Genomic DNA, 50,100 nt, shown 5'->3' with positions numbered 1-50,100 from the left:
CCAGTATCGCCCGTAGCTCCCGTTGCGCCAGTGTCACCTGTGGCCCCGGTCGCGCCGGTGTCGCCCGTGGCTCCCGTAGCGCCGGTATCGCCTGTAGCCCCGGTTGCGCCAGTGGCTCCGGTAGGTCCGGTAGGTCCGGTGTCACCTGTGGTCCCGGTCGCGCCAGTGTCACCCGTAGCTCCCGTCGCGCCGGTGTCGCCCGTGGCACCCGTTGCGCCAGTGTCACCTGTGGTCCCGGTCGCGCCTGTGGCACCCGTAGCTCCCGTAGCCCCGGTTGCTCCAGTTCCGCCCGTCGCGCCGGTTGCGCCGGTGTCGCCCGTGGCTCCAGTAGCGCCCGTGTCGCCCGTGGCTCCGGTCGTGCCGGTATCGCCCGTGGCTCCAGTAGTACCGGTGTCGCCCGTGGCTCCGGTAGGTCCGGTGTCACCTGTGGCCCCGGTCGGGCCAGTGACACCCGTGGCTCCGGTAGCACCGGTGACACCCGTAGCTCCGGTCGCGCCGGTGTCGCCCGTGGCTCCCGTCGTGCCAGTATCGCCCGTAGCTCCCGTTGCGCCAGTGTCACCTGTGGCCCCGGTCGCGCCGGTGTCGCCCGTGGCTCCCGTCGTGCCAGTGTCACCTGTGGCCCCGGTCGCGCCGGTATCACCAGTTGCCCCGGTCGCGCCGGTGTCGCCCGTGGCTCCCGTTGTCCCGGTGTCACCCGTGGCTCCCGTCGTGCCAGTATCGCCCGTAGCTCCCGTTGCGCCAGTGTCACCTGTGGCCCCGGTCGCGCCCGTGTCGCCCGTGGCTCCGGTAGGTCCGGTGTCGCCTGTGGCTCCCGTCGCGCCAGTATCGCCCGTGGCCCCAGTAGTGCCGGTGTCGCCCGTGGCACCCGTTGCGCCCGTGTCACCTGTGGTCCCGGTCGCGCCAGTGACACCCGTAGCTCCCGTAGCTCCCGTAGCTCCGGTCGCCCCGGTATCGCCTGTGGCTCCCGTAGGTCCGGTGTCGCCTGTGGCTCCAGTAGCGCCCGTGGATCCCGTCGTGCCAGTGTCGCCCGTGGCCCCAGTAGTGCCGGTGTCGCCCGTGGCACCCGTTGCGCCTGTGTCACCTGTGGTCCCGGTCGCGCCAGTGTCGCCCGTGGCTCCGGTCGCGCCAGTGTCGCCCGTGGCCCCGGTAGCTCCGGTGTCGCCCGTGGCTCCCGTAGCGCCAGTGACACCCGTGGCTCCCGTATCGCCCGTTGCGCCGGTCGCGCCAGTGTCGCCTGTGGATCCCGTCGTTCCGGTGCCGCCCGTGGCTCCAGTAGCACCAGTGTCGCCCGTGGCTCCAGTAGCACCAGTGTCGCCCGTGGCTCCGGTAGGTCCGGTGTCACCTGTGGCCCCGGTCGCGCCAGTGACACCCGTGGCTCCGGTCGCCCCGGTATCGCCCGTGGCTCCAGTAGGTCCGGTGTCGCCCGTGGCCCCGGTCGTGCCAGTGTCGCCTGTGGCTCCCGTCGCGCCGATGTCACCCGTGGCTCCAGTAGCACCCGTGTCGCCCGTGACTCCCGTGTCGCCCGTGACTCCCGTGTCGCCCGTGACTCCCGTAGCGCCGGTATCGCCTGTAGCCCCGGTTGCGCCCGTGGCTCCCGTTGTCCCGGTGTCACCCGTGGCTCCCGTCGCGCCGGTATCGCCCGTGGCTCCGGTAGGTCCGGTGTCGCCCGTGGCTCCGGTAGGTCCGGTGTCGCCCGTGGCCCCGGTAGCGCCGGTGTCGCCCGCGCCAGTGACACCCGTGGCCCCGGCATCGCCTGTGGCTCCAGTCGCCCCGGCATCGCCCGTGGCTCCGGTTGCGCCGGTATCGCCCGTGACTCCGGTGGCTCCCGTAGCGCCGGTATCGCCCGTAGCACCGGTCGTGCCCGCGTCACCCGTGGCTCCCGTCGCGCCAGTGCCGCCCGTGGCTCCCGTCGCGCCAGTGTCGCCCGTGGCTCCAGTAGCACCAGTGTCGCCAGTGACTCCCGTCGCGCCGGTGTCGCCCGTAGCTCCGGTCGTGCCAGTGTCGCCTGTGGCTCCAGTCGCGCCGGTGTCGCCCGTAGCTCCGGTAGGTCCGGTATCGCCTGTAGCCCCGGTTGCGCCCGTGGCTCCCGTCGTGCCAGTGTCGCCTGTGGCTCCCGTCGCGCCGATGTCACCCGTGGCTCCAGTAGCACCAGTGTCGCCTGTGGCTCCGGTGTCGCCCGTGGCTCCGGTATCGCCCGTGGCCCCGGCATCGCCTGTGGCTCCGGTGGCTCCCGTAGCGCCGGTCGCGCCCGTGGCTCCGGTCGGTCCGGTATCGCCCATGACTCCAGTCGCGCCAGTGCCACCCGTAGCTCCTGTCACGCCAGTATCACCTGTAGCTCCAGTACTGCCCGTGGCCCCCGTCGCCGATATTGGCCCTTCTATACGGACATTTGCCGACCCTTTCGTGACCTCGATTTGCAGCGTATCGGAAAAAAAGTTAATACTTTCCCCATCTCTCACCGTAGCTGAACCGTTTGGTCCATTCACATAAAACAGGAACTCGCCCGGAAGCTGGGACAAAATACTTTCCAGCTTGTTCTGTAGGACCAACTCTTTTTTAGTTGCTTCCTTCAGCACGTTGCTGACACTATCATTGACAGACAAAAGCTCGCTCACTGTAGGAGACAGTCCGCTTATGCCCGGCAATGTTCCAAGCACATACTGTATTTTTTCGCCTTCCGCATTAAGGATATGGCTTAAGCCAAGCTCTTCGAGAGCTATAGAAGATAACAGCAGGTTAATAGCATCATCTCTGGTGACGGATATAACCGGGGTTATATTAGGAAGATTGGATTGCGACATTTGCTTGTCCTCCTTCATCCCCTTTTTCACTAAAATAGAATTCCCCATGAATAATGAGGAATCATATGGAACTCATATCGTTCAAGACAACCTCAAGATTAAAGAATGTATGATTTTTGAGGGGAGCTGGCGGGGCTGTTTTCTGTGAAAGTACATCGATAGACGTTTCCTTAAAAGTTCCACATAGTAATCTATTCTCGCTTATTTATAAAAGTGTTGGCCTTTGTACATCAAAGAGCATACAAATCTATATTGCGTTGACATGAAGCGGCATTACATAGATTTTGCAGTGCTTGCTTGATGGTCCGGACGCTTTTTTTTGTGCACATTCCCGTTTGGCTGGAATAATTTGCTGGACGATTGACGACAATGGATAGCAGTATACGGCAGACGCCGTCCGATTCCGACAACCGGCGTTCTTCCGCAATGTTAGTAGGGAGGTACCGAACATGAAAAAAATCAGTCTATCTTTATTGCTCGTATTCTGCATCAGCGCCGGTCTGCTGCCGCCAGCTTCTGCCGAAGAGAAAGGAGCCGTACAGCAAGCCGATGTATCCCTGGCGCCTCAATCCGGCTCTGCCATCCTGATGGATGCGTATACCGGCACGATTATTTACGAGAAAAACAGCCATGACAAGCTGCCTCCGGCGAGCATCACGAAAATCATGACGATGCTGCTTACGATGGAAGCGCTGGAGAATGGGAAACTGAAGCTGACGGATCCTGTCCGGGCCAGTGAATATGCGGCTTCCATGGGCGGGTCGCAGATCTTCCTGGAGCCGGGCGAGGAAATGAGCGTTGAGGAAATGCTCAAGGGGATCGCCATGGCTTCTGGCAATGATGCTTCCGTAGCGATGGCGGAGAAGATCGCGGGGTCTGAGCAGGCATTTGTGCGTTTGATGAACGACAAAGCCAAGGAGCTTGGCATGAATGATACCCATTTTGCCAACTGCAATGGTCTGCCGGCCAAGGATCATTATTCCTCTGCACATGACATTGCTTTAATGAGCCGCGAGCTGCTGAAATATCCGCAGATTACGAAATATACCGGATCGTATCAGGACTATTTGCGCAAAAGCAGCGAAAAACCGTTCTGGCTGGTCAATACCAACAAGCTGGTCCGTTTTTATACAGGAGCCGATGGCTTGAAAACGGGATATACGTCTGAAGCGAAATTCTGCCTTTCCGCCACCGCCGTGCGTGATGGAATGCGCGTTGTGGCGGTGGTGCTTGGGGAGCCCAACACCAAAACCCGCAACAGTGAGATCGCCTCCATGTTTGATTATGCGTTTTCCCAATATGCCATGAAATCGTTGTATAACCAGGGTGACGTGATCGGCAAGCTGAACATTGAAAAAGGGATTGTTCCGGAGCTTACGATAAAAGCGGAACAGCCTTACAGCGTTCTCGTCAAAAAGGGCGGCCGTCAAGAGGAGATGCGTCACGAAGTCAAGCTGAACAGCGGGATCAAAGCGCCGCTCAAAAAAGGAGAAGTGGTTGGCAAGCTGATTGTTTATCAAAATAATGTCAAGCTGAAGGAATTCGAACTGCAATCTCCGGTCGCTGTGGACAAGGCAGGCTGGTGGAGACTGTTTAAACGCACCACCTCCGAACTGTTTTCCTGACATGGATCGCCCGCAGAGGATGCTTTTGTAGATTGGGCACAGTTTTTTTCTAGTTTTGTCGGAGGGCAGGATTCTACCATTGGCTCGTAGAAATCCTTGTCCAAGTCAGGGAGGAGAGTGAAGCAAACATGAGGCTGAAAGTGGAGATAGAGTTTCAGCGGGGGGTACTGATTGCCAGACTGGCCGGTGAGCTGGATCATCATACTTCAGATCAGGTGCGGGCACAACTGGATGAGGCGATTATACGCCGGCAGTGCGAGCATCTCGTTCTGAATTTTAAAGATTTGCAGTTCATGGACAGCTCAGGGCTGGGCGTTATTCTTGGACGCTATAAGCTCCTTAAGCAAAAAAACGGAAAAATGGCGGTATGTGATGCGACTCCTGCTGTATACAGGCTGCTTGAAATGTCAGGACTGTTCAAAATCATGACTTGTTACGAGAATGAAGAGGTGGCTCTCTCGGGAATGGAGGTTGTGTCATGACAGAAACGGCTGGGAGCAATTTCATGACGCTGCAGTTTGCGGCCAAATCGGAAAATGAGTCCTTTGCGCGCGTAGCGGTGGCGGCTTTTATTTCACAGCTCGATCCTACCATGGACGAGCTGAGCGATCTGAAAACAGTCGTCTCCGAGGCCGTAACCAATTGCATTATCCACGGATACAATAATGATCCCGCAGGCACGGTAACGATCAGGGCGATCATCGACGGGGATACAGTCATGCTGGTGATCGAGGATTCGGGTCAGGGGATTGAAGATCTGGAGCTTGCGCAGCAGCCGCTGTACACCTCCAAGCCGGAGCTGGAGCGGTCAGGCATGGGCTTCACCATCATGGAAAACTTTATGGATGAGTTTGAGGTGACCAGCGAGCTGAATGGGGGAACGGTCATTCGGATGAAGAAGAGGATCGAATCCAAGAAAGCTTTATATAACTAGGTAGGGGTTGGGCCTATGAATGCTGAAATCAAGCGCGGTACTAACACTTATCTGGATGATGGCGAAGTCAAAAAACTGATTGCCTTAAGCCAGTCAGGCGACAACAGTGCCCGTGACAAGCTGGTGAACAGCAACATCCGGCTGGTATGGTCTGTGGTGCAGCGTTTCATGAACCGCGGATATGAGCCGGAGGATTTGTTTCAGATCGGATGTATCGGCCTCTTGAAATCGGTTGACAAGTTTGACCTCAGCTATGATGTCAAATTTTCAACCTACGCCGTGCCGATGATCATTGGCGAAATTCAGCGCTTTCTCAGAGATGACGGAACACTGAAGGTAAGCCGGTCTCTGAAGGAAATGGCCAATAAGGTCCGCAAAAAAAAGGACGAGCTCTCCAAGCAGCTGAATCGTCTGCCAACCATCAAGGAGGTCGCCGAAGAGCTTGGGGTGTCGCCGGAGGATGTCGTTTTCGCCCAAGAAGCCAACAAACAGCCTACATCCATTCATGAAACTGTCTTTGAAAACGACGGCGACCCCATTACGCTCATGGACCAGATTGCGGACGAGTCCCAGGAACGCTGGTTTGACAAGCTTGCACTGAATGAAGCGATCGGGGGGCTGACCGAGCGGGAACGGCTCATCGTCTATCTTCGATATTTCCGGGATCAGACCCAGTCTGAGGTTGCCAGCAGGCTTGGCATATCACAGGTGCAGGTATCGCGTCTCGAGAAAAAAATACTGCAGTCCATCAAGGATCAGATCGCCCAGTAACAGAGTGCCGCAGAAAAATAATATATTTCCGGACATGTGCACACACGGCTCGCCCCAGGTGTGCACATGTCTTTTTCATCACATTTTTCGCTTTTTGGTGTCCAAATTTGACGTATATATGCTGTTGACCGCTGTTCAATTTGGTGTATACTATAATCTATAAACTAGCACTAAATTTTGGTTTTTGTTTGTGTAGTATAAGGGGGTGAGTCTGATTTGAAGTCAGACAATACAATTCGTGAAACACTCAGTACATACATGCGGAAACATAATTTAAGTTTCACTCAATTTTCACTTATTTCAGATGTGAATGCTGGTACGTTGAGTCGGATTCTGCAAGGCACGAAGCCTATTTCATTCCGACAGTTAGAGTTGATTACATCAGCGATGGAATTGCCTGAAGATTTTTTGTTTGAATCCTATGTAGAGGAATGCTTTGCTTTTACCACAAGCATGCGGCGGATTCGACCTTTTATTTTCCGGTGTGCAGAGCTGAACCGCTTAGATTTGATCGAACGGATGGTTCATCGATTGTTGGATGATCTGTCATACACTTCCGTTTTATTTGATGTGGCGGAAGCTTTATTCGCTTCTGAACATAGGCAAGCTGCGGCGATTATTTATACCCAGGTGAGTGAAGCGGAAAGATTCCAGCACTCAGAAAGATTGGCCATTTGCCGTTATCGGTTGTTTCAGATTTCATTGACAGACGATTTGGAAGAAAACTTGAAAGCGGCTCTTTTGTTTGAAAACTACGTGAGTCGTTTGGATGAAGCGGACCAGCTCGATGCATTGAAAGATCTGATGAATGTTATGATAACCGCTCATAAGTGGAAAAAGGTAGATGAACTAGCAGTGGAAATGCTGAGAATCGAGTATGAACGGCCCTCAACTGAACGAAAGCCAAAACGCCCATTCTATTTCTATATTTTGGATGGTTGGCTTGCTCGATCCACTGTCTGTGAGGAACTCCAGGATTTCGATGGGGCTCTAAGTTATGTTTCGAAGTGCGAGCGAGCAGAATTGTGGATACGTGAGAATGACGAAGAAGCACGTCGGTACATTCACCAATTTTCTGAATGGGCAACCGCCAACAGATATCTGTACCGGGTATTATCTGGCGAAGCCGAGGCGTTAGGGGAATATGCGGATTTTGTAGCCAGTCGTCCGGGGGAAATTTTTATTGCGTTGGGCTATATGGTCAAAGCGGCTAATCGCTATGATTTTGATATTGATCACATATTGGATCGCTTTCCGAAGCAAATTCCATCTATTGAAATGGAGGGGAAATATGGTCCATATAACAATTCTGTGATGAAGGAAAAAATAGTCCAATTTTATAGCGATTTAGGAGTATATCGATTCAAAAGGGGCCATAGTAATGCAATAAATCTCATACTGGATGGTTTGAATGTATCTGTTTATATCAACAGCGTGCGGAATATGGTTAACTGTTTGACACTATTTGAAATGGATCGGGAATGGGCGAATGAGGACGAAAAGAAAAAATTCAAATTGCTGTCAAGTGAGGTGAATCAAATTAATGCGAAAAAGCATTTGGTTATCCTGGGTTACGAATAGCTTTGTAGTTGTAGTTGTAACGACGGTCCATATTGTAGCAACACTAGGTCATGGGGCAGGTACATGATAATTTTCCATATTGCAGTATTTTTAAAAGACTTTCCATACGGGAGGTCTTTTTGTTTTTCTTGTCTTAACAGAATCCAATAATTGGTGACTTGACTTTTGTATCTGACAAATAAAACAAAATTTTGGCAAAAAACATTGAATATATTGGCAGATAATGATAGAGTAAGGAAGTAGCTAGATTTAATTGTATATGGCTACAATAAAATCAATTATAGGGAGGGAATGCAAGTGTTCAACCAGGTTTATGCAACACCGAAGTTGGTGAAATTCGGAAAGTCAAAGGATCTTATTCAGGGAGATTGTGATTGGGGGGTGGAGAACATCACAATTGATAAGACAGGCTATCATGAGTATCTGCAGAAAAATTGTTTGGACCGAGCTAATTGCAATTATGAGACTGTTTGTGCGATCAAAGATCCTCCGGATACGTGTGCTAACCATTCTAACTGCTAACGTTCGATTGTGGATGATGGATTGTCAATCTATGCGCGACAGTTCACCCATGAAAGCTTTGTGCGCGGGCGACCGCCCCAGACATTTACGAGGACGGTTATTAATAAGTCGGGTAATCTCGGTCAATTCTTCATCAGTGGCAAGGACAATCTCCTGATACATACAGCTTGTCAATCGCCGACAATCTGTAACAGACCTATTTTACACGAAATCAGCATGAGCCTATTCTTTTTTACCCGTCGCACTTCATTTTACTATCCGTCGGAAGATTAAGAAGTCCGTTAACACATGTAGGGGAAATATTCCTGCATGTGTTAACGATACATATTGTATGTTAATTGATATTATTCATTGGGGTGAGCGAAAATCAATGAAGATTAATCCATATGTTAGAGCTGTTGATGAAAATGGGGAGAAAGTCTTGTTTGATACAAAACGTGGTCTATTCTATGGCATAGATGAGATTGGTGCTGATATTTGGAGTGGTATTGAATCTGGTCTTGATATGGATGCTCTTATTATACTGTTACAGCAAAAATATGCTGATGTTTCTAAGCAACAGTTACATATAGACATAGAGAACTTTATCACTGAACTGAAACGAAGCAAGCTCATTAAGATGAGGTGAATATGATGAGTAAATTGGAATTTGTTAAACTCTATGTCTCACTATTTAAAATCGATCTTGGCTTACAGGTGGTCGGATTTGAAAAATTGTTCAAAAGACATGTGAAGCGTTATCCACTAGTATCAGCCGATGTACAAAAAGTGAAGGAAACACATCATATTGAAGAAGAAATTAATAAGTTGTTGATGACCATTGATTATGTTTGCACTGTGTATCCCCGTTCTGCGCAATGTATGCATCGTTCTTTTCTCGGTTATCAATATTTACGGAAGAAATTTCATCTACCCGTAGAGTTAGTTGTCGGCGTTCGAAAGATGCCATTCGGTGCTCATGCATGGTTAATGCTAAACGGACACAATATGAATGAAGATCCTCAATATACCGATCAATTTCAGATCATCCTTTCGACGGAAGGAGGGGAAATATAGATGAGGTGGTTTGTAGCTGCTATTAATTTGGACGGAACTACGATGTCCCCTTTCAGTGAGCACATTCTTGTAGAATCGATACGCACTCCTTATAACCAACTATGTACTAAGCTTCACCATGAGTCAGCAATTTGTGCGCTAGTCATGGAATCGTCAACGACCGATATGCCACAGCATATGTGTACAGTGCATAATAATCAACAGACCATCATTGGTGATATTCGTTTAGATAATAGAGATGTCCTACTAACACGACTCACCGAATTACATACGCGAACGACTGAATACATCAATGATTTGGAGCTTGCTCTAGAACTTATACTATTGCACGGTATCAATATAGTCTACGATTTCTTAGGTGAGTTTGCTTTTGTCATTTGGGATGAACACGGGCGCAAGGCAACTGCTGTACGAGATCATATTGGGATGCGCACGTTATTTTGGGCACAGCAGCAAGACACATTATGGATATCCAGTGATCTCTGTCTGCTGAAGGATGTCTTCTCGCTTGAACAGATAAATACCGACTATTTAATGGATTTTTATCTATATAATGGTCATATGGATAAAGAAAATACACCGTATAGCAATGTGTATCGCTTACCAAGTGCATCTTGGTTAGAGGCAACTGCTGGTAATGTGAATACATTTAAATACTGGAATTTATATGATCAATGTGAAGAATTACGTTATCGCAATGCTGGCGAGTATGAGTCGCATTTCCGTGAGTTAATGGTGAATTCTGTGAAACGAAGAATGATCCCTTCGGTAAAACATGCGGTCATGATGAGTGGTGGTCTTGACTCTACATTACTGTATGGCATCGCGAGAACGGAGATACCAACGGTAAATACAATTCCAGTAAGTGGTGTCTTTGACCGTTGGCATGAGTGTGACGAGCGTGAATATATTTACGCTGCACTAGACCATTACAATAGTCGAGAGGATGTTGTCTTTGAAGTTTGTGATGATTACGGGACTTTTAACCATTTCCCAAATGGATATTTATGGACATATGAACCTACTGTTACAGCAGCTACTGCAAGTTTTACAGGCTCTCTAATCCGTTGCGCTTCTACTGCGGGGGCTAAGCAAATCTTCACGGGCTATGGCAGCGATCATCTGCTGACAGGTTCATTTCCAACGCTAGCTGATATGTTGCATTCAGGTAAAATATCTCTTGCTGTTAAAGAAGCATCACAGTTAGCGAGCAGATACAGACTTTCAGTTCCAAAGCTACTTGTTCATTACGGTATAGGACCTTTAATAGGCAGAGGTTGGGCTAAAGAACTGCGCAAACATAAACATAGCCAGTTCATAGAAGAACTTAAGCATATTCCATCATACAATCAACAAGAGTACTACCAACAGTTTAAAGGTACGATGGCTCACTTGTTTATGGATCGAGTGTTATCTGCGAAGTATGGGGTAACGATGCAGCACCCATTTCTTGATCGCGAGCTAATCGAATTTTTATTTCGCGTGCCAGGAGAAGTGCGATTCCAAGGTGATATGACTAAGCCATTGCTGCGTAAATCAATGGGTAAGTACTTACCTCAGCAAATTATGGAACGTAAGAACAAAACGAAGCATCTCCCACTTACACATGAGGGATTGAAACAAGTATGGAACGAAGTTATCCATGTAGCATCTAAGGGCAGGATCCGAATACTGAACATATTACCCCATCAAGAATGGTTACAATCGTTATATAAATTTCGACATGGAATGGTAGTGAGAGAAGACATGTGGGTCTTGCTTACACTTGAGTTGTGGCTGTATAAGCTGGAAGAGCAAATCGGAGTAGATCTAGTGCATTAAAAATATAAAAAATTGTAGTATTAGGAGATGAGTAGGTGGCGGTAGCAATCTCAATCGTAGTAACGGGCGTGTGTTCCGTTCTGTTATATGTTGCTCTACTTCATAAGGTTAGGGAACATCAACAATATGTGCTGGGTTTGCCATCAGTAGATGCTATTCAGGCAAAGTTACAAAAGGGATTTTGTGGGTTTATATTTTGTCTGGACGTGGTTGGTTATCCTCATTGTGCAAAGTGGATTGAGCCTCTGAAGCAGATGATTGAACAACAAGGACTAGAATTGTTAGTATTTGACGGACAGATTATATTTAGTAAGCGGATGGAGATTGCTCAAATGTTAAAAATCAAAAAGTTTCCTTGTGTCGTAGCAGTCAATACGGATGATCAATATGATGAACAGATGTTTATTCATCAAATGCATATTGATCAGGATATTACTGCTATTCAACAGTTTATAAAGAATAAGTTGGGTGTGATTGCATCATGATCATTAGCATTATGATTTGGATGGTGTCAATTGTTATAGCTGCTTTATACTATAAAAGTTCTACGCAGAAATTGCGTACACCGTATACGTTCAGTTATATCGTGAGTGAGTATCAATTAGGCACGTACCACATGCCACCATTTATAGCAACAAAATTGGCACCATTACTGATTGTCGCTGAATTATTGACAGCAGTGTGGATTTTAATGCCCTGGACACGGCTGTATGGGTTCATTTTAGGAGCTAGCTTACAGTTTATTTTTATTCTGTTAATGTTTATGAATATGGGAAGAAGTTTTCCGTATGGCTGTGGTTGCTTCAAGATGAATGCACCAAGTGTAATTACTGCTCGTCATGCATGGGGGAATCTAGCATTGTGTATTGTGCAGGTGGCTGTAGTTATATGCATAGTTGTTGCAGGATAAAGAGCTTGGATACGCACGATTATCAAAGGTAAAATATATCATGAACAATCAGAAATTTATAGCGCCGATCTGGTGAATTTTGGCGAAATAGTGGGTCTTATTAATTCGGCATAATTCGATTTGGCTATCTCCCGGATATAAGATATAGACGAATAGAACCATTTCTATCTATATCTTGCTGATTGAAAGACGCACTTTGGATTTATGCAAATTGCTCAAGTATTAAATAGGAGGTCAATGATGAAACGCTCAACATTTGGGATAGCAATGAGGATGCTATTTGCTAAGAAACAGCGGCTTCTCCTAACTTGTATCGGTATTGCTGTTAGCTTCGGTCTGATTATCGTTATAAGTACGTTGTACGTTTCTATGGAGCGTTCCGTGCAAAAGACTATAGATAAGAAAGTTGGAACATTCGATATAGTTGCGGGATATAATCCCTGGAAAAATATAAATAGCAAGAAGTTACTGACGAAAGAGGAGATTTCCAAATTAAGAAACATGGATGGTGTCATTGATTCAGGTGTGGCCATCTTATTCCCAGAGCTTGCGACAAATAGATATGATTATGCAGCTAGAGAGAAGGATGCTATTAACTATGTTGCAGTCGAGCCTAATGAATTAATACGGAAATTCTATGGATTCACCACAACTTTACAGCCCGACGAGATGGTGATTACCGAAGAGGTAGCCAGACGTTGGGGGGTGAAACAGGGAGACACTAAGGAGTTCTCCATGAATAATGACATTGTTCTGAAAAAGATCGTTGGTGAAATTATTCCTAATTATACATCAGGTCCTGCAGCAGTAATTGTGAATATAGATGCTATTCGCCAAGAGTACTCATTGGGTGAAGTTGCCAATACCGTATATCTTGATATAGCAGACGGCATATCCGATAAGGCTGTTGAGGAAACGATCCGATCAGAAATTGATGAGAATATGGATATAGCGCTGCGTTCACAGAATAATACTGTAATTAAGCAACGTACAATGCTTAGATTTATTGCTATCGGGTTAGGTAGTATATTATTGCTAGTCAGTATATTGTTCTTGTCTAGCAGCTTTAAACTTATGTTGCTTGGACGTGTAAGGGAATTATCGATATTTCGGATGATTGGGGCTAGTAAACGAGCTATCTATAAAATGGTCATGATGGAAGCAGTGGTGTTGAATTTGCTAGGCGTTGTGTCGGGTGTTGGTGTAGGTATTCTATTCTGCAATATCTCAACGAAGTTTATTGATTCGATGATGGGCATTGCAGTGAACAATGTGGAGATTGATTGGCGAGTAGTCGTTACGATTGCTGTGCTCGGCTGGTTGATATTGACGGTATCCGTCATAAGGATTGCCGTCACTGCTTCTGCTGCTGCCCCACTTGTTGCTGTTCGGCATAGCGAACAGGAGAGATTAAACAGATCTAATGCTTGGATTGCAGGAAGTGTGTTAGTTAGCGGGTGTGTAATATTATGTCTAGCCTGGTTAGATATATTTAGTAGTGCACGTTTGCTATTTACTCTTATTGGTGGGTTGTTAGCAGCAGGGGGATGTATTCTTGGCACGGGATATATGATTCCTATCATCTCTCGCATCAGTGGTTGGTTCATTCGTAAGTTTGCTATTGCTGAAGCTTATTATGCAACGAAGCAATTCGTAGCATTACGCAGGCAAAATTCTTTTATCGTTATGCTATTAGCAAGCATCGTAACAGCCTTCATTGCTATTCCAACATTTATAGACAATCTCAACCGTGCAAATACGGAACAAGTAATACATAAGCACATTACGCCGATTGTGATTGAGACGAACCGTGATGCAATGTCTTCTAAAGTATTAGAGCAAGTTCGTCAAGTAAAAGGAGTTGATAAGGCATTACCAGTAGGATCATTCCAAAGTGTCCTACTTGCAGATATGGATTATAAGCGAGCTGATCCGAAATGGTTGAAGCTTAACAGTAATCATCCTGAGTTTCTTAAAGGTATACCGTTATATGATACGTATGAGTATGAATGGTTAGGAGTTGCGAAGACGGATTTCAAGCTGATGCAGCAGATGGGATTAATGAAGTTAGGTAATAACGAATTACCATCGGGGATTGTAATACAACCTGAGTACGCTGCTCATATGGGAATAGCCTTAGGGGACACAATGTCTTTGCAAAGAACTAGTCTAGGTAAAAGGTTAGAAAAATATGAGTTACCAGTAAGCGGAGTGACAGAGCTATCTTTTATTACACATGAAACGCTAGCTTTAGTAGATAATCACAATCCAAAGGTATCATGGATTGTAGGCGATAATAACGACAAATCTAACGAGATTTCGCCCCAAACTATATATGTGCAAGTTAGCGAAGGTGCGAATATTGCTGATGTAAGGATTGCATTACAGCAATCACTAGAAAATGACCCGTTGATCAAGGTTACTGATCTAGATTCAGAGTTATTGCTTATTGCAGAGCAGTCAAGAGAACAATACACCATTTTGTGGGCTGTAATGGCAATATTTGTCGTAGTTGGCATCGTAGGCGTTATGAATACACTTGGAGCAACATTCCATGCACACCGTAGGGAATACGCCATACTGCGAGCGATTCGTTTGACCACGGCAAAGCTAAGATCTGTGATGATCGTACAAGGACTATTGTATGCAATTACAGCTATTGTTATAGGTATTATAGCCAGTGGTTTTATTATTGCCGGATTATTTAGTGGGACCGATGAATTCAATGGATGGACGATAAGCTGGTTCACTATAGTACTACCTATTATCGTTGTTGGCGTGATATCGCTCCTTATTTCGCTCTTGTATGCTAGACAGATCGGACTGAATTCCATTAGCGAGGAATTAACGGTCGAGTAGTTGAAGGTGGTGTCTATGGATTATTTAGCACTTATTATGCAAATTGCACTTGGCTTGATGTTGTTGCTATCAGCAATATTGAAGCTATTATCGATAGGAAGTCTGCTGGATATTATGAACTTACTAAAGTTAACCCCTAACAACCTGAATAAATTGATTGCTGTTCTACTCATAGGTGTAGAATTTGCAACGGGTAGCTTGATCTTATTTGGATACTTGGCTCGTATGGCAGCGATTGTAGTTAGTGTGCTATTTATAGGCTTTATCGGGTTGCATCGTTATGCATTAGTGCGAAAGATAGATATGACTTGCGGTTGTCATGGAAGATGGATGAGTACAAAATTGGGTAAGGCAGGGATCGTGCAGAATATCATCTATCTTATCTATGCATTACCAGTTATGATCTGGTCAATACAGCCATCGTTGTCTCTTTTGATTACAATCTCTTTTCAACAATTTGTTACCTTGATATTGTTACCTGCTCTGTTGTTACTTGTTCTTAGTATGTGTGCAACAGTGTATTCATTTGAGAAGTCAATCCATTAGTAACTGTGGAAGTTTAGGTGTTGTGCTGGCAGTACTATTGAATGGTAAATGGAACGGATGGGGGAATACGTTATGCCGATTTGGCAGCAATCAATGTTAGCACTTTGGCTAGGAATTGCTATATTATTCATCTTGTTTGTGCGGTTATGGAGGTTATCCCATCGAGAATTTGCAGAAGAAGGGTTACTACCAGGGATCGCTATGCCGCCGATACCTGTTTATTCACTTACTACCGGTGAGGCGCAGCCGTTTGCTACTGTCTACGAAGCGGGTGAGGAGCGCCAAACTATCTTGTTCGTTGTAGATTATGGATGCACATTTTGCCGTGAAATGATGGCGATTGTACCTAAGATAGCAAAGACATATTCTCACATGCCGATTAAATTGATTATTCTGGATAAGAATGCAGAACAGGCGAGCATGATGTGGTCTTTAGCGGAACGAGCATTGCCAGCTGTTAGAATAGTCTCAGATATTGAAGTCGTCAAGAAATGGCGTATACATCGCTTTCCATTTGCGTATGTAATAAATGAACAAGGGGTCATTGTAGCACGTCAGTCGGTGAATAAGGGGAAGGTTGAACACTTCTTAGATAAGCTATTAGAACGAGAGAACCAGAGTGTAGCGAGGCGTAGCCTTTATGAAGTCAAAAATTGATCGAAACAAGATAGAGCTAAGAACCTCCTTGTATAACTTATGGAGAATTGTTAGTGTTATGTGGCAAGTAAGACCGTTGGCAGTAACATGCTGGGTACTACTAATGCTACTGATTTCGGCAATACCCGCTATGCAAATTTGGTTACAGAAAGTATCAATAGATGCCATTAGCACTGCTACTGCCAATACTGCAAATTTGTTGCCTGTATTATTACTCGTTGCTTCGATATATGGACTTAATATTATAAATAGCATTTTATCGGAGACAAGTGAATATCTGTTTAATATTGCAAAGGAAGATACGAACTTTCGCCTACAGCGCAGCGTCTTACGCAAATCACTATATGTTCCCTACTACTATTATGAAGATGCTCGATTTTATGATGAATTAAGTATGGTATCGCAAGCATTAAGTCGTAGCGGGGCGGAGGTTATTCGCAGTGCCTTTACTTCATTTAGTAACGTTGTTTCCTTATTTACAGTCGTAGTGATGTTGAATATCGTTCATTGGAGTCTGCCTCTATTACTCATTAGCTCTACCCTTCCTGGTATTATTATTTTACTGATAGCTAAGAAAAGACGGTATCGTTTAGCAGTGGCAACGACACAACAAGGCAGGGAGATCGATTATACGTTTCGACTTATGCTGTCCAAACACGCGGCAAAAGAAATTCGAATATTTCAGTTAGGAGATTTATTGATCAAACGTTGGGCGCATTTATTTGTTAGTGTTCGTAATAAAGTATTGAAGCAGTATGCTAAAGAAGGACGAGGGCGCATTGCAGGTGTGCTTATACTGCAGTTTTCTGCATTAGCGGTAGCTATCATGCTTGTGATGCAAATCAATAAAAACGTGTTAACACTAGGGGATTACGTGGCGTTAATGAGTGCTGTTGTAATTGTGCAAGGAACGATGGGAAGTATTGGTGCGAATCTAGGTCAAGTGTTGGAAATGAGCTCATTCATTAATCATTTGTATCAATATTTAGCTCTTCCTGAGGCTTCTAAGTCAACAGGCGAATTAGAGTTCCCCCAGCACTATGAACAATTAAGAGTGAGCGGATTACATTTTACTTATCCGAACACGGAACGTAAAGTACTGACGGATATTTCTTTTACGGTTAAGCGTGGGGAGACGATTGCCATTGTTGGAGAGAATGGTGCAGGCAAGACGACGCTCATGAACTGTTTACTTGGCTTGTACTCACCATCACAAGGAAATATTTATATCGACAATGAAGCACTGCAAAACTTCAGTATAGACAGCTACCTGACTCATGTATCGGCAGTTTTCCAACAGTTTGTACAGTATAACTATTCTATTCATGATAATGTTGCTTTTGGGGCAATGCATAAACAATTAAGTCAAGATGAGACGCTAGATGCATTGACAGCAGTAGGATTAAACGAGATGGTGCATCGTTTGTCTGAAGGGATGGGTACACGTCTGGGATCGGAGTTTAAGGGTGGGGTTGAATTGTCTGGAGGACAGTGGCAACGAATAGCGATTGCACGTGCAACTGTTAGAGATGCTGAAATATTGATTCTTGATGAACCTACATCCGCCTTAGATCCATTAGCAGAACTGGAAATATTCCGAACCTTTCAAAGTTTAGCTGCTGGTAGAACCGCATTTATGGTCTCCCATCGCTTAGGTCCCGCACGTCTAGCGGACCGTATACTTGTATTGAAGAATGGAGTATTGGTTGAGCAAGGAAATCACGATGAATTGATCCAATTAGGCGGTGAATATAAAGCGATGTTTCAGGCACAGGCAGAGTGGTATCAAGAGGAAAACGTATATGATGTTGTGGGATAAACGTCGATATCAGTAGAACAAAAGATGTAATGGGGAGGGAGTACTCGTGAGAGATTCAAATTCAATATTAGCTGTAAGAAATCTTACGAAGATTTATGGGCAAGAACTGAATCAAGTCGTGGCGTTAGACCATGTAGACTTGGACTTGGCAGCAGGAGAGATTGTCATGTTAATGGGTCCAAGTGGATCAGGTAAGACGACGCTGTTACAGCTCCTAGGCGGACTAGAACCACCTACGGAAGGTAAGCTCAAGGTTAAGGATGGTGAGTGGCAGAAGTTCTATCGCGAACCAGAAGTCTCTCATTATCGGCGGGATATGATTGGGTTCGTGTTCCAATTCTTCAATCTTATTAGCGCTTTAACAGCAGAAGAGAACGTAGCACTGCCTCTAATTCTTGCAGGTCAACCAAAGAAGAAGATTACCGCTCTGACAGAGGAGATATTGCATTTAGTAGGTTTGTCAGAACGAGGTAAGCACCGTCCAGCGGAGTTGTCTGGAGGTCAGCAACAGCGGGTTGCTATTGCGCGTGCGTTAATCCATAAACCAGCCATACTGCTTGCTGATGAGCCAACGGGCAATCTTGACTCGCGTAATTCAGCAGACATACTTGAATTGCTTCTCAATATGCGTGATAAGCTTGGACAATCGATGCTCATCGTTACTCATGATCCGTATGTTGCTACATATGGTGATCGTGTTGTTCTATTCCGTGATGGACGAATTGTGGATGAGTACAGTGCTGAACACATTGTTGGAGAAGATCGAAATGAGCGATCATTATACATTATGGAGCGCCTGCAAGCGATTAGTAATGAACCACGCAGTAAACAGATGTTAAATAAATAGAGCTATATTGTAGGATAAAATAGTATATTTTTGTTGGAAAGGATGTAATGATGAGGAAGGTTATTTTCTTTTTCAATATAATAGTTCGCCAGATATCTGTTGTTATTGCTACTATAGTCATTATCGGTTCTTTGTCTTCTTGCTCTAAGGGTCAAGTAGATGTAGATGAACGGGTTTATTCAAGTATCAACAAAATTCAACAATCTATTAATAATCCGGCTTCATCGGAAATAAGTGCTAATTCTAATCCGTATGACTATGTAAAGAATAACGAAGATTTCGAGGCAATTATTGCTTTAGGAGTCGCTGCATTGCCTGAGCTGAAGCAGTTGTTAGACAATTCAGAACAAGATGGCTTAATAGAATATATCTACGCCATAGCTCTTGAACAGATATCGAAAGTGGATATGAGAAAAGAGACGGATTGGAATACAGGAAAAGAATTTCTAAAGATATATACGGCCTATCTTAAAGAAATTCCCAACAAGGTAAAAAGGATAGCCAATGAACCGATCAGCGATACTGAGAAAGTCGATCAATTAAAGGCGTTAGGCACTCCAGCTATTCCATATCTGTTCGAAGTCATTGATAGTGGGCATCAGGAATTATCTCCGGCATTCGATTATTTGACAGACAATGAGTCGAAGGGGGATATTCGGAAGTGGGGCATTGAGAATGTAGATCAGTTGAATTTGCTCATCAATTTTGTTGAACAATAAAATCCTTTGATTTAGAGCTAATTGACCTGATCAACACAACTGTATATTCAGACAGGAAAAACCATCGCGCATACTTTGGTCAAGACCTCATTTTGTAGACATTGAGGAAAGATCCTACGCGGCAAACTGCGTCGGTACTCTATCGGTATCAGCTTTTTTAGTGCGCCCAGTATGGACGTCATCTCTAGGAAGCCGCTAGGGTATGCTGGAGCGCCGAGTTCTTCATCGGCACAAGTGCCGCTTCCTCTCGCGAAGACCAGAACAACTGGCTGGAAAGAGATAACCTTCGGCTTGCATACAAACGAGTAGTGCAAAACGGGGGAGCACTCGGTGTGGACGGTGTAACGGTATTGAATCTACAAGCTTACCTGAATACGCACTGGGTAACGGTGAAAACTGAACTCCTGGCGAGAACGTTTCTTTCAGTCTAGCAGATTGTAACGAACCGTGCTTTTTTACTTCTAGATATTTCTATTAGGGTGGTTGTTTCTTGACAGTCCCTAAATGAATATCTTTGTCAGTCACTACGAAAAGAACTTGCCGATTAAGGATAAAATCCGCCAGCTTTCTCATACTAACTTTATTGGACAGCTGAGGAGGCGATAGAGCGAATGGACCGTACTACACAGCATGAAGGAGATACAGAGGCTGTGCTGCACCCGCCAGCCGGCCAGGAGAACGGAGACGGGGGAGATGCGGAAGCCCGCAAGCGTCATCAGGAGAAGGTTGATCATGAAATCTCCGATAATGTCAAAGAATCTGTGCTGTATTGGCAGGGGGACGATGCGATATCCACCAGACTGGAGGATAACAAGAAGACATTAGAGGATACTGTGGGACTGGGTGCATCTTTTGATGTCGTTCTGCGGGAAATGAGTTTTGGCGGCAGGAAAGTGGGCATTTTCTTTATAAATGGATTTGCGAATTCACTGATTCTGACCGAGCTGCTTGACCGGCTCAGTTATGTGACACCAAAGGACTTATCTTCAAATGCCTTGCACTCCTATTTTGAACGCTTTATCCCGCATGTCCAGGTAGAGCTGGCGGATCAGATGTCAGCAGCCATTAATAAGGTGCTAACCGGGATGAGCGCTTTTTTTATCGAGGGAGAGCGCAAGGTTATTCTTGTCGATACCCGTCAGTATCCGTCAAGAGGACCTGATGAACCTAGCATTGAACGCGTGGTTCGCGGTTCACGGGACGGCTTCACGGAGACGTTAATGACCAACGTGGCGCTTGTACGGCGACGTCTGCGTGATCCGGGGCTCAAATATGAAGTGATGCAGGTCGGCCGCCGCACGCGAACAGATGTATGTCTTGCCTATATCGATGATATTGCAGATAAAAAGCTGGTGGAATCGGTCAGGGCCAAAATCAAAAAGATCGTCATTGACGGTATTCCGCTGGCTGACAAGCAGCTTGAGGAGGCGATGACCGGCAAGAAATGGAACCCGTACCCGCTGGTGCGCTATTCGGAGCGGCCTGACGTAGTGGCCTCCCATCTGCTCGAGGGAAGGGTTGTTCTGTTTGTCGATACATCCCCCAGCGTCATGATTTTGCCGACGACCTTTTTTGATCTGTGCCAGCATGCGGAGGAAAACAGGCAGTCTCCGTTTATGGGGAGTTATTTGCGCTGGATCCGCTTTGCCGGCATTTTTGCCTCGTTGTTCCTGCTTCCGCTCTGGATGCTGATGGTGATCAGCCCTGAGCTGAAGCCGCCTGTGCTCGATTTTATCGGTCCCCAGAAGGCGGCGAAGCTGCCCCTGATCCTGCAATTTCTGCTGATTGAGTTTGGGGTGGATCTGATGAGAATGGCGGCTGTACATACACCCACACCTCTCGCCAGCGCCATGGGATTGATCGCAGCGATTCTGATCGGCGATGTTGCCGTCAAAACCGGACTGTTCGTTAACGAGGTGGTTCTATATATGGCTATCGCGGCCATTGGCATGTTTGCAACGCCAAGCTATGAGCTGGGGCTTGCCAACCGATTGATACGGCTCGTGCTGCTGGTGCTGGTGGCCGCCTTTAAGGTAAAAGGGTTTGTGATCGGTGTAACCGCTATTCTTGTGCTGCTTACGGTACACCGCTCTTACAATTCTTCGTATATGTGGCCTTTTATTCCTTTCAACGCCAGGGGCATGCTGTCCATCCTTGTGCGCAAATCGGTGATGGAGGATGAAAAGAGACCGTCATATAACAAGCCGCGTGATTCCACACGCATGCCGGAGCGTGAGGGAGGCAGTTGAAGGATAAGCTGAAACCAGGATTAGTGCATAAAAATCCGTTGCCCGCCGCGCATTTTTTGCTATACTAATGTAGACATTCTTTGGAATAAGCGCTGTTCCGGAAAGAGAGGCCCCAGGATATGTATTTACATGGTACCAGCAAAATTAATGCCCATGGGCATTTGGAGATAGGCGGTTGTGACGCGACTGTGCTGAGAGAGCAATTCGGCACACCGCTATATGTCGTTGACGAGCAGCTGGTCCGCCGCCGCTGCCGTGAATTTATCGAAGCTTTTCGCGCGACAGGGCTTTCTTTTCAGGTGGCCTATGCAAGTAAGGCGTTCTGTGTAGTGGCTATGTGCGCCCTGGCCGCGGAAGAGGGCATGTCCCTGGATGTGGTGTCGGACGGTGAGCTGTATACGGCTCTTCAGGCACGGTTTCCGGTTGAGCGGATTCATTTCCACGGAAATAACAAAACGCCTGCAGAGCTGGAAATGGCGCTGGACGCCAGGATCGGCTGTTTTGTCGTGGATAACCTGACCGAGTTGTACCTGCTGCAGTCGCTTGCTGCCGAGCGGAATATGCGGGCCAATATCCTGCTCCGTGTGACGCCAGGTGTAGAAGCCCATACGCATGAATACATCTCGACAGGCCAGACCGACTCCAAGTTCGGATTTGATATCGGCAACGGGGCGGCCATGGAGGCGGTCAAACTGGCGCTTCAGCAAAGTCAGTTGAATCTGCTCGGCATTCATTCCCATATCGGTTCCCAAATCTTCGAGGTGGATGGCTTCCAGGTTACCGCCGAGCGTGTGGCCGCATTTACAAGGTTGGTAAAAGAAGAGCTCGGAGCGGAATTCAAGGTCATTAATCTTGGCGGCGGCTTCGGGATTCGTTATACGGACGAGGATGCGCCACTGCCGGTATCCCGTTATGTGGAAGCTATTGCCGAAGCGGTCAAAACCCATTTTGCCGGCATTAACGCCACACTGCCGGAAATCTGGATCGAACCGGGCCGCAGCATCGTTGGTGATGCAGGGACCACGCTCTATACGGTCGGAAGCATTAAGGATATTCCCGAGGTGCGTAAATATGTATCAGTCGATGGAGGCATGACGGATAATCCGAGACCTGCCCTTTATCAGGCGAAATATGAGGCCATGCTGGCCAACCGTGCCAATGATCCGGACGAGGAAACGGTATCCATCGCCGGAAAGGCCTGCGAGAGCGGCGACATGCTGATCTGGGATGTCGAGCTGCCAAGGGTCAAGAGCGGTGATCTGCTCGCGGTGGCATCCACCGGCGCTTATAACTACTCGATGGCCAGTAATTACAATCGGATTCGCCGCCCTGCGGTTGTGTTCGCCATGGGCGGCAAGGCAGAGCTTGTCGTGCGCCGCGAGAGCCATGAGGACCTGGTGCGCAACGATCTGATCCCTGCACGTGTGAGCAGCCGTACGCTAGTGTAATGAATGTAGAAGACTTTGCCAAGCGCCGGGATTCATAGTACACTGGAGTCTGATGTCTCTCTGACAGCAGTCCGGACGGAACGTAATCCATCCTCCGGGCGCCAAATTTGATGGACGGGGTGTGCAATAGATGAAAAAAGGTAAAATTGTGCTTGAAAACGGCGGAGTCGTTGAAATCCAGTTCCTCCCTGAAGAAGCTCCAAATACGGTAGCAAATTTCGAAAAGCTGGCCAACAGCGGCTTCTATAACGGCCTGAGCTTCCACCGCGTGATTCCGGGCTTCGTGGCTCAAGGCGGCTGCCCGGTCGGCAACGGCACAGGCGGTCCTGGCTACACTATCGATTGCGAAACGGCTACCAACACGACCAAACACGAAAAAGGCGTGCTCTCCATGGCTCACGCCGGACGCAACACCGGTGGCAGTCAGTTCTTTATTTGTTATGCGCCACAGCCGCATCTGGACGGAGTGCACACCGTGTTTGGTAAAGTGATCAGCGGCATGGAGCACATTGATGCCGTGAAGCAAGGCGACAAAATGAAGGAAGTTACGGTGTTTGACGCGTAAGCAACCCGGTTATCAACGGGCGTCTTAAAGAGTTTTAATAAAGCGGCGGTCTTTTCCTGGAGCTTGGCTTGGGAAAGACCGCCGCTATATTTTGTCTTAGAAACGGGTCCGGACATGCGGATTGTCGCCAATGGCGAGAGAGTTGACAAGGGGCAGACAGGATGTCTGCATCACGGTGACTCCCCAGGAAAGCCCGGCGCCGAATCCGATCATCATGACAAGATCGCCAGGGGAAATACTTTCTTGCGCGACGGCTTCGGCTAAAGCGATCGGGATGGATGCAGCAGAAGAGTTTCCGTATTTATGAATGTTGACATAAAATTTGTCCATCGGTATGTCCAATTTTTCAGATGCGCTCTGGATAATGTTTAAGATACTATACACAACACAAAAGACCCAAAAACAAAACTTGTCACATTGACTGCATGCTTGCAGGATGTTATTATTAAAACACAAAAAACCCAAAAACTCAATTGCAAGGCGGCAAGAGGGAGGACACATTCTATGACCATGTCAAAGCGGAGATTTCAATTTTTGGATCAACTCGTGGAGCTGTATCAAAAAACGCGGTTGCCTATTCATTATGAAACATTGGCCAAGGTTCTTGGTGTAAGCAAGTGGACGGCCTATGATATGTTAAAAGAGATTGAGAAATCCGGGTACGTTACGCGCAGTTATGAAGTAAATCCCAATGAGACAGGCAGATCCCAGGTCGTGTTTGCTCCCACAGAAAAAGCGACCGAGCTGTTTCAGCAGCAGCGGTCCAATGTTATTGCGATTGAGAATTGGGAAGAGACAGTACATGCGATTCGGCAATTACTAAACAGTATAAAGCATAACAGTATACAAGACTTACTGAAGAAAATGCTGGATGAAATTCCGGGAAAGCAATCGAATTTGGAGTTTTGTGGATATTTACTCGGCATTTTCATGGCTTATGTGAAGAAGGTCGGTGGCAGGACAGAAACGGCTATTCAAAGGCTGATTCACAAAACTTCCGGTCATCACACCACCTTGCTTATGTTTGCAGGCACTGTGATGGGCACGGTTATTCAAACAGCCAGTGAAGAAATGGGCAGTGAAATAGCGGAACTAATGGGGAAGTGCGTGACGATGATCGGAGATTTGTCCAGTCGGGAACAGGAGCTCTTGTCCGATTTTGTAAAGGAGGCTCTTTCCTAGACTAAGATTCTCACGTTTAGTTTTTTGGTCTTTTGGGGATTCTGTTTAAGACGGGGGTTTGATGAAAAAAGTGACGGAAGGGAAAAGAATGAAAAAAATAGGATTAGTTTTGGGCGGTGGAGCTGTTCGGGGGCTGGCGCATATAGGAGTATTAAAATCACTGGAGAAGAATGAGATTCCCATTCACTGCATTATCGGTACCAGTATGGGGGGAGCCATTGGCGGATTGTATGCAGCGGGAATTACAGCGAGCGAAATTGAAAGCACCTTCATTTATACACCTAAATACCGTTTTATCGATCTTGCCCTCTGGCAGCGGGGCTTGCTTGCCGGCAACGGCATTACTCAGATCGTTGGCGGGCTGTTGGAGAGACACAGCAGAGCGGATTTAAAAATTGAACAATTTCCGATTTCTTTTAAAGCAATTTCCGTCGATCTTATGGAAGGCAAGCAGGTTATGCTGGAAACAGGTGATCTGGTGACGGCTGTACGGGCGACTACAGCATTTCCGGGCGTATTTAGCCCTCTTATGGTAAATGATCAAATGCTGGTGGATGGGGGTGTGCTTAATAACTTGCCGGTTAATGTCATGCAAAAGGAGCCAGTAGATTTCATTATTGCCGTTGATGTAGCCCGTGAGCATGAGAAGAAACCGCCCCGCAACATGATTGAAATTGTCTACCGCTCTTACAGCTTGATGACGGCGGAGAGAAAGCATAACAACCTGCATTTGGCCGACTTGGTGATTCGTCCTGATGTGGGGCAGTTTGCGGCTTTTGACTTTACCAAAACGATGGAGTGCATCGCGGCAGGTGAGACTGCCACTGATCAAATCATAGATGAATTAAAGCGGCAAATCGCAGATTGATTTTGTAACACCAAAACAGATCATAAGTTTATCCGGCTGCATCATGGATTTGTTTAAAGATTCGAACTGCGTAATAATCACCATTTAAGTCTAATACGGATCATGCACATACTGAGTCTAACCCTTAAACCAAAGGGGTCAGACTCTATTTTTTTATCAAACGTTTGAATTTAATAGTTTATGTGAACAATGAAGAAAAAGGAATTTTCAATAGTTTAGGAAGCATGGTAGACTAAGGGTTAAAAAATACGGATGAACATCCGATATAGGTGTAAAGGCATACGGCCTAGAACAACGGCGTTATTCGCTTGGAATAAGAAAAGTATGGAGAGGTGCCGAATGATTACCCTGGATACAAGTGAAATAATCGAGATAACGAAAAAGCAGATGGGAAAAGTAATGAACCTGTACCCGGTTGAGCTGAAATTCACGGATGATTTTGGCAGAGAAAGACCGGCGGCTGACCATAAATTCAGTCTTACCAACCAGCATTACTCCGCAAAAGTAATGGACTGCATTCTGGAAAATGAAGTGCGTCCTGTACTGATGTGTGAAATCATATATTTCCTGAAATGTGAATATATTGACGGGATTATCGATCTGCGGCTGGATTATGATTTCCGCAATGGCTTCAAGCAGAACCCGCTGGCTACAGCCGTCGTTTCCTTTGATGATGATGTTGAACTGGAAAGAGAAGAACTGGCGGATTTAATCGATCTGGCGCTGCAGATGAATGATAAAGTATGGTTTGAAGAGCTTTCCCAAAAATATATGGAGCTTCAGGCATAATTGATCTCCTTTTGCATGGTGTGAGGCGCTCCGAGAACGAAGCATTCCTCCAATCGCTGTTGACCCTTCGGGCCAAAGGCGAACGCTGCGCTTCTCCGGAATTGCTTCGTCCTCTCCGCTGCTGTGTGCGTATCCCAGACAACATAAAGCAGTCACTCTTGCGTTATCAAATGATCCTTCTAAGATTCCTGCTTTGACAAAAAAAGATCCAGGACAGTGAAGAAGTCTTCTGTCTTGGATCTTTTGTGCTGAGCGAAAAATCCTCTTTGGAACGTTCTTTATAAAGGTTTCCCGAGCAGTTATACACATAACAACACGCTCAAAATTCATTATAGGAATGTATTAGAATAACCGTATCTCAATGGAATTTCGCTACGGTTGAGACCGGTAAACGATAGGAAGGATATCCCTCTTCTATAGCTTTCCCAATTGATATCAACATGATAGGTTCATAACGTTCCTTCTCTAATCCGAAAACTTCTCCTAGATTTTCTCGATCATAACCACCAATCGGGTTCGTGTCATAACCATACGCTTTCGCTACTAACATTAAATTCATCGAAACTAATCCGCTATCAATTAGCACAACTTCCTTTTTCTGCTCTCTGGTTAATGTAGCATATCCTGCAGAAATCTGTTCTACCATTCGATCTTTTACTTCTTGAGGCATAACGCCTATTTCTACAGCTTTTGAATAAATTTCATTTAGATATTCTACATGATCTAAATCGCCGAATACGGCAATCACAGCAGCAGAAGTTGTTACTTGCTTACTGTTAAAGGCAGCTAACGGAAGTAATTTTTCTTTTGCTTCAGGACTTTCAATAACAATAAAACGCCATGGCTGCAGATTAGTTGAAGAGGGCGCCTTTGTTGCTAATTCAAGCATTTCTTCTATCTCTTCTCGAGAGATTTTTGCATTCACATCATAGTTTCTGATAGAGCGACGTTCTTCTATGATCTGCTTAAATGTATCTTTGCGCTCTTTTGTTTTATTCGAATCCATTTCAATCACTCCATGTTGTTTTATTATTTTGTCGTTTTTAAAATATTGTCTTGCATGGTATTTAACATTTCATAAAACACTTTTAACTGCTCATATGAGAAGTCGGCAAGGATTTCACTTAGAAATCGCTCTCTTTGTTTAAACAAATAATCGATTTCTTCTTTTGTAGAAGAAGTAAGCTCTACCCATGTTACACGCTGGTCTTTATCTTCTTTGGTACGCTCAATATAATTTGACGCTTCCAGTTGTTTTAAATGTCTAGTTATTGCAGCTTTATCAATGTTAAGTTTCTTTTGAAGACTCATTTGTGCTATTTTTCCATTCTCATAAAGAAACTTTAAAATTTCAGTTCGGGAAGGACTGCTTCCAACGCAGAACTCAAACTTAGTGTATAAATCTTTATTGACCAACTGGATTTGATAATATATTTGTTCTTTTAGTGTTTCTAGATCCATTAAAGCCTCCATTCCATTGATCTATCAACTGTTGATAGATCAACTGTATATCTTGTGATTAGTTTTGTCAATCAAAATCGTTGCCGTCACTTAGGATCGATGACGAGATCCGGCTTTAAAGTCTGTCGATAGAACTGTTTGTCCAGATAAGTTAGATGGTTGGGCCAAGGCAATCACCTCCTTCGAGGGAATTGTTTTGGGATTAGTCAGGTTTGCGCATCGGCTTCCCTAACGGTTGTATGCTTCGTTTCCAGAAAAAAAAACTTCGCCATGACTATGCCCCTTCGCTCGGGTCGTTTGTATCCTCCTTCGCCTATCGCTAGGCGTAGTGACTATCGGCGACCTGTCCTCACTACTACGGGCTGCTGCCCTCTGAATTCAACAGCCATTCCCTGCTGTTTCGAGGCTTTGGAGTTCTCTCTCCTTTGCATCCCCTTTCAGAGTTCCGCTGTTCCTTGTATCCTAGTCTTTTATCGTTGCCTTAGGTTTCTCCTTTAACCCGTCAGCCGTTCTTTTGTCCCCAGCCTGTGGACGCAGAACTTCTATCCTATGCCGGATAGAGATCGCCGAATGCACAATTTAACTACACCAGCCATGACTGAACCCCTTAACAGGGGCGTGCAGCTTCTGATTCGCCGACACTGAAATTTACGAGCCGTACGCTCAGAGATTCGTCGGTGCCAGCAGGCACATCCTGACCTTAGCAACGCGTGACCCCCCGACTACTTTGCTAACCGCTTCACAGGTCTGCGTTTCGCCGTCCTCAGCGAGCTCTCATACCAAAAGGGAGAGAATCCTTTTCGCATGTCGCGGGTCTTAGGGTAGGTTTGCAGGCTTTCCACCTAAGCAGGTACTTCCCCTGCCCATTCAGATACAAAGTTCGATGTATATAAATACACCGCTCCCCCTTTGTCGAGTATTTCTACTCGGGTTGTAGGGAGAACAGCGCGCACAAATTGAATTATGAAATCAACTCTCTTGAAATGTTATTTTAGAGATTTACAGCCCTTTTTTTCCATGGTAAAATTGTCTATGTAATAATATTACAAAAAGAGGTTTTATTTTGGTTAAATTTAAAATGATGGTATCTTCTTTGCTGATTGTATCAATAATCGCAATGTAGAAGAAGACAAAACGGAGGTTTTGCTGACAACAAAAAGTCATTATGAATTTACACCGGAGGCCTCTACTGAAGTGAAAAATGATTTACAAGACAAATCCGAGAGTGTTAAGTTTGAAGTAACTGATAGTGGCGAATACTTCATTAATGGGGAACAGGTAGATCAAGAAATCTTATCTCAACCTATTGATGTACCTCTTCCAGATTCGAATTTATCTATAGCTGCAGCACAGGATTCCGGTGGAGTCCCAGAGATCAGCCATTATTATGGGGACTATACTACTTACACATTTAATACTTACAGTGAGTTAACCAAGACGTTTAGACCTGGGGGCAATCATGCAAGTGCAACAGGTAGAATTTCTAATTCTTATGTGGTTCGCGCAATGAATACTATGGATTTATTTTCCGATCACTATGGTTCTTTCCGTGACAATATGGCATTATTTTCTGCTGCCATTGGTGGTGTTGTAGTAACTTGGGAGACTTTGATTGGGGGTGTCATTTCTGGATCTGGTGCAGTTGCATCTGCTATAGCAGCCTATAACGATTACAACGATTGCAATGACGATTTAGAAAGAGCCTACAATTATGTGAGAAACATTTAGCGTATATCATAAGTATAAAGTTATAAGCCTAAATCAATTGATTTAGGCTTATAACTTTAGTGGAGGAGGAAAATATGACTTTATATTTTGGATGGATTTTTCTTGTAATAATTACAGTTATAATGGTCATGAAATTTATTATGACAAGGTTTCAAAGTAAACACATAGAGAATATTGTAATATCGGTGTTGGGTATTGCATTTGGATACACTTGGATAGTAACAAGCAATACATTCCTATTAACTTTAAAATTTTTACTCATTATCATTATCTTAATTTTTTTCTTAATGAATATAATTGAAGTTTTTAAAACTAAACAAAAATAAAAATGTCTAATCTACTGTCTGAGTATATTCGAATATATAAGGCCAACCAAAAGCAATATCCGCATCAGTCTGAATCGCTTGAATTTTGGTTTTGGCAGGGAGATGCACGTTGCAGCGGAGAGGACGAAGCAATTCCGGAAAAGCGGAGCGGTCGCCTTTGGCCCGAAGGGTCAACAGCGATTGTAGGAATGCTTCGTTCTCGGAGCACCTCTTACCGTACAAAAGAACACCTGCTTGCTTTTTGTGTTTCAAAGTGTTACGATTTGCTCAATTACAACCGACTGAAGAAATTCCTGCCTTTTGAAGTTTAGGCAGTCCTAATCGAATAGCTATCCTTCGGGGCAGGGTGAAATTCCCTACCGGCGGTGATGACGCTTGAATAACATGATTTCAGGCGGCTCAGTCCGTGACCCGGATGCTGCTTGTCAAGAGTGGCTGAAGGTGGACCTGGTGCGAATCCGGGACCGACAGTATAGTCTGGATGGGAGAAGGATGGTGGACGCAGCGCATTTTGCAGTCAAGCGCTAACTTTCATATACACATTTTCAAAATGTTCAGTCTGGCCAGTGCGGTTTGCATGAGTGCGGAGGCTTATTTCTCGTAGCCTTGTACATAGATTTGAGCTTTTGAAGTTTGTTTGTGTATGCTTAATGAAAGTTGATTCACTACTTAATCCCTGCCCCTGGCGATATACGCCGGGGGCTTTTTAATCGATAGACGGTTTTTCGTACTGTTCTGAGCATTCCGGTTGTAGGAATACAGGCTAATAAGGCCTTGGGTAACTAGAAAGGAGGCAGGAGCCGTTGTTTACAGGTCTTATTGAAGAAGTGGGCATCCTCCGCAAAGCTGCACGCAGCGGGGAAGCGATGGAGCTGGAGATTTCCGCTGCGGTAGTGCTTGAGGATCTGAAAATTGGCGACAGTGTGTCCGTGAACGGGGTATGTCTGACAGCAACCAAAATCGGTGAACGAAGCTTCACGGTGGATGTCATGCCCCAGACATACCGGCACAGCAATTTAAGCGAGCTTCAGTCCGGCAGCCCTCTCAATCTGGAGCGGGCCATGGCAGCGGGCGGCCGGTTTGGCGGCCATATCGTGCAAGGCCATGTGGATGGGACCGGCCGGATTGCCCGTATCACCCGGGACCAGAATGCGGTCGTGTACGAGATCATACCGGATGATGATGCGCTGTTCAAATATCTGGTGCCGAGAGGTTCTGTGACCATCGACGGGATCAGCCTGACGGTGGCCATGCTGCAGGAGTCGTCCTTCGTCGTATCCATTATTCCGCACACGCTGGAAGCGACGGCTTTACGCGGCAAGCGGGCGGGGAATACTGTCAATATCGAATGCGATATTCTCGGCAAATATGTGGAGCATTTGTTGTTCTTCAACAGGAACAATCGGGAGCCGCAAGTCCCTAAACAGCTGGATCTCGATTTCCTGGCTGAGCACGGGTTCTCCTGAGGCAAGTCCGGTATCCATTCAACATGAACAAGGAGGGAAAAATACATGGAACAGAATATCGTTTTTGATTCGATTGAGGATGCCATAACCGATCTCAAACAGGGCAAGGTTGTCATCGTGGTGGATGATGAGGATCGTGAGAATGAAGGGGATTTTGTGGTGCTAGCCGACAAGGCCAGCCCGGAGGCGATCAACTTTATGATCACGCAGGGACGCGGTCTCGTATGTGTGGCCATTACGCAGGAGCGGGCTGATGAGCTTGAACTTAAGCCGATGGTGTCGCAAAATACGGATTATCACGGCACGGCGTTTACCGTGTCGGTGGACCATGCTCAAACAACGACAGGAATTTCCGCTGTAGAGCGTTCCATGACCGCCAAGGCGCTCGTTGATCCGGCGGCAGCGGCGGGTGATTTCCGCAGACCTGGCCATATGTTTCCGCTGATCGCCAAGAAAGGCGGCGTGTTAAGACGGGCAGGCCACACCGAAGCTGCCGTGGATCTGGCCAAGCTGAGCGGCGCCGCACCGGCTGGCGTGATCTGCGAAGTGATCAAGGAGGACGGGACGATGGCCCGGCTGCCGGACCTGGCGATCATTGCCGCCCAGCACGGTCTGAAGTTGATCAGCATTAAAAATCTGATCAGCTACCGGATCGCCAGCGAGCAGCTTGTGGAGCGGGAGGTGGCTGTGCGCATGCCGACCGACTTTGGAGAGTTCCAGGCGGTGGCTTATTCCAATGAGGTGGACAACAAGGAGCATGTAGCGCTGGTCAAAGGCGAGATTGATCCCGCGAAACCGGTCCTGGTGCGGGTCCACTCTGAATGCCTGACAGGCGATGTGTTCCATTCGCACCGCTGTGACTGCGGGCCGCAATTCGCGGCTGCTTTAAACCAAATCGAGGAAGAGGGCGCCGGTATTCTCCTTTATATGAGACAGGAAGGCAGGGGTATCGGGTTGATAAATAAGCTGAAAGCCTATAAACTTCAGGAAGAAGGTCTTGATACGGTAGACGCCAATCTGAAGCTTGGTTTTTCGGCTGACCTGCGCGATTACGGCATTGGTGCCCAAATGCTCAGGGATTTGGGGGTGCGCCAGATTCGGCTGCTGACCAATAACCCAAGAAAAATTAAAGGCCTGGAGGGTTACGGTCTTGAAGTGGTCGAACGTGTGCCTATTCAAATTCCGGAGAATGAGGATAACTCCAATTATCTTCATACAAAGCAGGTGAAGCTGGGACATCTTCTTACGTTCGAAACGCTGGAGCAGAATGAGCATTAATAAAGCAGTATTATACTTAAAAACCAAACTCGGGAAGGCTGATGATCAGAATGGCAAATTACTTTGAAGGAAATCTTGTATCCTCCGGATTAAAATATGGTATTGTAGTTGGAAGATTCAATGAATTTATTACAAACAAGCTGCTGAGTGGGGCGCTTGATGCACTGAAGCGGCATGGGGCTGGCGATGATGAGATTTCGGTCGCATGGGTGCCCGGGGCTTTCGAAATCCCTTTGATTGCCCAAAAAATGGCGGAAAGCGGAAAGTTTGATGCCGTCATTACGCTCGGAACGGTCATCCGCGGATCAACAACCCATTACGACTATGTGTGCAATGAGGTAGCCAAGGGTGTGGCCGCCATTAATCTCAAAACAGGCGTGCCGGTTATTTTCGGCATTGTCACGACGGAAAATATTGAACAGGCTGTTGAACGCGCAGGCACGAAGGCTGGCAATAAAGGCTGGGATTCCGCGATGGCTGCGATTGAAATGGCGAATCTGACAAAACAGTTTTAACTCGGGTTATCAAATGCTCTGACATTCTGATACACTGCAGTTTGTGAATTTGGCGGGAGGAAAAATGCTTTGACGGTAGTAACTTATAAACTGGAAACGTTTGAGGGGCCACTTGATTTGCTTCTGCATCTGATCGAGAAAGCTGAGATTGACATTCAGGACATACCGATCAGTGAAATCACGGATCAATATATGAACTACATTCATACGATGCAGGAGCTTGAGCTGGACGTTACAAGCGAATTTCTGGTCATGGCGGCGACCCTTTTGTCGATTAAAAGCAAGCTGCTGCTTCCGAAACCGCCGGTCATCGACATGGACGAATATGACATGTACGAGGATGAGGATTACGATCCGCGCGAAGAGCTGGTACAGAAGCTGATAGAATACCGCAAGTATAAAGGAATTGCCCGCCATCTCAGCGAAAAGGAATGGGAACGCAGCCTCATGTTCAGCAAGGAGCCTGAAGACTTGAGTTCTTACGTTCCAAGCGAGCCGGCCAACCCGGTGCTTGGATTGCACACGGCTGATTTGATCGCCGCCTTTAAGCGTGCGCTGCGCAGAGCGGAGCGGAGAACCACGGTAGCCCGGATCCATAGGGACGAAATCTCCGTAAAGGACCGGATACGGCAGGTGCTGACCGTGCTCGAAAAGGCGGGCCCGGGCAGCCGGCTGCTGTTCTCGCGGCTGATGCATGACGACATGCAGCGGCACGAGATTGTGGTGACGTTTCTCGCCATTCTGGAGCTGATGAAGATGAAGCAGATTGTATGTTATCAGGAGAAAGTTTTTGATGATATTGTGATGGAGTGGAGAGGGGATTTACGTGCTGATGGATTATCCGACACTGAAATCGATTATTGAGGGGCTGCTGTTTCTCGCGGGTGAAGAAGGCTTGACCGTGAAGCAAATTGCCGAAATTACAGAGCAGCGCCCTGAACTGGTCACGGATTGTCTTGAAGACATGAAGAACGATATGCAAAAGGAAGGAAGAGGGCTGCAGATGCTGAAGTTGGCCGGCAGATACCAGCTTGCCACACTTTCCGACCATGCCCCTTATTTCGAAAAGCTGGCATATTCCCCGGCACGTGTGTCCCTTTCCCAGGCTGCTCTGGAAACATTGGCGATCATCGCCTACAGGCAGCCCATCACCAGGATCGAGATTGAAGAAATACGTGGAGTGAAATCCGAGCGTGCCATTCATACGCTTGTCAATAAAGAATTGATCGAAGAGACAGGGCGGGCAGACGCCATTGGCAGGCCGATTCTTTACGGAACGACCAAAGCATTTATGGAGTACTTTGGCCTGGGAAGCCTCGACGAGCTGCCACAGCCTGAGCTGTTTGAGGATACGGATCAGCTGGAGGAAGAGACGCAGCTTCTGTTCAGCAAGCTGGACGAGCAGCAGCAGTTGACCATAGAAGATATCGAATATAAAGAAGAGTAAAAATACACTCAAAACAGGGATGCCCCAGCAGCTTTCGGCTGTGCGGAATCCCTGTTTTGTTTTGCCTGTACAGCGGGGCGCAACGAATGTTTTCCTTTTCCAGGGCTATACTAAACGTCATAATGTACATCCAGGTATATGGACGGGAAGGAGGTAAGCTGTGAAGTCGGCTGTGTGGATATGGATAGTCATTGCCGCATTGATTTTAATTGTTCTGGCCGTTCTGCTCTCCAGAGTGAAGATTCACGCCGAGGTGCTTAAACAGGCTAATAATGATTATGCCCGTTTGCAGGTTCACATGCTTTATGGGCTCGTTCGTTTCCAGTATGAATTGCCTTCTGTCGTGATCGACCGATTTCGCAAGGGGATATGGGTAAGGCTCGACAGGTACGTGAATGTGGGGGAGGATAAAGCGGACAAGGAGGATGCTGTAGTCGACAAAAGCATGATCGAGGAGATGTTGCGCAATATCCGCCTTCTTCTCGCAAATACAGTCTCCTTGAAACAGTGGATCAATAAAACGGTCGCCCATATCACCCTTTCCCATCTGAAATGGACAACCAAGCTCGGTGTACAGGATTGCTCGCAGACAGCGGTTCTGACCGGGGCGGTCTGGGCGCTAAAGAATTCTGTCGTGGGTTGGACAACCGGGCATGTGCGATATGATTGCGTACCGGCCTTATCCGTCATTCCGTCATGGGATGAACGGAATTATTTTTCCATGAATGTGGTATGCAGTGCCTCCATATCCATGGCTTATGTGATCATTTCGCTGATCAGGCTGCTGGCCGGCATTTTAAAAGTACCCGGAGGTTTTAAAACATGGAAAAAAGTGTTTACCAGGAAACCGTCTGGTCATATATCTGAGCACTAGAGTGCATGATTTAAATATTACATATTTTCGATACAGAGCAAAAACGGATTCAGGCTGGTCTTGTTAAAGATCAGCTTTTTTTGTTTCCTCTATGATGGAGGCCCGCAGATGCTTCATACGGTAATCAACCCATAATTGCGCTACATAACTCAAATGCAATTGGGGATGATAAGTGAAGAAAAAACCTAGCTTAATGAACTGGAGGGAGCTTTTATGTCAGATCATCCGATTCAGGGACTCATGCAAACAGCAATGGAAAACATCAAGGGCATGGTGGATGTCAACACCATTGTAGGGGATGCGGTGGAAACGCCGGACGGAACCGTCATTTTGCCTATCAGCAGAGTAGGCTTCGGATTTGCGGCAGGGGGCAGTGATTTTAACGTGATGGACGACGTAGCGGACCATTCGGCATCTTCAGATATGAAGGCTGGGCATCCGTTTGGTGGCGGAAGCGGGGGAGGCGTCTCCATCCAGCCGATTGCATTTCTCGTTGTAGGCCGGCAAGGTGTCCAGATTGTGCCACTGGATAACCAGACCCATCTGTTTGAGAAGATTATCGACTCTACGCCGCATCTGATCGATAAAATCCAGTCCATGATCGGACGTACCGGCGTTTCAGGATCGACTGCGACAGCCGGAATGCCCGAAAGCCAAATGGCGCCGCAAGTTCCGGTCAGCAGCACGGATCATACCACTACATCTTACCTGTAATCAGTGGTGTTAAGCCATACAGCTAATCTTAATCCTTTCCGTATCAGATTTCTCCGGGGCAGGCCGGTGAATGTCTGAACGGAAAGGATTTTTCGGCTTTGGAAAGGACATACTTTCGACAGCAAGTACATAAAATGGTACAAGACCATATCCGAACCGGAGGATTGCCATGTTAACACGCCACAGGATTGTCTCAATAAGCCTGCTCATATCCATCGTCCTTCTATTCGAGTCCGCAGCGGCCGTGGCAGCTCCTGAAACCGGGCTTCCGCCCGAGCCGGCCAACCATGCCCAAGCCGCAGCGCTGATCGATGTTTCCTCAGGACGTATACTGTATGAAAAAGAGGGCGACAACCAGATGAGAATTGCCAGCCTGACCAAAATCATGACCGCCATTGTGGCTATAGAGCATGGCAACCTCAAAGACAAGGTTACCGTGTCCCGGAACGCTTTTGGCAAAGAAGGCTCCTCCCTGTTTCTAAAGCTGGGAGAGCAGATGAAACTGGAAGACATGCTGTACGGCCTGATGCTCCGTTCCGGCAACGATGCCGCCACGGCCATCGCCGAGCATGTCGGCGGCTCAGAAGAGGGCTTTGTCTTTCTGATGAACGCCAAAGCTGAACAGTTGGGGCTTGAGCATTCCCATTTTGCCAATCCGCACGGTTTGGATGTAGAAGGGCATTATTCCACAGCCAATGATATGGCGAAGCTTACAGCGTATGCGCTCCGGAATCCGGTGTTCCGGGAAATTGTCAAAACAGAAACCAGAAAGGCCCCCAATCCCAACGAGCAGTGGGACTATTCCTGGCATAACAAAAATAAGATGCTGCGGCTTTACGAGGGTGCGGATGGGGTCAAAACGGGCTATACAAAGAAAGCTTTCCGCTGTCTGGTCAGCTCAGCCACCCGGGACGGACGCCAGCTTGTCGCCGTTACTTTGAACGACGGAGACGACTGGAATGACCATGGCCGGATGCTGGATTACGGCTTCCGCTATTATCCGGTGGTGGAAGTCACACGGAGAAATATGCCCTTGAGCGGATATAATTTTGTCACAGGAGCTTCCTTTTCCTATCCGCTTGCCGAGGGGGAAGAACGCCTGTTGACCAAAAAGCTGGTACTAACCAAGACAGCAACTGTAAATTCCACATCAGACCGCGCCTCCTTCGGGCTTCGCGGCAGGATTGACATGCTGCTTGACGGAAAGTTGATCGGCTCCGTGCCTGTATATGAGAAGGGCAGCTACATTCCTCGTGTCAAAGAGGCTATTCCCACTCCCGCGTCCGGTGATGTGCGGGAGAGCTCATGGAGGGACGCTTGGAATGAAGTGATGCAGCGGTTATTTACTGCATAATGCGAACTGCGGTAGAACAGAAAGGCGGTGAATCCCATCGTTAATGTGATATGGATGGCCATGATTGTTATTGGCGTCGGGTTTGCGGCTGTGCAGGGAAAGATGGACGTTGTAACCAAGGCAGCCTTTGACGGGGCTGCTGCTGCTGTCACCGTGTGTTTTGGCCTGATCAGCGTTCTTGTATTCTGGATGGGGATGATGAAGATCGCGGAGGACGCGGGGCTTATGGAGAAGCTGTCCAGACTGCTTGCGCCTGTCATAGGTTTTCTGTTTCCGGATGTGCCGCGCAATCATGCGGCGATGGGTTATATTTTATCCAATATGAGCGCCAATCTGCTGGGGCTGGGGAATGCGGCTACTCCCATGGGGCTTAAAGCGATGCAGGAGCTGCAGAAGCTTAACCCTGACAAGCATACAGCCACTCCTGCCATGTGTACCTTGCTTGCCTTGAACACGGCCAGTATTACACTCATTCCGACGACCCTGATCGCAATCCGGATGAATTACCACTCCGCACAGCCTGCTGAAATTGTCGGCACCACGCTAATGGCTACGGCAATTGCCACCTGTGCGGCAATTGCCGCCGACCGCTGGTACCGCAAACGGCTGCGACGGCGTCCGCCTGTTCCAAGACAGCCGGCAGGCAAGTCCATGTAAAGGAGGGGCCTTCCATTGCTTGCATTTATAAATCTCATTTCTACCTGGGCTATTCCGGTCATTCTGGCGTTTATCCCCCTTTACGCATATACGAGAAAGGTGCCGGTGTATGAATCCTTTGTAGAAGGAGCCAAAGACGGCTTCTCGACTGCGGTTGGCATTATTCCGCCCCTGGTTGGCATGATGGTGGCCATCAGCATTTTTCGGGCATCGGGGGCGCTTGATTTTATATTGGGCTGGATCGCGCCGTTGTTCCGCATATGGGATATTCCGCCTGAGGTGCTGCCGCTGGGTCTGCTGCGGCCGCTGACCGGTTCTGGTTCCCTTGCTTATACGACCGACTTGATCCGCACATATGGCCCCGACTCCATGATCGGCCGCATGGCCTCCACCATTCAGGGCAGCACAGATACTACTTTATATGTTATCGCTGTTTATTTTGGGGCGGTCGGCATCCGCAACGGGCGGTATGCGCTGAAGGTCGGACTCTTTTCGGATTTCGTGGGCTTTGCAGCGGCGATTGCCGTGTGTCTGCTCGTATTTTGAGCATTGTAAAAGATTCACCGGATTTCAGCTTGTGATTTTGGGCTTTGCTGGGTATCATTAGCATGAGGTGAAATCACGAACATGGAGAGATTACAGAAAATTATTGCCCAGGCAGGCGTGGCGTCCAGGCGCAAATGCGAGGAGCTCATTCTTGCGGGCAAAGTGGAAGTTAACGGGGAAACCGTTACGGAGCTCGGCACGAAAGCGGACCCCGCTCAGGATATCATAACGGTAAACGGCAAACCGATTAAAACGGAACAGAAAGTATACCTGATGATGAACAAGCCCAAAGGTGTGATTACTAGCGCCTCCGACCCGGAAGGACGCAAAATTGTGTCCGATTACTTTAAGGGCGTCAAAGAGCGCGTCTACCCTGTAGGCAGGCTGGATTATGACACCGAAGGGCTGCTGCTGCTAACGAATGACGGTGAGTTTGCCAACCTGCTTACACATCCGCGGCATCATGTGCCCAAAACGTATTTGGCGACCGTCAAGGGCGTGCCGCACGGAACGGAACTGGACAAGCTGAGGAAGGGGGTTCAGCTTGAGGACGGCATGACCGCTCCGGCCGAAGTGGAGTACAAGGATGTGGATCCGGACGGCAAGGAATCCGTGATTTCGATCACCATCTATGAAGGCCGCAACCGTCAGGTCAGACGGATGTTTGAAGCGATTTCCCATCCGGTCATCCGGCTGAAGCGGATTGCCTTCGGGGATCTTCTTTTGCAAAACCTGAAGCGAGGACTGACCAGGCCGCTGACTAAAGACGAGGTGAACCGGCTCATTCAGCTGGCTAAATCTGAGAAGAAGCGCCAGAGAACGAAGTAACATATTTTGGGATTTGAAAAAGCGGAACAGAGGCGAATAGCCTCTGTTTTCCTTTTAATTTGACCTAATCCCGGAAAATAGTAAAATAGAGAAAGTGGCTTTGTATGGTTTGAAGAGGATTTCCATAATAAGGGGTTGTTGGATATGTCGGAAAGAAATAACCGCATTTTGGTTGTCGATGATGAGGAACGTATCAGAAGGCTGCTGCGCATGTATCTCGAGAAAGAAGGCTACTCTATTGATGAGGCGGAAGATGGCGAGACCGCACTGCTCAAAGCGACAGCGAGCGATTACAGCATCATTTTGCTTGATGTCATGCTGCCCGGCATGGATGGGGTAGAGGTATGCAGCAGATTGCGGCAGGTAAAGGCTACTCCTGTCCTTATGCTGACAGCGAAGGGAGAAGAGACCAACCGTGTACAGGGCTTTGAGGTAGGAGCCGATGATTATGTCGTAAAACCTTTTAGCCCGCGTGAAGTCATCTTCCGGGTGAAAGCCATCCTGCGAAGATCTTCGGAAACGGCTTTTTTAACCAAGGAAACGACGCCAAGCAACAGCATTGTATTTCCTAATCTCGTGATTGAGAATGACGCCCATCGCGTGACGGCCGGAGGGAAGGAAGTCAGTCTTACGCCCAAGGAATATGAACTGCTTCATTATTTGGCCATATCGCCGGATAAGGTGTTTTCCCGGGAAGAGCTGCTGAAGGATGTGTGGAATTATGAGTTTTTCGGCGATTTGCGAACGGTAGATACCCATGTCAAACGTTTGCGTGAAAAATTGAACAAAGTATCGCCGGAGGCGGCAGGCATGATCACAACCGTATGGGGAGTAGGTTATAAACTGGAGGTCCCGAAATAAATTGAGCTTCTGGAGATCGCTCGTTGGAAAATTGTGGATCACGATCATATGTCTGGTCGGCTGTGTGCTTATTTTTCTGGGATTATTTTTGCTTCCTTATATAGATACCAATTTCGCCGCTGCGGAATCATCGGATATTAAACGGTTATTCACATACACCTGTATCGTCGGTTTTTTGTTGACGACGTTTTTCGCCCTGTTTTTGTTTACCAAAATTACGCAGCCCATGCAGCAACTCATTCAAGCGGCAGACGCGATCCGCAAGGGCCGGTATGATATGCGGGTATCGGTGGTGAGCAGCGATGAAATAGGAGCTCTCGCCACTACATTCAATCATATGGCCGCCGAAATGGAGTCGACCATTCGCAGCCTGAATGCCGAGAAGAACCACTTGTCCAGTGTGCTGCGCAGCATGACCGATGCTGTGCTTACCTTTAACCGTGATGGTGAAATTATATTGACCAATCCTCCCGGACAACAGACGGTTGCAAGCTGGCGGGGGGTGAAATGGGAGGACAGTGGGCATGAAGAAGGGCGCTTCGGCGTCCCGAAACCGCTGCAGCCTCTTTTTGAACAGGTGATGCAGAGCGGCGAGGATGCGGGGGCGAAGGTGCATGTGAAGCAGGGCGTATGGTCCGTTCAGATGGCTCCTCTCTATACGGATGATATGATCCGGGGAGCGGTGGCCGTTTTGCGCGATGTAACCGAAGAGGAACGGCTGGAAAAAGTACGCGCCGATTTCGTCGCCAACGTCTCCCATGAGATTCGGACACCGCTGTCCATGATGCAGGGTTACAGCGAGGCTTTGCTGGACGGTATGGCCGGTTCGCCGGAAGAGACGGAGGAATTGATCCAGGTCATCCATGACGAGTCGCTGCGGATGGGCAGGCTTGTCAAGGATCTGCTGGATTTAACGAGAATGGAGGCTGGGCACGTCGACATTGACCGCAGTACGGTGCAGGTGGATGAGCTGGTGGAGCGTGTTCACCGCAAATTTGCCGTCCGTTCCAAAGAGCGGGGTCTGGCGCTTGAATGCCGGATCACGGGCGCTCCCCTTTTGCTGCCTGCCGCGGACGAAGACAGGCTGGAGCAGGTGCTGACCAATCTGCTTGATAATGCCTTCAGGCATACACCGGGTGGCAAGCACATCTATATGCATGCCGGGCGGACTGCCGATGAACAGGGAGCATCCATCATCATCCGGATTCGGGATGAGGGGGTTGGCATACCGAGTGAGGATCTGCCCTATATCTTCGAGCGCTTCTATAAAGCGGATAAAGCGCGGGTACGTGGCGAGGAGAGCGGAACAGGGCTTGGGCTTGCGATTGTCCGCAATATCGTGGAGGCGCATCATGGAACCATTACTGCCGAGAGTGTCATCGGACAGGGCTCTGAATTTACGATTACGCTGCCTGTGAAGTAAGATAGACGCGAAAATAGATCTGAAATGCCCGAAATCCGCTTTTTTTGTTGAAAATTACAATAAAAAATTGTTCATCGTGGAACATGGCAGAATGAAAGATTCATTGACCTGGGGCGCTTCTTTTGCGCTTGGGAGGCGCTCCGAGAACGAAGCATTCCTACAATCGCTATTGACCCTTCGGGCCAAAGGCGAACGCTTCGCTTTTCCGAAATTGCTTCGTCCTCTCCGCTGCTACGTGCGTAACCGGCATTTGCGTGCATAATCCCGCATGAGGGTCAAATGGCCATTTCATTTGCCATTTGGTTGGGGCAGTAAAAAAGGTCGAGAACCGAAAATCTCCGGTTCTCGACCTTTAGTTAATAAAAGAACAAACAATAGCTACTCCAGAACGATTTCCTGGGCGGAATTCAGATCAGGCAGGCCGGCGAGCTCGATGAGCACTTGCTTAGGGACGGCTTTGTCCACGGTCAGGATCATGATGGCTTCGCCGCCGATCACTTTCCGGCCGACCTGCATCGATGCGATATTGACATCGTTTTGTCCGAGCAGGGTTCCGACGCGTCCGATAATGCCGGGCTTGTCATTGTGGGAGACCAGCACCTGATGAGCTTCCGGCGCGACGTCGACCGGGAACTGGTCCAGTCTGACAATACGCTCGCCGTAACCGGCAAGGAGCGTGCCTGCCACACGGCGCTCTTCGCCGGGCTTGGTTTTCAGGGTGACGCTGATCAAATTCGTAAAGCCTTTGGTTGCCGGGGCTTTGGTCACGACAAAGCCGACATCACGCGATTTGGCCAAATGCATCGAGTTGACGATATTCACATCGCTGCCCAGGTGGCGGCGCAGCACGCCCTTGAGGATATAACGTGTCAATGGCTGGGTATCGTCTTCGGACAGGTCGCCGGCATATTCGATATGAATTTCACGCACAGCCTGTGCGGTGATTTGGGCGGCAAAGCTGCCAAGCTTTTCGCCAAGGCTGAAATAAGGCTGGAGCTTGTTCATCACGCCAGGTGCCACAGGCGGCATGTTGACCGCATTTTTAAACGGCTCATCGCGCAGAATATGAAGGACCTGTTCGGACACGTCAATGGCCACATTTTCCTGGGCTTCCACTGTTGATGCGCCCAGGTGAGGTGTCACGATGATGTTCGGATGATTCAGGAACGGATGATCCTGAGCCGGCGGCTCGGATTCAAATACGTCGAATGCTGCGCCGGCGACGATGCCCTCATTGATGGCTTCCACGAGCGCGAACTCGTCGATCACTCCGCCGCGGGCACAGTTGATGATCCGCATTCCTTTTTTCATGACCTCAAACTGCGGTCTGGAGATCATATGGCGTGTCTCCGGAGTCAAAGGCGTGTGCACGGTAATGAAGTCGGCATTACGGACAATATCATCAACACTCGCCAGCTTGACTCCTTGCTTCTCGGCACGCTCTTCGGTCAGAAAAGGATCATAGCCGAGAATGTTCATTCCGAACGCTTTGGCACGCTTGGCCACCTCGCTGCCGATCCGGCCCATGCCCAGAACACCCAGCGTCTTGTTGCGCAGCTCTACCCCGAGGAAGCTTTTGCGGTCCCAGGTGCCGCCAATCGTCTTCGCATAGGCCTGCGGAATGTGGCGGGCCAAGGCCATCATCATGGCAAAGGTATGCTCGCATGTCGTAATGGTGTTGCCGTCCGGCGCGTTGATGACGATAATGCCGCGCTGTGTGGCGGCTTCCAGGTCAATATTATCGACTCCGACGCCGGCTCTGCCGATCACTTTAAGTCTGGTGCCTGCGGACATGATACGCTCAGTGACCTTCGTCTGGCTGCGGACGAGCAGCGCGTCGTACTCCCCGATGATGGCAACAAGCTCATCTTCGGTCAAGCCTGTGTTTTTGTCTACGGTTACATCACTTGCGTCCATTAACTGCTGAATACCCATGTCGCTGATCGGATCCGATACTAGCACTTTGTACATTTCGCGTTTCCTCCTCAAATGATATTGCTGTGAGATACATCGGCGCATTGCAGTGCCAAAGGATCAAAGGGCATTTAAGCTGACTGACGGCGCTGCAGATGTAGTGCAGGGATGCCAAGGCAACAAAAAAACTCCCAACCCGCATACTATATCCATAGTAAGGGACGAGAGTTATCGTGGTACCACCCTAATTCGCAGCCGTTTCGCAACGGACAGCCTTAACGGTCTGAATGACCTGAAGGATAACGGCCTTCCGCCGACTGCACCTACATGAACGGCAAAAGCCGTAAATTTCGGGACAATAACTCAGGAGCGCTAAAGGAATGCCGCCTGCCACCGGTTTGCACCAATTCACCGGCTCTCTGATAGAACCTGCAGCGCCTTCTCTCCGTCGAAGTTTGTGTTACAATAAATTTTTTCATAATGTATCATGCCTGACATGAGCATGTCAATAGGCAAAAAGACTTGCCGGAGAAGTGCGGCGGATTGCACGCCAAGCTCGGCAGATCGGGAGTTGCGACGCCTTGAATCATCATGGGAAATTGGCTATGATGCTAAATGAATAAATAGCAGAGGACCGAGAAGGAAATAATGAAAAAACTAAACCTGAAGAACATCAAGAAGCTGAAGCTCAGAAAAGCGGAAACGCAGGAGCTTACCGATCGTCTGCTGTTGTTCAATCTTTATCTCACCCAATTGCTGACCCTTGTGATCGGAGCGGTGTGGATTTTTTTACAGGGACGCAGCGTTCCTGCTGTGCTGGCTCTACCTCAAAGCATGAGCTTTCTTTGGTGGGGTCTGGGCCTTGCCGCGCTGATGCTGCTGGTTGATTTGCTGATTTCGTCTGTGATGCCGGAGGATGCCATGGATGACGGGGGAATTAACCGCATGCTGTTTCGCAATCGGCCGGTCTGGCATATCGTATGTATTGCAGCTGTTGTTGCCGTTTGTGAGGAGCTTCTCTTCAGGGGAGCCATCCAATACGCATTCGGTCCGTACTGGACGAGCATCATATTTGCCCTGATTCACATCCGCTACCTGAAGCATTGGATTCCGACCGGGTGGGTGTTTTTAAGCAGCTATGGCCTGGGTTACATCTATTTGCAGACCGGAAGCCTGTGGGCGCCGATCCTGTGCCATTTTGTGATTGACCTTATTTCCGGCCTGGCGCTGCGTTTTCGGAGGGAACCATGAACAAGGAACTGAGCAGAGTAGAAAAATACGGGGGACGCCGCAGCAGGAGACCGAAAAAAGATCAAAAAGAAAAAAAACAGCAGCCTGCCAAGGCAGAAGCATATACTGCCGCTTATACGGACACGGTGCCTCTGACCGAAGAGGAAGCAGCCGGGGGGGAAGTGTATGTTTCCCGCACAGAACTGTTTCCGTCACGACGCATTCGTGTAAGCAAGTGGTTTATGAATTTTTTGAGCACTTTATTTATCCTTATCACGGCGGCCCTTCTTTGGTGGGGCATCGAGGGCGCACCTCCATTGCGTGTCATTATGTCATCCCTGTCGAGCAAACCCTGATGCCTGAATATATTGCGGAAGAACCCCGGCTCATACAGAGCGGGGTTCTTCTTTGCCAATGCGAACAAGCGTTATTTTTACGCCTCCGTGTCAATGCTGCTGGGGTCCACGAAGGAATACCCTTTTTGCTCAAGCTTGGTCAGCAATTCATCCAGCGCCTCAACGGTCCAGGGCAGCTCATGCATCAGAATATTGCTTCCCGGATGGAGCTGGTCCATCACATTTTTGATCAGAGCCTGTTTTTTGTTCGGGTCGCTTTTTTTCATGGTCCAGTCCAGAGAGCCGTTGGACCAGGTCATGTATAAAAGGTTCTCTTCCTTGGCCACTTGATGTCCGACGTCCCCGCCGGCTCCGTTAGGAGGACGGAAAAAGACCGGTGCCGTCCCAATCGTATCCTTTACCAGCTCCTGCACGTCTTTAATCTGTTTCCGCACTTTGGCTATCGGCTCATTTTTCAGGATAATGTGGTCATAGCTGTGATTTCCGATCATATGACCCTGTTCATTAATCTGTTTCAGCAGCTCGGGGTGCTCCTTAACCCTGTACCCGTTCACAAAAAATATGGCCTTTGCCTTGTGCTTATCCAGGGTATTCAGCAGGGAATCAACCATGGCCTGGTCTTTCGGGCCATCATCGAAGGTCAGAAGCACGACCTTTTTCTCCGCGCCGCCTTCCTTGATGGGAACAATATTATAGGCGCTGCTCATACGGTACAGCTTCTGAGGCTGCTCCTCAGCGCTTCGAACGTTATCGCTTTCACTTCCTGCTTCTGATGACTCATCTTTTCCTGCGCCGGGTGCTTTGCCCGTTTCATTCTGGCCGGATTGCGGTGCGGGATCAGCCGGGACAGCGGATTCCGTAGCGGAAGCGCAAGCCCCGAGGAGAAGGCTTGAGGTCAGCAGTATGGCTGCCGCTTTAGTGCTCATGTGTGCATCACTCTTTCCTGTATTTATACCGCATGAGTTCCCTGGCTCCAGAGAACACTATGGACGATCTTATCACAAAAGGAGGTCCATATTGTGAAAACTTCTTCATTTTTTCTGGGCGTGCTTCTGGGAGCAGCTGCCACCTCGCTGATGTCCAGAAACGGCGGTTCCGCTATGAAGGGCATGAACCGCAATGGCGGCAATGTAGGCGGAATGATGGAAAAGGCAAGACACAAACTGATGGATGCGGCTTTTCCCGGCATGGTTGGAAGCGACTTGAACGCTGCGATGACCAGGCAGGAGAAGCATGATGGGGACAAAACCAGGAAAAAAACTTACTCCAGCAGCGAAAAAGCAGAGAATATTAAAATGCTGAAGGAATTTATCCGCAACAGTCCCGATGTCAAGCGCGAGGTTGAGCAGATCCTTAAAGAAACCCATACGGCGGTACCGGGAATATAAACCGCATTTCTTGTAGAGAATCATTTTCGCGGCTTTTTTTCGGGCTGTGTAAATGATTCTTTTTTTGTTACTTTTATTGCGTGCATTTGAGGGTATAAAATGATAACATATCTACATAGAACCATTTTCATCACAGGTGTCTTTGTTGCATCATATTCTGTTTATAATACTCGGTTGCAGAGGAGGATCCAGTATGAAAATAGAAAGATTAGGTCAGGACAAGATACGGATTTTCCTTACATTTGACGATCTGAGCGAGCGCGGCATACAAAGAGAGGACATGTGGCAGGAGATTCCGAAGGTGCATGAGCTGTTTACTGAAATGATGGATCAGGCATACAGCGAGCTCGGTTTTGACGCCACCGGCCCATTAGCCGTTGAAGTATTTGCGCTTCCCGCTCAAGGAATGGTCGTTATCGTAACCCGGGGGAAATACGATCACCAGCAGTACGTTTCGGGTTCTGATGATGAGTTGCCTGAAGAAGTATATGAGATGGAGGTCACCCTTGAACAAAGTGATTCCATTATCTACGCCTTCAGCGATTTCGAGGTGCTAATTGAAGCGGCTCACATGCTCCGCAGCAATATTACGGAGGCAGGTAAGCTGTATCACTATAGAGGAAAATGGATTCTATATCTGGAGCCGGAGGAAGTGGATGAAGACCGGCATGCCGCGCTCATTGCGTTGCTGGCTGAATTCGGGGAAGGCTCTTCCCTTACTCCGGCGGTGCTTGAAGAGTATGGCAAGCTGATCATGGCCGAGAATGCGGTGGCAACCATTTGCTCGCATTTTGACAGCCGCGGCTAATTCGGATGCTCTGGAAGCCGCAGCAGGAAGAACTGACGATCTGTCTGCTGCAGTATTTTGAACGACAGCCGGCCCTGCAGACACACGGGCCGGCTGCAGTTTTTTGGAGGGATGACGGTGCTCCTGTTTTCGGTACTTGCGGCAGCGATAGCGCCGGGTATCGCTTTACTGACGTATATTTATCTCAAGGATAAATATGACTCCGAGCCGTTGCATATGGTAATCAGGGTGTTTTTGCTTGGTTTTCTCGTCGTGCTGCCAGTCATGATCTTTCAACGGGGGCTGACGTTCTGGCTCGGCGATCATACGCTGCTTACCTCCTTTGGCGTATCGGCCGGAGTCGAAGAGTTTCTGAAGTGGTTTGTTGTGTACCACATCATTTATAATCATACGGAATTTGATGAGCCATATGACGGGATCGTGTATGCCGCAGCCGTCTCGCTTGGATTTGCGACCGTAGAGAATCTGCTGTATGCGTGGGCTGGTTATTCATCTATCGGCTCACTGGTCATTCGTTCATTGCTGCCTGTGTCGGGGCATGCCATGTTCGGCATCATTATGGGTTATTATCTCGGTCGGGCCAAGTTCTCGGAAGGCCGAAGCAGCAAGTTCTTTCTTGCGCTCTCGCTGCTGTTCCCATGGTTTTGGCACGGTCTTTACGATATTATCCTGAATACGCTGACCCAGGACTGGATCTGGTTCATCGTGCCTTTGATGCTGCTGCTCTGGTTTTTGGGCATGGGCAAACTCGCAAGAGCGAACAGCCGCTCCCCGTTCCGCGTGGTTAAACCGGAGGAAGAGGTTAATTTGTAAGAAAATTGGACACACTTGTCTGACATACGGGGCTTCGTGCCTGATGACGGAGGTGTGTTTTTTTATGCGTGTTAAAGTAAGAATTTACTGCAAACAGTGTGGGGAAAAATTTGTGCTGCGCGGCCGCAGAGAGATGGACCGGATTGAAACCGGATTCAAGCGCTGTCTGTGCGATAATGCGGACGAATTTATCATCGAGGAGGAGGCCTTGTAGACTCCTAAAGCTTATGCATAAGAGTCCTTTCATCTTGTCACACTATGGTTAGCGTACCTGATGAAAGGAGACTCTCACGATGTATAAGCGAATAAGCGCTTTTTTGTTCCCTGTTGCAGCTATTTTGCTGGTCGGAGCTTTAGTATGGGGATATCAGGAGAATCAGGAGAAGAATTCGCTTCTGATCAAGGCGGAGAACCAGTATCAGCGGGCATTTCATGATTTGTCCTACCATATGGACCAGCTGCATTCCCAGCTTGGCAATGCCATCGCGGTCAATACAGCCTCGAATGGAATGCACCGTAAAAGCCTGGTTAATGTATGGAGGCTGACCAGTGAAGCGCAGAATGAGGTCAACCAGCTCCCGCTGTCGCTGGCTTCCTTCAATCATGCGGAGGACCTGCTTTCCCGGATGTCCAATTTTGCATACCAGACCTCTGTCCGGGATATGAATAAGGAACCGCTCAGCGACAAGGAGCTGAAAAACCTCAAGGTTCTCTATGAAAATTCGAAGGACATTTCGAAGGATCTTCATGAAATGCAAAGCAAGGTGCTGGCCCACAACCTGCGCTGGATGGATGTAGAGTCGGCCATCGCAACAGAGAAGCAGCCTGCGGACAATACGATTATTGACGGCTTCAAGACGGTGGATAAAAAAGTGGAGCAGTATTCCGAGCTCGACTGGGGTCCCTCCATTGCCAGTATGTATGATAAGCGGTCTGTGAAAAAGCTGAATTTGCGGCCTACTACCCCGCAGGATATCCGGGCTAAAGCAGCCAAGTTCGCCGCGACCAGACCGGAGGATGTGAAGATTCTTGAAAATGGCAAAAATACAGAATGGCCTTCATACACCGCTGTTATTAATGCCAAAAACGGCAGCGGAAAAAGCATGGATTTTACTTACAACGGCGGTATGCTCATTTCTTACAGCGATCAACGGCCGGTGGGCAAAAAAGCGGCGAACCGCAGCCAGGCGATTGCCAAGGCGAATTCCTTCCTCAGTCATAAGGGCTACAAGGGGATGAAGGCGGTAGCTTATGATGAATACGATAATATGGCCAACCTCACTTTTGTGCCGTCCGAAGGGGATGTGCTCATTTATCCGGAAAAGATTACCGTCCGCTCGGCTTTGGACAACGGAGAGGTCATCGGTTTGCAGGCAAGCGATTATATCTATGAGCATCAAAATACCCGGAAGCCGCAGAAGGCCAAGCTGAGTGTCGCTCAAGCGCGCAAATTCCTCAATCCCGAATTCAAGGAAATGTACAACCGGAAGGCCGTCATTGAAAATGAACTGTCAAAGCATGTGCTCTGCTATGAATTTGGCGGG

General features: G+C 48.0%; 49 protein-coding genes, 2 pseudogenes and 1 riboswitch (1 of these 52 cut by a window edge). Of the genes and pseudogenes, 44 read left to right on the top strand and 7 right to left on the bottom strand.

Features of this window, described 5'->3' with window-relative positions; all coding sequences use genetic code 11:
- A partial coding sequence (locus tag ACE41H_RS04455) for an alpha-helical endospore appendage domain-containing protein (protein ID WP_511055477.1) occupies positions 1-2,801 on the bottom strand: 2,801 nt, incomplete at its 3' end.
- Positions 2,802-3,250: 449 nt separating this feature from the next.
- Here ACE41H_RS04455 and ACE41H_RS04450 point away from each other — a divergent pair.
- The 5 genes from ACE41H_RS04450 to ACE41H_RS04430 all read left to right on the top strand — a co-directional run bounded on the left by ACE41H_RS04450 (position 3,251) and on the right by ACE41H_RS04430 (position 7,712).
- On the top strand, positions 3,251-4,426 hold the full coding sequence (locus tag ACE41H_RS04450; RefSeq protein WP_375353588.1) for a D-alanyl-D-alanine carboxypeptidase family protein: 1,176 nt from the start codon (positions 3,251-3,253) through the stop codon (positions 4,424-4,426).
- 128 nt (positions 4,427-4,554) lie between these two features.
- Positions 4,555-4,908, top strand: coding sequence for an anti-sigma F factor antagonist (gene spoIIAA, locus ACE41H_RS04445; protein ID WP_375353587.1), 354 nt, complete (start codon positions 4,555-4,557; stop codon positions 4,906-4,908).
- Positions 4,905-5,360, top strand: coding sequence for an anti-sigma F factor (gene spoIIAB, locus ACE41H_RS04440; RefSeq protein ID WP_375353586.1), 456 nt, complete (start codon positions 4,905-4,907; stop codon positions 5,358-5,360). Before spoIIAA ends, spoIIAB begins: the two co-directional genes overlap by 4 nt.
- A gap of 15 nt (positions 5,361-5,375) precedes the next feature.
- Positions 5,376-6,131, top strand: coding sequence for an RNA polymerase sporulation sigma factor SigF (gene sigF / locus ACE41H_RS04435; RefSeq protein ID WP_375353585.1), 756 nt, complete (start codon positions 5,376-5,378; stop codon positions 6,129-6,131).
- Between the two features lie 216 nt (positions 6,132-6,347).
- Positions 6,348-7,712: a transcriptional regulator gene (locus tag ACE41H_RS04430; RefSeq protein ID WP_375353584.1), complete on the top strand. Its 1,365-nt coding sequence runs from the start codon at positions 6,348-6,350 to the stop codon at positions 7,710-7,712.
- A 546-nt stretch (positions 7,713-8,258) separates the two neighbouring features.
- On the opposite strand, the pseudogene ACE41H_RS25275 reads toward ACE41H_RS04430, so the two are convergent.
- Positions 8,259-8,372 (bottom strand): annotated as a pseudogene (locus tag ACE41H_RS25275) (IS30 family transposase); the annotation flags it as partial.
- 193 nt (positions 8,373-8,565) lie between these two features.
- On the opposite strand from ACE41H_RS25275, the gene ACE41H_RS04425 reads away from it, so the two are divergent.
- The 15 genes and pseudogenes from ACE41H_RS04425 to ACE41H_RS04355 all read left to right on the top strand — a co-directional run bounded on the left by ACE41H_RS04425 (position 8,566) and on the right by ACE41H_RS04355 (position 23,730).
- Complete coding sequence (locus tag ACE41H_RS04425; protein ID WP_375353583.1) at positions 8,566-8,862, top strand: PqqD family protein; 297 nt, start codon at positions 8,566-8,568, stop codon at positions 8,860-8,862.
- A gap of 5 nt (positions 8,863-8,867) precedes the next feature.
- Positions 8,868-9,290, top strand: a complete 423-nt coding sequence (locus ACE41H_RS04420) for a lasso peptide biosynthesis B2 protein (RefSeq protein ID WP_375353582.1) — start codon at positions 8,868-8,870, stop codon at positions 9,288-9,290.
- On the top strand, positions 9,291-11,111 hold the full coding sequence (locus ACE41H_RS04415) for an asparagine synthase-related protein (RefSeq protein ID WP_375353581.1): 1,821 nt from the start codon (positions 9,291-9,293) through the stop codon (positions 11,109-11,111).
- 35 nt (positions 11,112-11,146) lie between these two features.
- Entirely contained in the window at positions 11,147-11,596 is a 450-nt protein-coding gene (locus ACE41H_RS04410) for a hypothetical protein (RefSeq protein WP_375353580.1), read from the top strand.
- Complete coding sequence (locus ACE41H_RS04405; RefSeq protein ID WP_375353579.1) at positions 11,593-12,021, top strand: MauE/DoxX family redox-associated membrane protein; 429 nt, start codon at positions 11,593-11,595, stop codon at positions 12,019-12,021. Before ACE41H_RS04410 ends, ACE41H_RS04405 begins: the two co-directional genes overlap by 4 nt.
- Before the next feature lie 240 nt (positions 12,022-12,261).
- Positions 12,262-14,880: an ABC transporter permease gene (locus ACE41H_RS04400; RefSeq protein ID WP_375353578.1), complete on the top strand. Its 2,619-nt coding sequence runs from the start codon at positions 12,262-12,264 to the stop codon at positions 14,878-14,880.
- Positions 14,881-14,895: 15 nt separating this feature from the next.
- Positions 14,896-15,426, top strand: coding sequence for a MauE/DoxX family redox-associated membrane protein (locus tag ACE41H_RS04395; protein WP_375353577.1), 531 nt, complete (start codon positions 14,896-14,898; stop codon positions 15,424-15,426).
- 72 nt (positions 15,427-15,498) lie between these two features.
- Positions 15,499-16,083: a TlpA family protein disulfide reductase gene (locus tag ACE41H_RS04390; RefSeq protein ID WP_375353576.1), complete on the top strand. Its 585-nt coding sequence runs from the start codon at positions 15,499-15,501 to the stop codon at positions 16,081-16,083.
- Between the two features lie 58 nt (positions 16,084-16,141).
- Complete coding sequence (locus ACE41H_RS04385) at positions 16,142-17,902, top strand: ABC transporter ATP-binding protein (protein ID WP_375353575.1); 1,761 nt, start codon at positions 16,142-16,144, stop codon at positions 17,900-17,902.
- Between the two features lie 46 nt (positions 17,903-17,948).
- Positions 17,949-18,749 (top strand): ABC transporter ATP-binding protein, encoded by an 801-nt coding sequence (locus ACE41H_RS04380; RefSeq protein ID WP_375353574.1) that lies wholly within the window; start codon positions 17,949-17,951, stop codon positions 18,747-18,749.
- 47 nt (positions 18,750-18,796) lie between these two features.
- A complete protein-coding gene (locus ACE41H_RS04375; protein WP_375353573.1) occupies positions 18,797-19,468 on the top strand; it encodes a hypothetical protein in 672 nt (223 codons plus the stop codon).
- A gap of 171 nt (positions 19,469-19,639) precedes the next feature.
- Positions 19,640-19,887: pseudogene (locus ACE41H_RS04370) on the top strand (group II intron reverse transcriptase/maturase); the annotation flags it as partial.
- 192 nt (positions 19,888-20,079) lie between these two features.
- Positions 20,080-21,717 carry a spore germination protein gene (locus ACE41H_RS04365; protein WP_375353572.1) on the top strand — a complete coding sequence of 546 codons (1,638 nt, stop codon included), beginning with the start codon at positions 20,080-20,082 and terminating at the stop codon, positions 21,715-21,717.
- Between the two features lie 119 nt (positions 21,718-21,836).
- On the top strand, positions 21,837-23,165 hold the full coding sequence (gene lysA, locus ACE41H_RS04360) for a diaminopimelate decarboxylase (protein ID WP_375353571.1): 1,329 nt from the start codon (positions 21,837-21,839) through the stop codon (positions 23,163-23,165).
- Between the two features lie 130 nt (positions 23,166-23,295).
- Positions 23,296-23,730 carry a peptidylprolyl isomerase gene (locus ACE41H_RS04355; protein ID WP_375353570.1) on the top strand — a complete coding sequence of 145 codons (435 nt, stop codon included), beginning with the start codon at positions 23,296-23,298 and terminating at the stop codon, positions 23,728-23,730.
- A 96-nt stretch (positions 23,731-23,826) separates the two neighbouring features.
- On the opposite strand, the gene ACE41H_RS04350 is transcribed toward ACE41H_RS04355, so the two are convergent.
- On the bottom strand, positions 23,827-24,231 hold the full coding sequence (locus tag ACE41H_RS04350) for a 3-oxoacyl-[acyl-carrier-protein] synthase III C-terminal domain-containing protein (RefSeq protein WP_375353569.1): 405 nt from the start codon (positions 24,229-24,231) through the stop codon (positions 23,827-23,829).
- Between the two features lie 3 nt (positions 24,232-24,234).
- Here ACE41H_RS04350 and ACE41H_RS04345 point away from each other — a divergent pair, with 3 nt between their 5' ends.
- From ACE41H_RS04345 to ACE41H_RS04335, 3 genes are all read left to right on the top strand, one after another.
- On the top strand, positions 24,235-24,912 hold the full coding sequence (locus ACE41H_RS04345) for an Lrp/AsnC family transcriptional regulator (protein ID WP_375353568.1): 678 nt from the start codon (positions 24,235-24,237) through the stop codon (positions 24,910-24,912).
- A gap of 88 nt (positions 24,913-25,000) precedes the next feature.
- Positions 25,001-25,780: a patatin-like phospholipase family protein gene (locus tag ACE41H_RS04340; protein ID WP_375353567.1), complete on the top strand. Its 780-nt coding sequence runs from the start codon at positions 25,001-25,003 to the stop codon at positions 25,778-25,780.
- 339 nt (positions 25,781-26,119) lie between these two features.
- The gene (locus ACE41H_RS04335; RefSeq protein ID WP_375353566.1) at positions 26,120-26,569 is read left to right on the top strand and encodes an IDEAL domain-containing protein; all 450 of its coding nucleotides are present in this window, start codon (positions 26,120-26,122) and stop codon (positions 26,567-26,569) included.
- Between the two features lie 358 nt (positions 26,570-26,927).
- Here ACE41H_RS04335 and ACE41H_RS04330 read toward each other — a convergent pair whose 3' ends face one another.
- Both ACE41H_RS04330 and ACE41H_RS04325 read right to left on the bottom strand, forming a co-directional pair.
- Positions 26,928-27,575, bottom strand: a complete 648-nt coding sequence (locus tag ACE41H_RS04330) for a nitroreductase family protein (protein WP_375353565.1) — start codon at positions 27,573-27,575, stop codon at positions 26,928-26,930.
- Positions 27,576-27,598: 23 nt separating this feature from the next.
- Positions 27,599-28,030, bottom strand: a complete 432-nt coding sequence (locus ACE41H_RS04325; protein ID WP_375353564.1) for a MarR family winged helix-turn-helix transcriptional regulator — start codon at positions 28,028-28,030, stop codon at positions 27,599-27,601.
- 1,143 nt (positions 28,031-29,173) lie between these two features.
- Here ACE41H_RS04325 and ACE41H_RS04320 point away from each other — a divergent pair.
- The 14 genes from ACE41H_RS04320 to ACE41H_RS04255 all read left to right on the top strand — a co-directional run bounded on the left by ACE41H_RS04320 (position 29,174) and on the right by ACE41H_RS04255 (position 42,047).
- Positions 29,174-29,758 (top strand): hypothetical protein, encoded by a 585-nt coding sequence (locus tag ACE41H_RS04320; RefSeq protein ID WP_375353563.1) that lies wholly within the window; start codon positions 29,174-29,176, stop codon positions 29,756-29,758.
- A gap of 654 nt (positions 29,759-30,412) precedes the next feature.
- Positions 30,413-30,581, top strand: a riboswitch (FMN riboswitch).
- A gap of 306 nt (positions 30,582-30,887) precedes the next feature.
- Positions 30,888-31,550 (top strand): riboflavin synthase, encoded by a 663-nt coding sequence (gene ribE, locus ACE41H_RS04315; protein WP_375353562.1) that lies wholly within the window; start codon positions 30,888-30,890, stop codon positions 31,548-31,550.
- Positions 31,551-31,595: 45 nt separating this feature from the next.
- Positions 31,596-32,828 carry a bifunctional 3,4-dihydroxy-2-butanone-4-phosphate synthase/GTP cyclohydrolase II gene (locus ACE41H_RS04310; RefSeq protein WP_375353561.1) on the top strand — a complete coding sequence of 411 codons (1,233 nt, stop codon included), beginning with the start codon at positions 31,596-31,598 and terminating at the stop codon, positions 32,826-32,828.
- 50 nt (positions 32,829-32,878) lie between these two features.
- Positions 32,879-33,343 carry a 6,7-dimethyl-8-ribityllumazine synthase gene (ribH, locus tag ACE41H_RS04305; protein WP_375353609.1) on the top strand — a complete coding sequence of 155 codons (465 nt, stop codon included), beginning with the start codon at positions 32,879-32,881 and terminating at the stop codon, positions 33,341-33,343.
- 69 nt (positions 33,344-33,412) lie between these two features.
- A complete protein-coding gene (locus ACE41H_RS04300; RefSeq protein ID WP_375353560.1) occupies positions 33,413-34,207 on the top strand; it encodes a segregation and condensation protein A in 795 nt (264 codons plus the stop codon).
- On the top strand, positions 34,176-34,790 hold the full coding sequence (gene scpB / locus ACE41H_RS04295; RefSeq protein ID WP_375353559.1) for an SMC-Scp complex subunit ScpB: 615 nt from the start codon (positions 34,176-34,178) through the stop codon (positions 34,788-34,790). Before ACE41H_RS04300 ends, scpB begins: the two co-directional genes overlap by 32 nt.
- Before the next feature lie 160 nt (positions 34,791-34,950).
- Complete coding sequence (locus ACE41H_RS04290) at positions 34,951-35,664, top strand: DUF2953 domain-containing protein (protein ID WP_375353558.1); 714 nt, start codon at positions 34,951-34,953, stop codon at positions 35,662-35,664.
- A 213-nt stretch (positions 35,665-35,877) separates the two neighbouring features.
- The gene (gene ytfJ, locus ACE41H_RS04285) at positions 35,878-36,378 is read left to right on the top strand and encodes a GerW family sporulation protein (RefSeq protein ID WP_375353557.1); all 501 of its coding nucleotides are present in this window, start codon (positions 35,878-35,880) and stop codon (positions 36,376-36,378) included.
- Positions 36,379-36,547: 169 nt separating this feature from the next.
- Positions 36,548-37,732: a D-alanyl-D-alanine carboxypeptidase family protein gene (locus ACE41H_RS04280; RefSeq protein ID WP_375353556.1), complete on the top strand. Its 1,185-nt coding sequence runs from the start codon at positions 36,548-36,550 to the stop codon at positions 37,730-37,732.
- A 36-nt stretch (positions 37,733-37,768) separates the two neighbouring features.
- A complete protein-coding gene (locus tag ACE41H_RS04275; RefSeq protein ID WP_375353608.1) occupies positions 37,769-38,389 on the top strand; it encodes a nucleoside recognition domain-containing protein in 621 nt (206 codons plus the stop codon).
- A 15-nt stretch (positions 38,390-38,404) separates the two neighbouring features.
- Entirely contained in the window at positions 38,405-38,935 is a 531-nt protein-coding gene (locus tag ACE41H_RS04270) for a spore maturation protein (RefSeq protein WP_375353555.1), read from the top strand.
- An 81-nt stretch (positions 38,936-39,016) separates the two neighbouring features.
- Positions 39,017-39,763, top strand: a complete 747-nt coding sequence (locus tag ACE41H_RS04265) for a pseudouridine synthase (protein ID WP_375353554.1) — start codon at positions 39,017-39,019, stop codon at positions 39,761-39,763.
- Positions 39,764-39,907: 144 nt separating this feature from the next.
- The gene (locus tag ACE41H_RS04260) at positions 39,908-40,624 is read left to right on the top strand and encodes a response regulator transcription factor (RefSeq protein ID WP_375353553.1); all 717 of its coding nucleotides are present in this window, start codon (positions 39,908-39,910) and stop codon (positions 40,622-40,624) included.
- A gap of 1 nt (position 40,625) precedes the next feature.
- On the top strand, positions 40,626-42,047 hold the full coding sequence (locus tag ACE41H_RS04255) for an ATP-binding protein (RefSeq protein WP_375353552.1): 1,422 nt from the start codon (positions 40,626-40,628) through the stop codon (positions 42,045-42,047).
- Positions 42,048-42,425: 378 nt separating this feature from the next.
- Here ACE41H_RS04255 and serA read toward each other — a convergent pair whose 3' ends face one another.
- Positions 42,426-44,018, bottom strand: a complete 1,593-nt coding sequence (gene serA, locus ACE41H_RS04250) for a phosphoglycerate dehydrogenase (protein ID WP_375353551.1) — start codon at positions 44,016-44,018, stop codon at positions 42,426-42,428.
- Between the two features lie 591 nt (positions 44,019-44,609).
- On the opposite strand from serA, the gene ACE41H_RS04245 reads away from it, so the two are divergent.
- Both ACE41H_RS04245 and ACE41H_RS04240 read left to right on the top strand, forming a co-directional pair.
- The gene (locus ACE41H_RS04245) at positions 44,610-45,212 is read left to right on the top strand and encodes a CPBP family glutamic-type intramembrane protease (protein ID WP_375353550.1); all 603 of its coding nucleotides are present in this window, start codon (positions 44,610-44,612) and stop codon (positions 45,210-45,212) included.
- Complete coding sequence (locus ACE41H_RS04240) at positions 45,209-45,547, top strand: hypothetical protein (protein WP_375353549.1); 339 nt, start codon at positions 45,209-45,211, stop codon at positions 45,545-45,547. Before ACE41H_RS04245 ends, ACE41H_RS04240 begins: the two co-directional genes overlap by 4 nt.
- Positions 45,548-45,624: 77 nt before the next feature.
- Here ACE41H_RS04240 and ACE41H_RS04235 read toward each other — a convergent pair whose 3' ends face one another.
- Positions 45,625-46,473: a polysaccharide deacetylase family protein gene (locus tag ACE41H_RS04235; RefSeq protein WP_375353548.1), complete on the bottom strand. Its 849-nt coding sequence runs from the start codon at positions 46,471-46,473 to the stop codon at positions 45,625-45,627.
- A 93-nt stretch (positions 46,474-46,566) separates the two neighbouring features.
- Between ACE41H_RS04235 and ACE41H_RS04230 the strand changes: the two genes are divergently transcribed.
- The 5 genes from ACE41H_RS04230 to ypeB all read left to right on the top strand — a co-directional run.
- On the top strand, positions 46,567-46,935 hold the full coding sequence (locus ACE41H_RS04230; RefSeq protein WP_375353547.1) for a hypothetical protein: 369 nt from the start codon (positions 46,567-46,569) through the stop codon (positions 46,933-46,935).
- Positions 46,936-47,128: 193 nt separating this feature from the next.
- Complete coding sequence (locus ACE41H_RS04225; RefSeq protein ID WP_375353546.1) at positions 47,129-47,743, top strand: genetic competence negative regulator; 615 nt, start codon at positions 47,129-47,131, stop codon at positions 47,741-47,743.
- Between the two features lie 117 nt (positions 47,744-47,860).
- A complete protein-coding gene (gene prsW / locus ACE41H_RS04220; protein ID WP_375353545.1) occupies positions 47,861-48,556 on the top strand; it encodes a glutamic-type intramembrane protease PrsW in 696 nt (231 codons plus the stop codon).
- 64 nt (positions 48,557-48,620) lie between these two features.
- On the top strand, positions 48,621-48,770 hold the full coding sequence (locus ACE41H_RS04215; RefSeq protein WP_375353544.1) for a hypothetical protein: 150 nt from the start codon (positions 48,621-48,623) through the stop codon (positions 48,768-48,770).
- Positions 48,771-48,849: 79 nt separating this feature from the next.
- On the top strand, positions 48,850-50,100 hold the 5' portion of the coding sequence (gene ypeB / locus ACE41H_RS04210) for a germination protein YpeB (RefSeq protein ID WP_375353543.1). Its footprint extends 129 nt past the window's final position; 1,251 of the gene's 1,380 nt are visible here — the first part of the coding sequence; its start codon is at positions 48,850-48,852; its stop codon lies off the right edge, out of view.

Source organism: Paenibacillus enshidis, from assembly GCF_042136365.1.
In the GTDB taxonomy this organism is placed as follows: domain Bacteria; phylum Bacillota; class Bacilli; order Paenibacillales; family Paenibacillaceae; genus Paenibacillus; species Paenibacillus enshidis.
The sequence above is the reverse complement of the archived record's forward strand: the minus strand, read 5'-3'. Positions and strand labels throughout refer to the sequence as shown.

Coding starts and splice junctions, on each gene's coding strand:
- ACE41H_RS04395 (WP_375353577.1), top strand. CDS start 14,896: ATGGATTATTTAGCACTTATTATGCAAATTGCACTTGGCTTGATGTTG.
- ACE41H_RS04335 (WP_375353566.1), top strand. CDS start 26,120: ATGATTACCCTGGATACAAGTGAAATAATCGAGATAACGAAAAAGCAG.
- lysA (WP_375353571.1), top strand. CDS start 21,837: ATGTATTTACATGGTACCAGCAAAATTAATGCCCATGGGCATTTGGAG.
- ACE41H_RS04280 (WP_375353556.1), top strand. CDS start 36,548: ATGTTAACACGCCACAGGATTGTCTCAATAAGCCTGCTCATATCCATC.
- ACE41H_RS04310 (WP_375353561.1), top strand. CDS start 31,596: ATGGAACAGAATATCGTTTTTGATTCGATTGAGGATGCCATAACCGAT.
- ACE41H_RS04260 (WP_375353553.1), top strand. CDS start 39,908: ATGTCGGAAAGAAATAACCGCATTTTGGTTGTCGATGATGAGGAACGT.
- ACE41H_RS04420 (WP_375353582.1), top strand. CDS start 8,868: ATGAGTAAATTGGAATTTGTTAAACTCTATGTCTCACTATTTAAAATC.
- ACE41H_RS04215 (WP_375353544.1), top strand. CDS start 48,621: ATGCGTGTTAAAGTAAGAATTTACTGCAAACAGTGTGGGGAAAAATTT.
- ytfJ (WP_375353557.1), top strand. CDS start 35,878: ATGTCAGATCATCCGATTCAGGGACTCATGCAAACAGCAATGGAAAAC.
- ACE41H_RS04425 (WP_375353583.1), top strand. CDS start 8,566: ATGTTAATTGATATTATTCATTGGGGTGAGCGAAAATCAATGAAGATT.
- ACE41H_RS04240 (WP_375353549.1), top strand. CDS start 45,209: ATGAACAAGGAACTGAGCAGAGTAGAAAAATACGGGGGACGCCGCAGC.
- ACE41H_RS04265 (WP_375353554.1), top strand. CDS start 39,017: ATGGAGAGATTACAGAAAATTATTGCCCAGGCAGGCGTGGCGTCCAGG.
- ACE41H_RS04355 (WP_375353570.1), top strand. CDS start 23,296: ATGAAAAAAGGTAAAATTGTGCTTGAAAACGGCGGAGTCGTTGAAATC.
- ACE41H_RS04385 (WP_375353575.1), top strand. CDS start 16,142: ATGTGGCAAGTAAGACCGTTGGCAGTAACATGCTGGGTACTACTAATG.
- scpB (WP_375353559.1), top strand. CDS start 34,176: ATGGATTATCCGACACTGAAATCGATTATTGAGGGGCTGCTGTTTCTC.
- ACE41H_RS04390 (WP_375353576.1), top strand. CDS start 15,499: ATGCCGATTTGGCAGCAATCAATGTTAGCACTTTGGCTAGGAATTGCT.
- ACE41H_RS04415 (WP_375353581.1), top strand. CDS start 9,291: ATGAGGTGGTTTGTAGCTGCTATTAATTTGGACGGAACTACGATGTCC.
- ACE41H_RS04330 (WP_375353565.1), bottom strand. CDS start 27,575: ATGGATTCGAATAAAACAAAAGAGCGCAAAGATACATTTAAGCAGATC.
- ACE41H_RS04375 (WP_375353573.1), top strand. CDS start 18,797: ATGATGAGGAAGGTTATTTTCTTTTTCAATATAATAGTTCGCCAGATA.
- ACE41H_RS04235 (WP_375353548.1), bottom strand. CDS start 46,473: ATGAGCACTAAAGCGGCAGCCATACTGCTGACCTCAAGCCTTCTCCTC.
- ACE41H_RS04365 (WP_375353572.1), top strand. CDS start 20,080: ATGGACCGTACTACACAGCATGAAGGAGATACAGAGGCTGTGCTGCAC.
- ACE41H_RS04450 (WP_375353588.1), top strand. CDS start 3,251: ATGAAAAAAATCAGTCTATCTTTATTGCTCGTATTCTGCATCAGCGCC.
- ACE41H_RS04400 (WP_375353578.1), top strand. CDS start 12,262: ATGAAACGCTCAACATTTGGGATAGCAATGAGGATGCTATTTGCTAAG.
- ribH (WP_375353609.1), top strand. CDS start 32,879: ATGGCAAATTACTTTGAAGGAAATCTTGTATCCTCCGGATTAAAATAT.
- serA (WP_375353551.1), bottom strand. CDS start 44,018: ATGTACAAAGTGCTAGTATCGGATCCGATCAGCGACATGGGTATTCAG.
- ACE41H_RS04405 (WP_375353579.1), top strand. CDS start 11,593: ATGATCATTAGCATTATGATTTGGATGGTGTCAATTGTTATAGCTGCT.
- spoIIAA (WP_375353587.1), top strand. CDS start 4,555: ATGAGGCTGAAAGTGGAGATAGAGTTTCAGCGGGGGGTACTGATTGCC.
- sigF (WP_375353585.1), top strand. CDS start 5,376: ATGAATGCTGAAATCAAGCGCGGTACTAACACTTATCTGGATGATGGC.
- ACE41H_RS04340 (WP_375353567.1), top strand. CDS start 25,001: ATGAAAAAAATAGGATTAGTTTTGGGCGGTGGAGCTGTTCGGGGGCTG.
- ACE41H_RS04225 (WP_375353546.1), top strand. CDS start 47,129: ATGAAAATAGAAAGATTAGGTCAGGACAAGATACGGATTTTCCTTACA.
- ACE41H_RS04350 (WP_375353569.1), bottom strand. CDS start 24,231: ATGTGTCCTCCCTCTTGCCGCCTTGCAATTGAGTTTTTGGGTTTTTTG.
- ACE41H_RS04325 (WP_375353564.1), bottom strand. CDS start 28,030: ATGGATCTAGAAACACTAAAAGAACAAATATATTATCAAATCCAGTTG.
- spoIIAB (WP_375353586.1), top strand. CDS start 4,905: ATGACAGAAACGGCTGGGAGCAATTTCATGACGCTGCAGTTTGCGGCC.
- ACE41H_RS04245 (WP_375353550.1), top strand. CDS start 44,610: ATGAAAAAACTAAACCTGAAGAACATCAAGAAGCTGAAGCTCAGAAAA.
- ACE41H_RS04345 (WP_375353568.1), top strand. CDS start 24,235: ATGACCATGTCAAAGCGGAGATTTCAATTTTTGGATCAACTCGTGGAG.